Consider the following 57,671-nt stretch of genomic DNA (forward strand, 5'->3'; position numbering starts at 1 on the left):
TGACAACGTCGCTGCCGCGTCTGATTCCGCCGTCGAAGAGGATCTCGAGCTGGTCACCGACGGCGTCAGCGACCGCGGGCAGCAGTCGGATCGCCGCCGGCGTGGAGTCGAGGTTGTTGCCCCCGTGGTTCGACACCGAGATGGCGGTGGCTCCGACGTCGACCGCGCGACGGGCGTCGTCGGGCCGGGTGATCCCCTTGATGGCGAAGGGGCCGCCCCACTGCTCGCGCAGCCACGCCACGTCCTCCCACGTCGGAAGCGGCGTCTGCATCCATTCGCCGTACGCACCGAAGAACGTCGGCGCCGTCTCCCCGGGGAGGACTACGTTGGGCGTCGTCAAGTCAGGCAAGCCGTGGCGAAGGAAGTCCCACAGCCAGCGAGGGCGGAACATCCCCTGCGGCGCGAAGCGCAGTTTGGTCCGCAAGTCCATCTTCTCCGGGATCGGTGGGCTGCCCCAGTCCCTGGCGGTGGCGAAGGACCAGTCCAGGGTGACGATCAAGCCCGTTGCACCGGCGTCCCTGGCGCGCTGCATGCGCGCGAGGATCCGGTCGCGATCTCCAGCCCAGTAGATCTGGAAGAAGGTCTTCGGGTTGGCCTCCACGACGTCCTCGATCGACCTGCTGGCGAACGAGCTGAGCCCCATCGCGGTCCCGGCGGCTGCCGCCGCCCTCGCGACCGCTACCTCGCCTTCAGGGTGCACGGCCTGCACGCCCGTCGGCGAGATGATCACTGGAAGTGAGATCTCCTGCCCGAGCACCGTGGTCGAAAGATCGCGCTTGGCGGGCAGATCCGCGACGTGCGGCGCGAAGCCTAGCTCGCCGAACGCGCTGATGTTGTCGTTGAGGGTCAAGCCTCGTTCGCTACCCGCGACGAGTGCCTTGTAGACGGGCCTCGGCAGGCGCTTCTCGGCGCGTCGGTGCGCCTCGGCGACCGTTTCGAACCACTCCGACATTCCTGGTCCTCCCATTTCTGATCGTCATTGATCTCGTGAGCGCGAGCTCCGCGCGAGGCGGGGCAGCAACGGCGCGATCGTGCGGTTGCGAACCGCGCCCCACCACAGGCCGGCGCCGTAGCACAGGTCGTCCAAGCGACGTACGAGCACGTACGGCACGGGGTGCAGCGAGCTCCTGCTGTTGCGGTGGTCGAGAAGGCCGTCCACGACCGCTGCGGCGACGAGGACTTTGCGCGCCCGCCGACTTGTCAGCGCTGCTGCGGCGCTGATCGGCCAGTAGTGGCGTGTCGCGGCGCACACGAGTTGCCGGGCGGTGCCGTACAAGCCGCCAAGTGCCAGGAGCGTCGCCGCACGGACCGGTGCATCGGCGTCTGGCATGCGGCGGGCCAGTCGCGCGGCGGCCACCGCGACCAGCACCCCCGCCAGTGGAGCCAGTCGGCGATTCGTCAGCAGCACTGCGGCCGCCAGCGACCACGCTGCGGCGTGTAGGGGCGGGACCTGGCCGGGGTGCCGCAGCGCGAGCGGCGCCGCTCCCGTTCCGTAGAACGCGCGCTGCGCCATCCACCTCCGAAGGTCCGTCCGGTGTTCGTGCGCGACGCGGGCAGCGGGCACGTAGCGAACTCGCCAGCCGGCCTCGTGCAGGCGCATGCAGAGGTCTACGTCCTCACCTACCCGCATGTCCGCGGCGAACCCGAGGACGGCGTCGCGGCGCGCAACGACGGTCGTCGCGGGCACGTACGCCAACCGCGTCAGCGGTGCGACGGGGCCCTCCCGCGTCCCCATGTCCAACGGGGAACAGGTTCGTTCGAAGGTCTCCAGCCAGTTCCGCCCGGCCTGGTCTAGGGATACGACGCGCGGCGCTGCCAAACCGACGGCGGGGTCGAGGAACTGCGCCAGCACCGTCGGAAGCCACCCCGGCCAAGGCACGACGTCGGAGTCGATGAACGCCACGAACCGGGTGCCGCAACGTCGCAATCCCGTGTTCCGCGCCGCCGCGGGCCCGAGGCTGCGCTCATGCCGGAGCACCCACGCACCCCACTGGCAAGCGGTAGCGGCGAGCCGCTCCGGGTCGCGCGAGCCATCGTCGACCACCACGATCGGCAGATCTGCGGTCTGCGCATCGCACCTCAAGATGGTCAGGAGTCGTTCGAGCATGTCGGTGCGATCCCGGACCGGGATCACCACGGTCGTCTCAGCCACCTGCACCTCGGGCGGGCGCGGATCGACGATCCCGGCGTCGAGGAGCCTTCGGGCAACCGCCGCGCTCGTCGGTCCGGACACCGTGAATCCGCCGGATGCGAGCAGCTTCGCCGCTCGTCCGTTCAACCGAACCAGTCGCATCGGCGAACCTCCCAACAGCAGGCCACCGTTGCGGGAGCGGTGCACGTCCGAGGCGAGCCGGACCGCGAATCCGTCCGGCAGTCGGGTCTCTTCCGGTGCCCGCATCACGTGGGCTGGTGCTTCCGGGCGCGCCGCGTTCATCCGGCGAATCCTCCGTCCGCGTGCACGACCGAACCCGTCACTGCCGCCGACTCCGGGGAACACACCCAGGCCACGGCCTCGGCTACCTCTTCGGGGGCGAGCAACCGGCGCACGAGCTGGTGTTGGGCGAGCTCCTCCGGGTCGGCGAGCCCGTACAGCTTCGCCGTGGCGCAAAGCATGTCGGTGCAGCGGTCGACCGCCACGACCGACCAACCGGCCCTGCTGAGGCGGCGCACCACCGCCGCGCCGATACCGCGTGCCGCACCGGTCACTACCGCCACGCGACGCTCGCTCATGGCACACCCACCCGCGAGGCGTTCGCCAGCCGCCCGGTGCCGTCCACGTGCCAGGCTCGCACGGCCTCGGCGAGGCCCGCGGACATCTCCGCGAGCAGTTCGCCTCCCTCGGCGGCGTTCGCGCCGTCCGGCGAGCCGATGACGCCGTTCAGACTCACCGCGCGCACGCCAACCGACATGAGGCGTTCGAGCACCCGGTCATCGGACCCGAGCGGCCCGGACTCCATCCGTGCGCTGCGGACCGAATCGGGCCGCAGCGCGTGCATCAACGACGTCTCGGTACGTCCGGCGTGCCCGTGGGACTCGCCACCTGAACAGGCCCACCACGTGACGTCGCGCCCCTCGTAGCGCAGTCGACGCACCGCACCGACCAGGCTCCTCAGGTTGCCCCCGTGGCCGTTGACCACGACCAACCTTTCCGCCCACCGCAGCATCGAACGGCCGAGTTCGACGACCAGCAGGTGCAGCGCGGTGTGGCCGATGGAAACCGTCCCGGGAAAGCCCTCGTGCTCCCCGCTGGCGCCGTAGTTCTGCGTGGGCGCGAGCACCGCGTCGACCTCGCCGCGCAGCAGGGCGAGCGCTCTTTCCGCCACGGCGGTCGCGACAGCCGCATCCGTGTCCAGCGGCAGGTGCGGCCCGTGCTGCTCGCAGGACCCCAGCGGCAACAGCACTACCGGTCTGCGCGGTTCCAACTCGGTCCACGCCCGCTCGGCAAGGCGTGCGGTCATGACTCACCTCTTCGTGTCCCCAGTTGTGGCTGTTCCGTCCCGCCAAGCGATGTTCACGCCATTCCGGCGAGCGGGCTTTCGTCGCACGGCCGCTGCGAAGCCCGCACGGCAGGCAGACCGAGGAGGACCTTCCCCCGCTCTCCCCGTCGCGAGTGGTCCTGCGTCGCACGCGGCACCCCTGAGTTGTCCACAGTGGTCAGGAGTTGGGCTCCGTGTCCCTTGACGCACTCCGGGTCGGGACCGTCCAACGGCAGCCCGGTGAAGAACTTCGCTGCCATGCATCCGCCCTGGCAAGCGTCGAACGCCGGGCAGGATGCGCACGTGCCGCCGGTCTGCGCCGTGCGCAGCTCGGTGAACAGGGACGAGTTGCGCCAGACCTCGCCGAACCCGGCGGCACGGACGTTGCCGGCCTTGAACACGTCGTGGATCGCGAACGGGCAGGCGTAGACGTCGCCCACCGGGTCGATCAGGCACACCACGCGGCCGGCGCCGCACAGGTTCAACCCGGGCAGGGGGCTGCTGCCCAACGCGTTGAGGTGGAAGAACGAGTCCCCAGTCAGTACCTCTTCGCCGTGGTCCAGCAGCCAGTTGTAAATCTGCATCTGCTGCTCGGCCGTCGGGTGCAGTTCGTCCCAGACGTCCGCCCCGCGCCCGGAGGGACGGAGCCTGGTGATTCGCAGCTGGGCGTCGTAGGAGTCCGCGATCACTTTGAGCTCGTCGAGCTGGTCGACGTTCTGCCGGGTCATGACCACCGAGATCTTGAACCCGCGCATCCCGGCCTCCGCCAGGTTGTCCATGGCCCGGCGCGCCATGTCGTAGGAGCCGGGACCGCGCACCGCGTCGTTGATCTCACGGGTGGCGCCGTCCAGCGAAATCTGTACGTCGACGTAGTCGGTGGCCGCGAGCTGGCGCGCCCGTTGCGGGGTGAGCCGGACACCGTTGGTGGAGAACTTGACACCCACATAACGGGACACCGCGTAGTCGAGCAGTTCCCAGAAGTCCGGCCGGACCGTGGGTTCTCCGCCACCCACGTTGACGTAGAAGACCTGCATCCGCGCCAGCTCGTCGACGACGGACTTGATCTCGGCGGTGGCCAGCTCGTCCGGGTCGCGCCTGCCTGACGAGGACAGGCAGTGCTCGCAGGCGAGGTTGCAGGCATAGGTCCACTCCCAGGTCAGGCAGATCGGTGCATCGAGACCGTGCTTGAACTGCTCGACCAGGGGCGGCACCGGTTCGGTCATCTCCCGGCGCTGCTCGACGATCCTCATGGCGATTCCTCGTCCCTCTCCGAAAGTGGTTGTCGGCGAACGATCATCTCGGCCTGCGCGAGGGAGGCCAGGGCTCGCAGGTAGCTCGGCCGTTGCCGGTCGGCGACCTGGCAGGCGCCGAGCGCCTCGTCGACCGAGCCGTGGTCGGCAAGCTGCTCGACGACCTCGACCAGCCGTCGACTCTTCAGGAACGACAGCCGCCGCGTCCCGAAGTGGTAGGCGAGCGCGCCGAAGGGTTCCGGCCGCAGGGCCACCTGCGGGTTCTGGCGGTACGGGAGGTTGGGCTGGAAGGCCGGGCTACCCATCGCGAACCACCGTCCTCAGTAGACGCCGCACATGCCGTCGATGGAGACCTCTTCGACCAGCATCTCCTCGACCACGTCGCGAGATTCGTCGTACTCGGAGATTCCGGTGGTGTGCTCGTACTCGGTTCCGAGGCTCTGCTGCTCCATTGCTTCTCACCTCTGCTGCGGGGATCTTGTGGGAAAGTGCGCCGCCAACGCTTGCGGCAAGAACACGCTACGAACGCGGCGGCACACGGCTCGCCATGCGACTGGACCTTCCGCCCCCGTCCGTTCGAACAGGTCGAACCCCGGCCACCACCGGCGGCTGAGCCGTGGGGCTGGGGCACCTGTCCGAACGGACGGGTGCGGTCCCCACCGATCGTTCGGACCGCGCTTCCGGAGGACGGGTCTTGGTTCCAGAAGGGTTCTCGGGCGTGACGCACCGCACTACCTTCGCCACTCAGCCGGGCCCGATCCCGACACCGCCCGGACCAGCCGTAGCCAGTGGTCAACGTGCAACGCCGCGCGTGGAAAGGACTGCGAAATGCAGGTCGATGAGCTGCTCAAACCGTTTCCCATCAAGGAGTTCCACCCATTCCCACGCGCCTTGATGGGCCCGGGCGCGCACGAACTCATCGGTCCGGAGGCTCTGAAACTGGGCTTCAAGCGGACCCTGGTGATGACGTCGGGACTTCGCGGCACGGACATCGTGCACAAGATCGCCGAGTCCATGAAGTACCACGGCCTGGAGGTCGTGGTGTACGACCAGGTCGAGTCCAACCCCAAGGACTACAACGTCATGGACGCCGTCGCGCTGTACCAGGAGAACGCCTGCGACTCGTTCGTCTCCATCGGCGGCGGCTCCTCCCACGACGCCTGCAAGGGCGCGCGGATCTCGGTCGCACACGACGGACGCAATGTCAACGAGTTCGAAGGTTTCAACAAATCGGAGAACCCGAAGAACCCGCCGCACATCGCGGTGTCCACGACGGCGGGCACCGGCTCGGAGACGTCCTGGGCCTACGTCATCACCGACACCACCACCGACCCGGACAATCCGCACAAGTACGTCGCCTTCGACGACGCCTCGGTGGCCAGCCTGGCGATCGACGACCCGGTGCTGTACTACGACTGCCCGATCGACTACACCGCGCAGTGCGGTTTCGACGTGCTGGCCCACGCCTCCGAGCCATACGTGTCTCGGTTGAACTTCGAGCCGTCGCTGGGCAACGCGCTGCACGCGATCAGGCTGACAGCGCGGAACCTGCGGCACGCGGTGTGGAACGGCCAAGACCTCCCCGGTCGGGAAGGCATGATGTACGCCCAGTACATCGCCGCTCAGGCGTTCAACTCCGGAGGCCTGGGCATCATCCACTCGATCTCGCACGCGGTCAGCGCCTTCTACGACACCCACCACGGGTTGAACAACGCCATCGCGTTGCCCCGGGTGTGGGCGTTCAACATGCCGGTTGCCTACCAGCGGTTCGCCGACATCGCCGAGGCGATGGGCGTGGACACGCACGGCAAGACCACCGTGCAGGCGGCCGACGCGGCGCTGGACGCGGCCATCCGGTTGCTGCGCGACGTCGGCATCCCGGAGCGGTTCGCCGACGTGCATGCCGACACCTACTCGAAGAACCGGTTGGGGCAGGGGCCGACGAAATTCTACGAGCGAGCCAAGGAGATCAAGGGCGATGCCGAGGACGTCGACCGCATCACCAACCACGTGCTCGGTGATGCCTGCACCCCGGGCAACGCCAAGGAATGCACGTTCGACACGGTGCGTCCGGTGGTCGAGCACTGCATGACGGGCGAGTTGGACGACCTGCTCAGCTGACCCGCGCGACCGGCCGTGGTGCCGCCCTGACCCGGCGGCACCACGGCTTCCCCGCTCACGACTGGAGGTTCCCGTGCCCGACACCATCTCGGCCCCGCCCCACACCGGCCACGAGCAGTTCGATTCGGTCGAGGAGGTGATCGCGAAGTTCGCCGAGTGCGGCTACATCGCGGACCGCCGACTGGCCACCACCGTCTTCCTGCAGTCCAGGTTGGACAAGCCATTGCTGCTGGAAGGACCGGCCGGCGTCGGCAAGACGGAACTGGCGAAGAAGCTCGCCGAGGTCACTGGCCGACGCCTGCTGCGCCTGCAGTGCTACGAAGGGCAGGACGAAAGCAAGGCCCTCTACGAGTGGGATTACGGCAAGCAGATGCTCTACACGCAGATGCTGCGTGACAAGATCGGCGAGGTCATCGCCGATGCGCCGGACCTCGCCACTGCGGTGGAACGCATCGGTGCGCAGGACAGCGTGTTCTTCTCCGACCGGTTCCTCGCCGCCCGGCCCCTGTTGGATGCGATCCGCGGCGAACAACCGGCGGTGCTGCTCGTCGACGAGGTCGACCGGGCCGACGAAGCGTTGGAGGCGGTGCTGCTGGAGTGCCTGGCCGAGTTCCAGGTCTCCGTCCCCGAAATCGGTACCTACTCGGCTACGACACCGCCCTACGTCGTGCTGACGTCCAACAACACCCGGGACCTGTCTGCTGCGCTCAAACGCCGTTGCCTGCACCTGTTCCTGGACTACCCCGATCACGAACGCGAGCTGGAGATCGTCAGGTCCAAGCGCACCGGTCTGCCGGAGAACCTGGCTCGCCAGCTGGTGACCGTGGTGCGCGAACTGCGCAACCTCAAGTTGCGCAAGGCACCGAGCATCTCGGAGACCATCGACTGGTCGCGCACCCTGGCCGTCCTCGGTGCGGAGGAACTCGATGCCGAGCTGCTCTCGGAAACCGTGAACGTGGTGGTGAAGTACGAGCGCGACCTCCAGCAGGCCCTCAGCGCCATCCCGCGCCTGGTGGACCCGAATCGGCAGGTCCCCGAGGACCTGCACGGCCACGGTAACGGGCATGGCCACGGGCATGGCCACGGGCATGGCCACGGTAACGGGCACGGGCACGGGCATGGGCATGGCCACGGGCACGGGCACGGGCACGGGCATGGCCACGGGCATGGGCACGGCCACGGGCATGGGCACGGGCATGGGCATGGGCATGGCCACGGGCATGGGCACGGGCATGGCCATGACGACGAGGTCGACGGCCGCGAGGTTCGAGCCGCCAAGGACCTGCCCGGACGTTTCGACGAGAACTACTACGGAGCACCCGGCTCGGGCACCAAAACCCTTTCGCAGCAACGGGTCGGCGGTCAGGGCCACCGAGCGTTCGGCGCCGCCACGCGGCGTCGTCCCTAGCCTCCGGCTCCCGAATTCGCGGGCGCACGTGCGGGCCGCTGACAAGGAAGGCCATCATGCAATCCGCTCTGCACCGGTTCGTCCGCCTACTCCGGCTGTTCGGCCTGCGCGTGTCGGTGTCCGAAGCCACCGACGCGATGCGCTGCGCCTCACAGCCGGGCATGCTCCACACCAGGGACGCGTTGCGCGACGCGCTCAAGGTCGCCCTCGTCAAGGACCGGCGCGATGAGGAGATCTTCGACGAGGTGTTCGGCGCGTTCTTCTCACTCCAGCCGGTCGTCGGGGACGAGAACGGTCACGGGCACTCGCACGAACACGACGATCTCGCCGACACCGGCGATCTGCAGTCCTTCACCGTCTCCGAGGAACCGTCCGACGTCCCCCAGCAGGGGCACACCCACGGCAAACCTGCGGACATCCGCGACTACTTCGCCCCGGAAGACCTGGCGCAGCAGTTCAACCTGCACCAAGAGAGCAACAAGATCGACCTCGCGGCTATGACCGACGAGGTCGTCTTCTCCAACAGCGACACCGGCGCGGGAACCGGTTCGGTGCCAAACGTCCAGTTGGAGACCGAGCGACTGCACAACGCAGGAGTTCCCGGCCAGCTCGCGAACCACACGGGCCACCGGGTCGACACCCAACTATCCGTCGCCGAGGAGCAGACCCTGCTCGACTGGCTGGCCTGCGAGGAAGAACCCGACGACCCGCTTGCCTCTCCACGACGTCAGCTCGCCGGTGTCCTGGAGAACCTCCCCGAACTGCTCAAGCGACACCTCGCCAGGCTCGCCGAGCTGGAGTCCACGGCGCTGGAGTCCCGCGAGATCACCAGCGGCCGGCTCGACCGAGTCGACGAGCAGGAACGGCAGCAGCTGGAGGAATCGCTGCGCCGGATCGCCCACAGCCTCCGCGGGGCCCTGACCAGTCGACGCCGCAACACGCCGCGGGGGCGGGTGCACCCCGCTCGCACAATGCGGCGGAACATGCGCTACGACGGCGTTCCCTTCCGGCCGGTGACGATCACCCGCGCCGAGGACAAACCGCGCCTCGTCGTGCTGGCCGACGTCTCGCTGTCGGTGCGGTCGACGGCCCGCTTCACGCTGCACCTGGTGCACGGACTCCAGTCGATGTTCGGCCAGGTCCGCACGTTCGCGTTCGTCGACGAACCGGTCGAGATCACCGAACTGTTCGCCGACCACCCGCTGGAACGCGCTCTCGGACTCGTCTTCGACGGCCTGCCGCAGGGAGGTGTGCTCGACGTCGACGGCAATTCCGACTACGGCAGCACTTTCGTTGCTTTCCTGGAAGAGCACGGCGCCGCGCTCAACCGCCGCACCACCGTGCTGATCCTCGGCGACGGGCGGGGCAACGGAAACGACCCTGGCGTCGAAGCTTTCGCCGAGATCGCCAGGCGGGCCCGAGAAACCCTCTGGCTCACGCCCGAACCCCGCTACTCCTGGTCGCTCGGGAAGTGCGATCTGCCGCTGTACGCAGAGCACTGCAGCAAGGTGCGAGTCGTGCGCGACCTGTCGGGCCTGGAGCGTGCGGCGGAGACGATGGCCGTGGAGGTGACCGGCCGGTGAGCGCACCCGATCCGGCGCAGGCGGCATTGCACCGCATCGATCCCCTCGGGTCTGCCGAGCGGCCCGCTGACCGGCTGGTAACGGTGGTCCGGGACAGCGGACCACCCCGCGACCACTACGCGCAGGTGACCCGCACCCGGCACTTCAGGCTGCACCGGCGGGAGCAGCGCGTCGAGATCACCCACTGGATTCAGCCCGATCAGCTGGACAACAACCTCGCCGGGATCCTCGCAGAGGAGCTCTTCGCCCCGGGATGGCTCAGCGGTGCGGAGATCTTCGAGCGGGTCTTCACCGGGGTGGTCCGCTCCGTCATCGACGATCCGCTCCGCGCCTGGATGACCTTCTACGACAACACCCTTGCCCGCATAGAGGAGTGCTGGTCCCGCCCCGTCGACGAGCCCGCCCCATCGTCGATAGCCAGCTTCGCCCCGGTCTACCGCCGGGCCATGCAGCTGGTCCCGCCGGGCAGGGTGCTGGACATGGGCTCCTGCTTCGGTTTCCTGCCCCTCCTGCTGGCCCAGCGCGGCCAGAACACGGTCATCGCCTCGGACCTCGTGCCAGGAAGCATGCAGCTCCTCAGCGCCGTCGCCGAGGCGCGCGGTACCCGACTGCACACCCTGGTTTGCGACGCAGCCCGGGTGCCGCTGCCGGACCGGTCGGTGGACGTGGTCACCGCGGTGCACCTGTTGGAACACTTGGACGCGATGCAGGGCGAGGTGGTGCTGGTCGAGGCGCTTCGGTTGGCCCGCCACCGGGTCGTGATCGCCGTCCCCTTCGAGGACGAGCCCACCGCCGCCTACGGCCACGTCCGCACCTTCACCCGCCAGGACCTGGTCGAGCTCGGCCGCGCAGCGGGACACCGCTTCGAGGTCGACGAAGACCACGGTGGCTGGCTCGTCGTCCACGTCGGCCGATGAAGAGCCGCGAGCCGTTTGGTCGTTTCATTTAAATCTTAAGGCCGAGCCACGCCGTGAAATTCGCGATACTGTCTGACTTCCGCCGCTCGGCGAGCGCGATAGCTCGCGCAGTCTCGTGCACCTGCGGGTGTTCTGTTGACCGGATTACTGGGCGACACGCCGTCTAGATGGGGCTGCTTGTCACTGGGTAGTCGGTAGATCTGGTCCACCTTGATCGGAGAGGTGGACGAGGGTGTTTGACGAGGTTGAACGTAATGTCGGCTCGATCCGGCTTCCGCGGTGGGGACGAGTTGTGTCGGCTGCGGGGTCGGTGCCGTGGCTGGTGGTCGATCCCGATGGTGTGCCGGTGGAACCGGTGCGTCGGTTCCTGGTTGAGTTCGTGGCCCGGGACAACCGGCCGGGCTCGGTGCGCAGTTATGCCTATGATCTTCTGCGGTGGTGGCGGTGGCTGCGGGCCGTTGGGGTGGACTGGGACAAGGCCACCCCGGCTGAGGTTCGGGATCTGGTGCTGTGGCTCAAGCAGGCTGCCAAGCCCGGACAGAGGCCGCGGACGAAATCGGCAGGCACTGCGGGCTGTGTCAACCCGATCACTGGCAAGCGCCATCAGGGAGACCAGTACGAGCCGCGAACAATCCGGCACTCGAACGCGGTGCTGCGGAGCTTCTACCAGTTCTGGATCGAGGACATAGGTGCGGGCCCGCTGATCAACCCGGTGCCGCAGGAGCGGGTCAAGGGGCGTCGGCCCAACTCCCATCACAACCCTCTGGAGCCGTTCCGGGCTGAGGGCCGTCTGCGCTACAACCCCAGGGTTCCCAAACGGAAACCTCGGGCGATGCCCGACGAACGGTGGAACGAGCTGTTCTCGGCTATGCGCTCCAATCGGGACCGGGCGATCCTTGCGGTGGCGGTCAGCAACGGCGCCCGAGCGTCGGAACTGCTCGGCGTTCGAGGCGTCGATTTGGACTGGGGAGATCAACTGGTCCGCGTGATCCGTAAGGGCACCCGCACAGAGCAGTGGCTGCCCGCCAGTTCAGAGGCGTTTGTGTGGATTCGCCTGTATTTGGCCGATATCGGCGACCTGCTGGATCGAGACGAGCCGCTTTGGCTGACCCTCCGCCGCCGTGACCGGGGCACCGGACTGCGGCGTCAGCCGATGAACTACGAGGCTCTGCGTGCGGTTTTCCGTCGCGTTAACGCCGTCTTGGGAACGAACTGGTCCATGCACGATCTCAGGCACACTGCGGCGATCCGGATGAGCCGGGATGAGTCACTGTCCATGCGGGACGTGCAGACAATCCTAGGCCACGCGCACCTGAGTACCACGTCGGATGTGTATCTCGTGGAGGACGAGGCACAGGTGGTCCGTCGGGTCCAGCAGCATCTGACCGACCGGCAGCAGCCGCAGCAACCACCGCCGGTGGCGGTCGGATATGACGACGCAGACCTCTCGGTGTTGTTCGGGAGGAACCCACAATGACCACCGCGACAGTCCAGCTGAACCTCCGCAGCCGCCAAGGCCGACGCATCACCAACGACCACTTCCATCTGCTCGATCAGCGGCGAACCGGCTCCGCCGACCATCTGCCAATCGAGGATGTCCTGCGGTTGCTGCGCCAGCTACCGGACTGGCCAGGCCGCGCCGAGCACCAGAACCGGATCACCAAGGGTGCCCGTGTGATCTTGAACTGGCTGCTTGAACACCCCGGTTCAGGCTGGCAGGACAGATGGGTATCGGCCGGGGCCGACGGCGGCCCGGATTGGCTTGACGGGCTCGCGCCGGAGGACACACGTCAGCCTCACACCAAGCGGTATCAACACCTTGTCGGGCTGGCTGCCTTGGTGCTGTGTCGAGTGATCGTGCCTAACTACGACTTTCTTACCCGCTACCGGTCCAACAACCTGTTCGACCGGACACGGATGGTCATCTCGCCGAAGTCGTTCGCCCGCGTCGAGCGCGCCGCGATCGAACGGGGACTCAGCGCCCGCGAGCGCGGTGAGGCGTTGAGCGTGTGCAGCAAGATCGTGCTGCGCACCGGCAAGGACCTCGACCAGGTGACCGCGGAGGACGTGCTGGAGTTGCACGCCTGGAGCCATCGCCACTGCGGCAGAGCGGTCCGGGGGCTGCACCTGGCTTGGGATCTGCTCAGCGTGCTCGGAATCACCCCGGAAGGCGTCACTCTGCGGGCGGCCCTGAAACGAGGGCAACTTCGCACCGGGGAGTTGGTCGACGACTTCGATATCCAGTGCCGGCCTGTCCGCGATGTCCTCGTCCGCTATCTCGACGAGCGTCGGCCGGCGATGGACTACGGCTCGTTCCGCAGCCTGGCCAGCCACCTGGCCGGGCGTTTCTGGGCCAACATCGAGCAGCACCATCCGGGTATCGACACCCTGCACCTGCCAGACGAGGCGGCCCAGGCATGGAAAGAACGGGCGCGATTGTTCGTCACCAAGGACGGACAAACCAGGGAGAGCAAGGACTTCCACCGCCTCTTCATGCGAGTGAGGGCCTTCTATCTCGACATCCAGGAATGGGCGCTGGAGGACCCCAGCTGGGCGCCATGGGCGGTTCCCAGCCCAGTGCGCAAGATCGATACCCAGGGATATATCAAGTCCCGCAAGAGGATTATCTCCGAGATGCACCAGCGCGTCCGAGAGCGACTTCCTCATCTTCCGCTGTTGGCCGACGTCGCCGAACGCCTCCGGGCCGAGACAGCGGCGTTGCTGGAAGCCGCCGGCGAGCACGATCCGGGTGAAGTGTTCGACCACGCAGGCACTCGCTACCGCCGGACAGCCCCCAAAGCGCTGACCAGGACAGCCCGCCAACAGGCGAACCTTCCTATCGAAGCGCAGAACCTGGCCACCGATGAGACGACCAACCTGACCCGCCGCGAAGACGAGGCGTTCTGGGCCTGGGCGGTCGTCGAAACGCTCCGCCATACCGGCATCCGCCTCGAGGAACTACTGGAGATCACCCATCTAGCGTTGGTGTCCTACCAGCTGCCGGATACCGGTGAAATCGTTCCCCTGCTGCAAATCGTGCCGTCCAAAGGAAATGAGGAACGGCTGCTGCTAGTCAGTCCCGAGTTGGCCAGTGTCCTGGCCACCGTCATCACCCGGCTGCGCAAGGACAATGATGGAGCGGTCCCGCTCGTCGCCCGCTACGACCCGTATGAGCGAGTCACTGGCCCGCCCCTGCCGCACCTCTTCCAGCGAGCGTTGGGCTCCCGCCACATGACTATCAGCGTCACCACGGTCTACAAGCTCATCAACACAGTGCTGGCCGCTACCGGTCTGCGGGATGCAACAGGCCAGCCGCTGATCTACACGCCGCACGACTTCCGCAGGATGTTCACCACGGACGCGGTGACCGGCGGGCTTCCGGTTCACATCGCAGCAAGGTTGCTTGGTCACAAGACCGTGGCCACAACGGAAACCTACCTGGCTGTTTTCCAAGAGGACTTGGTGCGCTCTTACCGCGCCTTCCTCGACAAGCGGCGAGCCATGCGGCCGCAGGCCGAGTACCGCGAACCGACCGCAGAAGAGTGGCGCGAGTTCCAGCAGCACTTCCAGCTTCGCAAGGTGGCGTTGGGAGACTGCGGCCGTCCATATGGGACGCCGTGTCAGCACGAGCACGCGTGTTTGCGGTGCGCCATGCTTCGGATTTCTCCCAAAGAACGGCCCCGCCTGGTCGAAATCATCGGCAATCTCAAAGATCGCATCCAAGAAGCGAAGCTGAACGGGTGGCTCGGCGAGGTCCAAGGACTCGAAGTCAGCCTGAACGAGGCCACAAAGAAGCTCGTCCGCCTGGATCGCATGCGTGATCGACAGCCCACCGGCCCAGTCAACCTCGGCATCCCCATCATCCGCGACCCACAATGACCGACCTCGCCAACACGGCCCCAACATCACACTGGTGCCGCGATGTCGATACCCACAAGGTGCTGAACCCTGCCCGTCGATCATTAGTCCGGAAAAGATAGCGCGTCTGCTGCGGAGCTACCCGCCGGGCTGCGTTCAACGCCTTGAGTGCCTTAGAGTGCTCGCCGGAAAGAACCCAGGCGCGCGCCACGTCTTGCCAGTGGTGACCGGCTCGCGTCGAGTGCACATCCGCCGGAATCCGCAATGCCGAGCCATCGCGAGCCGCACGCCCAGGGTCTCCGACCTCTAGTGAGACCGCGACATCATGTATTTCTACGTTGCCGGGACCGAAACTCGTGTCATAGGCGGAGGGTGTACGACCGATCTTCGCGCCGATCGCCCGAGCTTCGACGATGTGCTCACGTGCCCTGCTTTCATTGTTGTTACGCGCACACAGAATCGCGCCACGCAGGTGTGCGGAGCCCCGGACCGCGAGAATCGACTCAGTATCCGGCCCTTGATCCAACAGGTTAAGTGACCGATCGACCAAAGATTCGCCTACGTCATACGCAGCGTAGGACAGCAAGAGCAGAGAACGATAATTCGCCGCACGAGCCAGCAGATCCAGGGCACCAGCGTTCTCAGCGGCGGTCTCCATCCGATCGACAGCCTGAGTCGCCAGTGTCATCCAGCCGAAGCTGTACACCATCAGCCCAATGTTCGCGAACGCTTGCGCCAGCAGCCGGAGCGCTTCTTCGCGGTCCCCGCCCGAGGTGGCGCTTTCTTCCATCCCGCGAATCTGCCGGAGCAAGATAGGTGTGCGCGCAATCGCTTGACGTGCTTTGTCGTCCTGCCGCATTTGGCGCACGAGTTCTAGTTCATTGCGGATCTCGTCAACGGGCCCCGGCTCTACCGCCTGGATGTAAGATCCCTCAGCGAACAATGTTCTTAGTTCTGCAAGTCCAGGAACGCCGCCATCGTCATCAAGGAGATCACGATACGGCTGCCCATAGAGTTCTTGGATCTCGATATTTAGCGCTTTGGCGACCGCTGCCACGAAGGCGGGCGACGCCGGTTCGCGGCCTTGCTCGACTGCCCGGACCATGCTGGTGCTGTAGCTGGCTCGTTGGGCCAGTGCGCGTTGATCGAGGCCCGCAACCTTGCGTGCCATCGCTACGCGTTCGCCGATCGTCAAGCCCGATGCAGCGGCGGGCATGTTGGCCTCCTGACCTGTGGAACTACGGCAGCAACAGCGTACGTCCCCGTGATCGTCGCACGACACCGCTAGCGCTCACTGTCACTTTACTGTCACTCCACGCACACGAACCCCTCTAGTTTCGTAACCACGCGAACACCAGAAGTAACCACTTTCGAGCGGAAGGATCACGATGCGGCTGGTACCTGGGGAGACGGTCTCTAGTGGTCAAGTGCTGTCCAGGCCTGAGATTCAGCCGGCGGTGACCCAGCCGTGACCGCCTCAGCCTGGACGTGGGTGGACTGGACGGGAGTTCGTCACTACCGCACCGACGCCAAGACCACCCGGTGCGGGCGTGTGATCGCACTTCCCGATGCCGGTACCGCGAGCGCCGGGGACTGCTGGCAGTGCTGGCCGCGCGATCACCTCGTGTTCCAACCAAGACCCTCCGACCCGCCCCTGTGAGGCTGCGATGCCGCGTCGAACGTTCACGCCCGACTACGCCACCACATGGCGGTGCTCCGCCAAACGATGCCTGTTCACCGACCCGGACCCCGCAGTGGTCGGCCAGCACGAGCACGACGCCCACGGCCCCGCATGGATGGCCGCCGATCAGGCCCCGCAACCCACCGCCGGGGTGGTGAGCCCGCAGTGAGCCCCCTCTCTTTCCGGACGCTGATCAGCCTGAACAACATCGCCCACACCATCCAGAGCGGAGCGACCCGCGCCCTGTGCGGTGTTCCCCTCACCAGCTTGTTCCCACAACACCCGCAGCGTCCCGCGCCAACGCCGTGCTCGTCCTGCCCAGCGAAACTCGCGCGACTGCGAAGAAAGGCGGACGCCCGATGACCGCCACCACCATGATCGGACTTCCGATCCGCACCCCACACATAGCCGTGCTCCACGAACTTGCGTCCTCCCCGGTTGATTGGTTCCCCAAGAACACCGGCAACGGCGACGACATCGAGCACGCCGAGGTGTGGACCGACCACCACCGGGTCACACATGAACGTCACCCAACCCACGACGGGATGACCCGCTGCGGCAAGCGGATTCTCGGCAGCGACGCCCCCAGCCATGCCCGCGTATACCCAGTGGGTTGCCGCCTCTGCGCGGCCGCACACGCCCACTCCCCGTAAGCCCCGGTGCGGGTGCCGTCAGTCCGCCCCCCGACCGGCACCCGCACCGGAACCACGCCCCGAAACAACCGCCCGAACACGGCCAACGCGGCGCAAAGCCGCCCACAAGTTCGGTCCGATGCTGTCGCCGCCGATTCCCTTCGCGGCACCGGGCCGCGCCTGGCCAAGGCACGACAACCCCGTACCGCTGCCTTGGCCAGGCATCCAAACCTCACCAACCGTCCACAGTGAACACCCAGAAGGAGAATTCCGTGTCCATCGCCGAACAGGCACAACAGCTGCACGCCCTGGCCGACGAAGTGCCCGTCGGCCAGGCCGAAGCGCTCAAGGGACAACTCGAATCCATGGCGCAGCAGGTCGCTGGCATCCTTGGAGACACCTCCAGCGCCCAAGACCTCCACGGCCAGATCAGCGCCGTCTCCAACGAAGTGGGCACGGTCTCGACCGGGCTCGAACACCTCCGGCAGATGGTCATCGAGAAGGCCGCATACCACCAGCAGTGATGAATGACCAGACAATCAGCGGTCAGGTGGAAAACCTCCGTCTGACCGCTGACGCCATACCACTGACCGAAACCAACGCACTCTGCGACACCATCGAAACCCTCCGGGACCAACTCGCCGAAATCCTCGGCACAGACAACGACGCTGTTGCCGCCGCACAGCAGATCGCAGTAGCAGCCGCCGAAACTGTCCGCGCTCTCGTGAATCTTCAAGCGAGGATTCAGGAAGTCGCAAGCCGCCAACGCGGACACGTATCCGGCAGCACCCCGACCCCAGTGCGTTCGAGTGGCTCCCCGCAAACGCCACGTCAGCGAACTTCCAGAGCAGTCATCGACAAAGGTAAATTCGATTACACTTTTGGGAAAGTCAACTCAAGTAAGCACGCCGCCGACAGGTCGAACCAAATCAAAACCGAACTAAGCCGCATTAGGATATTCGACAACCCTAAAGGTAGAGAGATTATTCGTGAGCATTTGGAGGATGTGGTAATATCCGACAATAATATTTCGCAGGTATCAGATCACAGCTGGGGGCGTCGACAAGTGCGTGAATCACTTCTAGCGGGCCCGGGTGGTTTCATGAAACTTCAAACCGTCTGGCAAGAGAGCAGCGACGGAGACCTTCAACTAATCACGCTCATCCCCTTTGGAGGAAAAAATTGATCACAGAGCTAGCGGTACCCGCGGACCAGGAATTTCTCGACCAGTTCGGCGAGTCGCCCCAACGAGGAGAAGAGCCCTGGATCCGCTACGTTACCATCCCAACTGGTGACGGAGAGCTGCACGTCAGTTTCGACACCGCAGAATCATCAGTCCGCTTCGATTGGTATCGAGGCGATGATTTGATCTGGCATTGCTACCGAGAGCAGGCCACGACCCTGCAAATCGAAACCAGTGAAGGCGAAACACGCCTCGCGGCCACCTTCGAGTCCGAAGACCTGAAAGGTCAACTCAACGTGCGTGTGTATCCACACGTGGGCATTCACGATTCAACACTGCGCGGTTAATCGGACCGCCATAGTGGACGCCCCTATATGCTTGGCTCATGTGGGGCGTTCCTCTGCAGAAAAAGGCTGGTACGTCCTACCTCTTCGGAGGGTTGGAGGATGGCTGTGGCGGCGGCGTGGGCGAGCGCGTGCTGCGTTGCGGCGTCGAGTCCGAGCCGGTTCCAGTGGAAGATCACGTGGTGGGCCACCCGCGACCCGTTGCGGCGCGGCCCGCGGCACCGCCATCGCGACGGAGCGGCGACGGAGCCGCCCATCGAGCATCCGCCCAGGACGACCTACGGCAGCTCCAACCGGTCCAGCAGGGCCAGGATGTCGGCGGCCGGACTTTCCGCTACCAACCCCACGCGCCGCCGCGGCGAAGGTCGCCACCTGGCCGTGAGTGATTTTGGGTGCCATAGCACCGAAAAACGCTCACGGCACCGCGCACACCAACCGTCAGATATTCCCGCTGGTACTGGGGCCTGAAGCTCTATCTCGTATGCACCGGGGACGGGATGCCGGTCATGTGGTGCCTGGCCAACCCCAAGATCGGCGAACGTGAGGTGCTGGCGGCCTTGCTCGACCATCCGTCACGAAAGCGGTATAGCAGAAACCGCCATCGAGAATGTCCACATAGGTCCCATCGGTGACCCACAGCTGGTTCGGTGCCGGCGCCCTGAAATCTCGTTCCGCCAGGTCACGCGGCCTGGGGTCCGCACTGCCGGGGATCGTCGTCCGCGGCCGGTGCCGTGTGGGCACGACCCCGGTCATGCCTTCGGCGCGCATCAGTCTCTCAACCGTGCACCGCGCTACCTTCACGCCCTCGCGTAAGAGCTGTTTCCACACTTTTCGGGCCCCGTACATCCCTTTGCCCTGCTGTCCCCAGACCGCCCGGATCTCCGGGATCAGTTCCTCATCCCGCGACCGGCGATCCGACGGCTGCTCCGTTTTTCTGCGCTCACCAGGACTGTTCGGTGCGGACGTTCGCCGAGCAGGTAGAGGGCCTGACCATGCGCCATGCCCGGCGGAGCCTGCCGCTGCGCGGGATGCTGGAGTCGATCGGGCTGGCGCTGGCCGGCCGTGCGGGAGCCCCGACTGGCCAGTCGTCTGGGGCTGCGGACGGGACGGGACACGCTGTTGCGGCTGGTGCGAGCCGTGCCCGACCCGCCGGTGGAAGCGGTAACCGTGCTCGGAGTGGATGACTTCGCGATCAGACGTGGGCAGAACTACGCCACTATCTTGCTGGACATGGCCACCCATCGACCCGAGAGAACGATGTGCTGGAGGGCCGGGAGGCCGACACCCTCGCCGAGTGGCTCAAGAAGCATCCCGAGATCCAGGTGATTACACGCGATAGGTCCGGAGCCTATGCCGAGGGCGCTTCCCGCGGTGCGCCTCAGGCGGTGCAATGCGCGGACCGGTGGCACCTGTGGAAGAACCTGGGCAGCGCATCCTGCTCACGACTGATCCCCAAGATCCGGCCGTCAGAAAGTTGATCACGCAAATTGCGACAGAACCCGTCAACCTGGCAGGCGACACCCCGGCGGCATTCCCTATCGCAGGAAACTATCGTCGCCCGAGCCCGCCGAAGCCCGCGAAGCGTCGTGGCGAAGCCACCTCGCACAGGCAAAAGTGCACGTCACAGCCGCTTGCCCAGAACAAGGCAGCCCTATTCAGGTCCACGAAGGAACCAGGCGCATCCCCTTACTTCATCATCGCCTCTTCAAACGTTCCTCTGGGTTTGCCGAAAATGAATACTGGCAACAGCCACACGGAGGAGACTGGTAACCTCCCTCACGTGGCAGATTCGTCTGTCAGCTGCCACGAACTAGGGACCACTGAAGCGGGTGTTTTGCCATGGTCATGGGACCACTTGGTTGCCACTAATGGGACCACCTGGCGTGTCGTGCCGGGACGGTTCTCGATTGTCCACATGGGATCGATCCAAGTTGATCGACTTGGAGGTCCTGTGGGATGGCGTACCGGGAGGTTGCTGTGATCGAAGTTCGGGAGATGTTGCGGGCCTGGATGGCGGGTAAGGGTCTGCGGAGGGTGGCTGAGCAGGCCGGGGTGGACCGTAAGACGGTCCGCCGCTACACCGATGCGGCGGTGGCGGCGGGGCTGGATCGTGACGGCGGCGAGGATCAGCTGACCGACGAGCTGATCGGGCAGGTGGTGGCCGGGGTGCGCCCGGATCGCCCGGCTGGTCGTGGCTCGGCGTGGGAGAGCCTGGAGACCGAGCGTGAGCAGATCGTGGAGTGGGTCGGCAAGGACCTGACGGTGGTCAAGATCGGGGAGTTGCTGGCCCGCCAGGGGGTGGTGGTGCCGCATCGGACGCTGCACCGTTTCTGCGTGGAGCGCACCGGCTACCGGGACCGTGGCGCTGGAGACACGGTGCGGGTGGCCGATGGCACGCCGGGCGTGGAGTGCCAGATCGACTTCGCCAAGATGGGGCTGCTGTATGACCCGTCGGCGGGGCGGCGCCGCGTGGTGCACGCGTTGATCTTCACGGCGGTGTTCTCGCGGCACATGTTCGTGTGGCTGACCTTTGCGCAGACGCTGGAGGCCGTCGTGGCCGGGTGCGAGGCGGCGTGGCGGCACTTCGATGGAGTGTTCCGGGTGCTGATCCCGGATAACGCGTCGGCGATGGTGGCCAAGGCGGACGCGGTCAATCCGCAGTTCACCGTGGGCTGGCTGGAGTACGCGCAGGCCAGGGGCTTCGTCACGGACGCGGCCAGGGTCCGCTCACCCCAGGACAAACCTCGGGTCGAGAGGACTGTGCAGTACGTACGCGGCAACTTCTTCGCTGGCGAGACCTTTGTGGACCTGGCCGACGCCCAGGCCCGCGCCGAGACCTGGTGCCGGGACAAGGCCGGGCTGCGGATCCATGGCACGATCCACGCCCGCCCGGCGGAGGTGTTCGCCGAGCACGAGGCCACCGCGCTGCTGCCCGCCCCCGAGACGCCGTATGAGGTGCCGATCTATGTCGAGGTCAAAGTGCACCGCGACTACCACGTTCAGGTTGGCAAGGCGCTGTACTCGGCCCCGAAGGCCTACATCGGCCAGCAGGTCCAAGCCCGCGCGGACGCGGAACTGGTCAAGCTGTTCCACCGCGGCCAGCTGATCAAGACCCATCCCCGGCAGCGCCCCGGTGGCCGCTGCACCGACCCCGAAGACCTGCCCGCCGAGAAGACCGCCTACGCGCTGCGTGACCTGCAGCGGCTGACCCGCGCCGCCGCCGCGCACGGCGAGAACGTCGGCATCTACGCGGAACGACTGCTCGACGACAAGCTGCCCTGGACCCGGATGCGGCAGGTCTACCGGCTGCTCGGGCTGGCCAAACGCTATGGCTCCGGACCAGCCGACACCGCGTGCGGGAAAGCCCTGGACATCGACGTCATCTCCGTCACCAAGATCGCCTCGATGCTGGAGCACGCGACCGAGAACACCCCCACCCCGGCGCCGGCGGCCGCACGAGCGGCCACCCCAGCCCGCTTCGCCCGCGATCCGCGCGAGTTCCGGCGGGTCAAGCCGTACTGGATGAAAGTGATCGACGGCGGAGGGGAGGCGACGACCCGATGAGCGCCACAACGATGATCGACCCAGTCTCACCCGAGCTCAAGCAGGTGCTGCGGGCGCTCAAGCTCGGCAAGATGCTCCACACGCTGCCCGAACGGCTCACGTTGGCCAAACAGCAGCACCTCTCGCACGCGGCGTTCCTCGAGCTCGTGCTGGCCGACGAGGCCACCCGCCGCGACACCCAGTCCGCGCAGCTACGGGCCCGCAAAGCCGGCCTCGACCCCGGCATGCGCATCGAAACCTGGGACGAGTCCGCCGCGGTGCGCTACGACCGCACCCTCTGGAACGAACTCACCAGCCTGCGATTCCTCGACGGCCCCACGGAGCCTGCCTGCTCGGAGCGGTCGGGGTCGGCAAGACCCACCTGGCCACCGCGCTCGGGCACATCGCCGTCCGCCGCCGCCACAGCGTGCTCATGCTCCGCGCCGACGCGCTGTTCAAACGACTCAAAGCCGCCCGCCTCGACAACAGCGTCGAGGCCGAGATGCGCCGGCTGACCCAGGTCCGGCTCCTGCTCATCGACGACTTCGCACTCCAGCCCCTGCACGCCACCGAGACCGCCGACTTCTACGAGCTCGTCGTGGCCCGTCACCACACCGCGTCCACCGTGCTGACCTCCAACCGCGAGCCTGCCGAGTGGCTGGCCATGATGAGCGACCCCCTCCTCGCCCAATCCGCCGTCGACCGGCTCACCTCCACCACTCACGAACTCGTCATCGAGGGCGAGTCCTACCGGCAACGACAGAAACCCGGACACGCGCCCTCCGACGCGTCCATTGACACCACCACGACGGGAGACCACGATGCTCACTGAGCCGACCACGTGGTCCCATCCCCGCGGCAATACCCCGGTCCCTTCCTCGTGGCAAATGACATTCGTCGAATTGTCAGCAATCCGAAAACCACGCATCGTCGCATGACAATGCGACGTCTGAGTGTTCCTCCAGTGAAATCACGACAGCCGGTACGCACAAGGCGGGTCCGCGGGAATGGGCTGCGGTCGCGGTGCTCACCTTGCCGGTCCTGCTGATCTCCGTCGACATGACGGTCCTGAATTTCGCCGTGCCGCATATCAGCCGGGACCTCGGCGCCGGTTCCGTCGAACTGCTGTGGATCGTCGACATCTACTCGTTCGTGCTGGCCGCGCTGCTGGTCTCGATGGGCGCGCTCGGCGACCGGATCGGCCGGCGCAAGCTGCTCATGTTCGGCGCCGCCGGGTTCGGCGTCGCTTCGCTGGTCACCGCGTTCGCCCCGAGTGCCGGCGTGATGATCGCCGCCCGGGCCCTGCTGGGAGTCGCCGGCGCGACACTCATGCCCTCCACCTTGTCGCTGATCCGGAGCATGTTCCCCGACGGCCGGCAGCGACAAACCGCCATCGCGGTGTGGGCTTCTGCCCTGTCGGCCGGTTCCGCGCTCGGACCTCTGCTCGGCGGCGCGCTGCTCGAATTCTTCTGGTGGGGTTCGCTTTTCCTCATCAACGTGCCGATCACGGTCCTCGTTATCGTTTTCGCACCGATCCTGGTGCGTGAATCCAAGGCCACGCAGCTCGGCAAGCTCGACCCGGTGAGCGTATTGCTGTTGGCCGCCGCGATGTTCCCCGTGGTCTACGGCATCAAATCGTTCGCCGAACACGGATTCGATCCGCTGGCCGCGGCCCTGTTCCTGGTCGGTGCCGCCAGCGGGGTCGCGTTCGTCCGCCGTCAGCTCAAGCTCGACGAACCGCTGCTGGATATCGGACTGTTCTCCATCCGTCCGTTCAGCATCGCCGTGATGCTCAACCTGATCACGCTGTTCGCGATGATCGCGGCACTGTTCTTCCTGACCCAGTACCTCCAGATCGTCCTGGGCCTCAACCCGTTCGTGGCCGGCCTGTCGCTGCTGCCCGGCCTGCTGCTCGCAGTCGTTGCCAGCTTCCTCGCGGTCCCGGTCTCCCGGTGGCTGCGCACCACCGGAACACTCGTCGTCGGTGTCGGTCTGATGGTGGTCGGGTTCGTGATGTTCACCCTCCTGCCCGACGGCAGGCAGGTGACCTTCGCCGCCATCGCATTCTCCTTCGTGTGCTTCGGCATGGGATTGGCCCAGACTCTCACCAACGACGCAGTGGTCAGCTCTGCACCAGAAGAACGCGCAGGCGCGGCATCTGCAGTATCGGAAACCGGCTACGAACTCGGCGCCGCACTCGGCGTGGCCGTGCTGGGAAGCGTCCTGCTGGCTTCCTACCAATCCGGAATGCCCAACGCACCGGGCGAAGCCGCGCGCAGCGTCGCAGGTGCCGCGGAACTCGCGGGAAATTTGCCCGGCGGAGCAGGCGAAGCTCTGCTGCAGCAGGCGTTCTCCGCGTTCATCAGCGGCATCCACGTCACCAGCGCGGTCGCGGCAGCAATCCTCATCGCCGCCGCGGTGACCACGGCCGTGGTGCTGCGGAAATCCCGTGTGCCCGAAACGGAAACCCGGGCATGCTGACCCTTCCGGCATTCCCCGGCGAGACGGCCCAATTCGTAACACCACCGTAGGCCATGCCTGTTGAATGTCGGAAATCAATCGCGCCACATACGCCCGGCAACGGCCACAGACGGCCATTCCTGGCAACGGGGCCACGTCGGAAGCGTGCCGATCGGTCAGCACGCACGAAAAAGTAGTCGCTCACGCTCGGTTCTCCACGAATCGGACAGGGTGAGCGACGGAAGGATCACGAGCCGTCCCGGTCCACGGCCCGCTGGCGGGAGTCACCGCCAGCATATTTCAGCCGCACGGCCGGCGGCCCGCCACGAACACCACATGGCCGCCAATGGCCGCTACCTGCCGCGTCACTTGCTCACTGCTCACGGAAAAACGCTGGTCTCCACACCCATGAGCAAGAGCAACGGGTTGAACGCCGGCCACACCGCCGGCCCGAGTGCACCCGTCGGGAGGTCACCGAAAGCGGCTATCCTCACCGAATCACGATCACCGTCAGCAATCAGAAGGGAACGCCGCGTGTCGGCGCTAGGAGAAGTCGTCTCAACTCGTCAGAGACGGCACAGTGATTCCCGGCACCCTCACGGAAGCGGAAGGCCCGAACCATGCGCGCCGACGCGCTACGGGCCTTGGCGCACGGGTGGCGGACCGGGCGCGGTGCCCGCGACGCGGCCGGGGGCATCGGATGGTTCGCCACCATCCCGGTTCCTCCGTGGGCCACAACCGACGCCCGAGAGCGCGCGGCCCGGCTTGCGGCGTACGCGGCCGAACGTCCGGACAATCTCCAGGCCCAAAACCCCAGCTCACACCACCCACGGATCAGTCACAAGAGCCCTAATTGGTACCGAGTACCGAAGTTCAACAGACCAGTTCTCCGAGCCACGACCGAAAGCGGAATCCTGGAAGCTTGGCAACGTCGCCGGATTCTAGCTCTACACCGGCGAATCCTAGATTTGTCGTGCGGTCGTCGAACGGACTCTCGGCCACCCGTGGACAGTCAGATCAGTTTCCTCTTGCTGGCTTCGTAGACGGCCTCGGCGCGGGTGGCGGCTCCGAGCTTGCGCATGATGTTGCGCACGTGGAACTTGACCGTGGTTTCCGATATGAACAGCTTGCTCCCGATGTCGCGGTTGCTCAGGCCGCGCGCCAGTTCTCGGAGCACGTTGAGTTCCCGTTCGGTGAGCGGGGGCTCGCTCGTCGGTGCGTTCATCGACTGCACCATGGCCGCAGCGGATCGCGAGTCGAACGAGCTCTCCCGACGCGCCACCGCTCGGATCGAACGGACCAGCTCCGTGGTGTCCACGTCCTTGACGACGTAACCGCGGGCGCCGCGGTGGATCGCGTCGACCACCAGGCCGCCGTCCAGGAACGTCGTGAGGATCAGTACCCCGAGATCCGGGTGCTGCCGGGTGAGCTCCCCGCAAAGGGCCAGGCCCTCCATGTTGTCCCCAGTAGACAACTTGAGGTCCAGCAACACGATGTTCGGCCGCGTCCGCTCGACGACCGCAAGCGCCTCCCTCGCCGTAGCCGCCTCCCCCACGACCTGCAGGTCGTTCTCGCGTTCCAGGACCGACCGCAGGCCGTGCCGGACGATCGCGTGGTCGTCGACCAGCACGATCCGAACGTGCTCCGACGCACCAGTCGATTTGTCGGGCTGCATCGGGACTTCCTTCCAGGTCCTGGTCACATCGTCACCTCCGAAGACGTCGGCGACGGCAGCGGAACACGCAATTGCAACGAGATCCCGCCCATCCGGGACCGCCGGATCGACAGGGTCCCGCCGAGTTCCCGTGCCCGGGCAGCCATGTTGACCAGTCCTCGATGGCGCCCGGCGAGGTCCGCTGCTGAGGACAGGTGCAGCGACCGCCGCAACTGCGCGGGATCGCCGGTCCCGTCGTCGGACACGGTGAGCCGCAGGTGATCGGCCTTGTAGACCAAGTGCACCAGAGATCGGGACGCGTGCGCGTGCGCGACCGTGTTGAACAACGCTTCGCCGGTCAGCCGGAGAATCGAGTTCTCCGCCTCGGGCGGCAGCGGCGCTGGGGTGCCCTCCACGCGCACTCCCACCTTCAGGTCGCTGGGCAGGTGCACTGTGGACAGTTGTTGCAGCAGGACGGGCAACGAGCCCGGCGGTTCCTCAGCGCTGTGGTGGAGGGCATAGATCGCCGCGCGGAGCCGCTCGACGGCCTGCTGAGTGGCTCCCCTGGCCGGCGCCAACCGTTCCGCGACGCGGGCCGCTTCCGGCCCCATGGCCTCCAGCTCGGACCGGCACACCTCAATCGTCATACCGGCGCTGAGCACGTACTGGGTGACCGTGTCGTGCAGTTCCCGCGCGATGCGGTGCCGCTCGTCGTCGAGCGCCTGGCGCTGCATCGCCTCGACTAGGCGTCGCTGGGTTTCCTGGAGTTCGGCGTTGCGGGCGGCCAGGTCGCGTGCTTGCTTCGCGGCGGCCTCGGAAAGCTGCTCGGTGCGACCGCGCAGCTGTACGGCGGCGTGGAAGAGGAACGAGTTGTGCAACGCGACCGCGGCCTGGTTGGCCAGGACCCGCAGGATGGCCAGGTCGGTGTCGGCGACGGACACCTCGCTGCCCGGCCAGCCCACAATCCCGCCGACCGGCTCACCGTCCAGGGTCATCGGAGCCCGGACCCATCCGGGTCCGCTGGGCTCCCACTCGACCTCCCACGGACGCGACCGCACCCCGTCGAGGTGCTCGCCGACCTCGGCCGGCAATCCGGCCTCGTCGTCGATCAGCTCTCCGTTGCACAGCAACAGGAACCTCGGCCGCGCAGCGCGCAGCGCGCCGTCGGCGATCGCGAGGAGCAGCCAGTCCGCCTGCAGGTGCTCCGCGGCCGCCCGGACCACCGCCTCGACGAGGGTGCGCGGGCCCTCGACGGTCCGCACCAGTGCGCGGGAGATCCGGTCGAGCGCCTGCACCGCGTACTCCAGCCGTTCGGCCGAGCGGACGTACTCCGGGTAGAACGACCGCTTGCCCGAGCGCAGCCCGGTGAGCGCACCGAGGTCGGTGTGACTATTGGTGCCGTTCCCGGATTCCTTGCGCGCTGCCACCGTTACCTCGCTGTGCTGGCCAGGACTCACAATGCTGCCCGGAACAGCCGGTCGATGTCGACTTCGCGGGCATCTCGCGGATTGGTCGTCAGGCAGGCGTCCTTCAGGGTGTTGCGGGCGAGCAGCGGAACGTCCGCACCGGTCACGCCGAGCGAACTCAGGCCCCGGGGAACACCGACTATGTCGGCCAGTTCGCGGACCCGGTCGGCCAGTTCGCACGCCACTTCGCGGGCCGGAACGCCCGCGGTCTCGATGCCGACCGCCGCCGCCAGCGGAACGTAGCGCTCGGCGTCGGTCTCCGCATTGAACCGGATCACGTGCGGCAGCAGCACCCCGTTGATCACGCCGTGCGGCGCGTCCAGCAGACCGCCCACCTGGTGGCTCATCGCGTGGGTGGCGCCGAGGATGGCGTTGGTGAAGGCCATTCCGGCCTCCAGCGCTCCCTGCGCCATCGCCACCCGCGGCGCAGCCTCGGTCGGCCGGAACAACGTGCGCGCGAGGTTCTCGACGATCAGGTGCGCCGCGTGCAGGGAATGCTGATCGGTGAGCGTGTTGTGCGCCAGCGAGACGAACGACTCGATCGCGTGCGTGAGGGCGTCCAGCCCGGTCGCCGCGTTCAGCCAGTCCGGCATCGTGATCAGCAGTCGCGGGTCCACCAGCGAGATGTCTGGCACCAGCGTCCGGCTGAGGATGGTGATCTTCGTGGCCGCGGCGGTGTCGGTGATGATGGCGAACTGCGAGACGTCCGCACCGGTACCGGAGGTGGACGGGGCCATCACCAGCGGCGGGATCGGATGCACGACCTTGTCCACGCCCTCGTAGTCGAGGATGCGGCCGCCGTTGCCGGACAGGATCGCGACTCCCTTGGCCGCGTCGATCACCGAGCCCCCGCCGACCCCGATGATCACGTCGCTGCCGCTTTCGACGTAGCGCTCGTACGCGGCCTCGACCTCGTGGTCCTTCGGGTTCGGTGTCACGGCGTCCCACACGACCGCGGACAGCCCCACCCGCCTGAGGTGACCGACCGCCTCGGCCGCCCAGCAGGCCTCGGTGAGTCCTGGGTCGGTCACGAGAAAGGGTCGCCGAGCGCCAAGTCTCCGGGCGCAGTGCCCGAGTTCGGCCAGGGCGCCGGGCCCGAACACGATCTCCGGGACGTGGAACTTGGCCAACCGGTTCGTGGTGTCCGCTCGCACTCGCTCGCCCGCGGCTTGCGGGCCCTGGAGCAACTCGGCCCCGGGCGCTTCGCCTGCTTCTTGGTGCGGGAGACGGGGCATGCGGCTTCGCATGGTCATGGGGGCATCCTCCAAGCACCATGGCAGGGCTGTTCCGCAATGCTCGGCTGCACGCGGACCTCGATAATCTCCGGTTCCCCACCGACGGCTGCGCTCCGATCTCAGCACCATCGTAGTCCCATGAGTGACGCTTACCACACAGTCAGGCTAGGGTGCCGGTCGCCCAGCGCTACCGTCCGACCGGGCGGACGGAACCTGTCCGATCGGTCAGTTCCGCCCATGGCGGGCGGGTGAGCTCACTCGTCCTCGCTCGGGTCGACGAGCTGGGAACGCAGTCCATCCAGCACCCCGGGATCTCCGAGCGTGGTGACATCCCCCAACTCGCGCCCCTCAGTCACGTCACGCAACAGCCGTCGCATGATCTTCCCGCTGCGCGTCTTGGGCAGGTCGTCGGCCCAGACGATCTTCGCCGGGCGGGCGAGCTTGCCGATCCGGGCCGCCACGTGTTCGCGGAGGTCGGCTTCGATCTTGTCGCTCGGCTCGACACCGCTGCGCAACGTCACGAAAGCGACGATCGCCTGCCCGGTCAGCTCGTCCGGCCGGGCCACCACAGCCGCCTCGGCGACGTCGTCGTGGGCGACGAGAGCCGATTCGACCTCAGCGGTGGACAGCCGGTGCCCGGAGACGTTGATGACGTCGTCCACCCGGCCCAGCACCCAGTAGTAGCCGTCCTCGTCCCGGCGTGCTGCGTCGCCGGCGAGGTAGGTGCGCGGACCGTTTGGGAAGTACGTCTTGACGTACCGCTCGTCGTCGCCGTACAGCGTACGCAGCATGCTCGGCCACGGCTCGGTCAGGACCAGCAGGCCGCTCCCCTCGTCCCCGGCCGCGTAGCCGGGCACGAGGTCGGCGCACACGCCGGGTAGCGGCCTGGTCGCCGACCCCGGCTTGGCGCTGGTGGTGCCCGGCAGCGGCGCGATCATGATCGAGCCGGTCTCGGTCTGCCACCAGGTGTCCACGATCGGGCAGCGCTCGCTCCCAATCACCACGTGGTACCAGATCCAGGCCTTCGGGTTGATCGGCTCGCCCACGCTGCCCAGCAGCCGCAGCGAGCTCAGGTCGTGGCGGGCCGGATGGTCGGCGCCCCACCGCATGCACGCGCGGATCGCGGTGGGAGCGGTGTAGAAGGTGGTCACCCGGTACCGCTCGACGACCTCCCACCAGATGCCCTTGTGCGGGTAGTCGGGCGCGCCCTCGAACAGCACGCTCGTGACCCCGTTGGCGAGGGGTCCGTAGATCACGTAGCTGTGGCCGGTGATCCACCCGACGTCGGCGGTGCACCAGTACACGTCGGTGTCGGGACGCAGGTCGAACACCAGGCGGTGCGTGTAGGAAACGCCGGTGAGGTAGCCGCCCGTGGTGTGCAGGATCCCCTTCGGCTTCCCCGTCGAGCCGGAGGAGTAGAGGATGAACAGCGGGTGTTCGGCCTCCACGGGTTCGGCGGGGCACACCGGATCCGCGGCGGCGCATACCTCGTGGAACCAGACGTCGCGGCCCGGACGCATCGTCGCAGCCGTGCGCGTCGCGCGAACCACGACGACCTTCTCCAACGACTGGATCTCGGCGAGCACACCGTCAAGGTTGTCCTTGACCGCATTGACCCGTCCCTTGCGGCGCGCCCCGTCGGAGGTGACCAGCACCTTGGCCCCGGAGACCTGCATCCGGTCCCGCACTGCCTCCGGCGCGTACCCGCCGAACACGACGTTGTGCACCGCGCCGATGCGGGCACAGGCGAGCATCGCGACCACGACCTCCGGAACCATCGGGAGGTAGATGCCCACGACATCGCCCTTGCGCACGCCGAGGTCCTTGAGCGCGTTGGCGAAACGCTGCACGTCACGCAGGAGCTGGGCGTAGGTCAGGGCACGCTCGTCGCCTTCCTCGCCGTGCCAGAAGAAGGCGACCCGGCTGCCGAGTCCGGCTTCCACATGCCGGTCCAGGCAGTTGTACGAGGCGTTGAGTCGCCCGTCGTCGAACCAGCGGTAGAAGGGCGGATCCGAGTCGTCGAGCACCGCGGTGAAGGGCTGGTCCCAGTGCAGGGTGCGCGCCTGCTCCGCCCAGAAACCGAGCCGGTCAACGGCCGCCCACCGGTACAGCGAGTCGTCGGCGACGAGCGCTTGCTCGCGGAACTCCGCGGGCGGGTCGAACGACGGGACGGCCAGCAGGTCCTCCACCCGCTCGGTCCGATCGGTGGTCATCGTGCTCCTTCGAGATTCGCGGGGTACGCGCGTCCTCGGTGGCGGGCTACCCCGTCCACCGAGGACAGTTCGTTCAGACGAGGCCGAAAGCGGTTAGTTCGTCGTTGGTCAACAGTCGAGAGCGGATCAGGAAGCGCACTCCTTCCGGGGCTTCCAAGGAGAATCCGCTGCCGCGTCCCGGCACCACGTCGATGGTCAGGTGGGTGTGCTTCCAGTACTCGAACTGCGCTGCGGACATCCAGACCGGGATCGCCTCGGCGACCCCGTCCACGTCGAGGTCGCCGAGGTGGACATCGGAGTTCCCGGTGCGGAATTCGCCCGCCGGATAGCACATCGGCGCGCTGCCGTCGCAGCAGCCACCGGACTGGTGGAACATCAGCGGTCCGTGCTCGTCCCGGAGGCGGCGGAGCAGTTCCGCCGCCCCCGAGGTGAGCGCCACGCAGGAGTAGCTCATGGCCGTCGTCTCAGAAGAACCCGAGCTTGTTCGGCGAGTAGCTGACCAGCAGGTTCTTCGTCTGCTGGTAGTGGTCGAGCATCATCTTGTGGTTCTCCCGCCCGATGCCGGACTGCTTGTACCCACCGAACGCCGCGTGTGCGGGATAGGCGTGGTAGTTGTTCACCCACACCCGACCGGCCTGGATGTCACGTCCGGCGCGGTAGGCGGTGTTGCCGTCGCGCGACCACACCCCGGCGCCCAGCCCGTAGAGCGTGTCGTTGGCGATCTTCAGCGCGTCGTCGTAGTCGTCGAACCGAGCCACCGACACCACCGGTCCGAAGATCTCCTCTTGGAAGATGCGCATCTTGTTGTCGCCCTCGAAGACCGTCGGCTGGACGTAGTAGCCGCCGGAGAGCTCCCCGCCGAGGTCGGCCTTCTCCCCGCCGGTGAGGACCTTCGCGCCCTCCGCCTTGCCGATGTCGATGTAGGAAAGGATCTTCTCGAACTGGTCGTTGCTCGCCTGCGCACCGATCATCGTCTCGATGTCCAGCGGATGCCCCTGCTTGATCGCCTTGGTGCGCTCCACTGCGTCACCCAGGAAACCCTCGTAGATGCTGCTCTGGATCAACGCACGGGATGGGCAGGTGCACACCTCGCCCTGGTTGAGCGCGAACATCGCGAATCCCTCCAGCGCCTTGTCGTAGAAGGCATCGCGGGTATCGGCGACGTCGCCGAAGAAGATGTTCGGGCTCTTGCCGCCCAGTTCCAGCGTGACCGGGATGATGTTCTCGCTGGCGTACTGCATGATCAGCCGGCCGGTCGTGGTCTCCCCGGTAAAGGCGATCTTGGCGATCCGATTGCTGGACGCCAGCGGCTTGCCCGCCTCGACGCCGAAACCGTTGACCACGTTGACCACACCGGGCGGCAGGAGGTCGGCGATCAGACCGAGCAGCACGTGGATGGAGGCCGGCGTCTGCTCGGCCGGCTTGAGCACCACCGCGTTGCCGGCGGCCAGTGCCGGGGCCAGCTTCCAGGTGGCCATCAGCAGGGGGAAGTTCCACGGGATGATCTGCCCGACCACTCCCAGCGGTTCGTGGAAGTGGTACGCGATGTTGTCGCCGTCGATCTCGCCGATGCCGCCCTCCTGCGCCCGGATCGCCCCCGCGAAGTAGCGGAAGTGGTCGATCGCGAGCGGGATGTCGGCGGCCAGCGACTCCCGGACCGGCTTGCCATTCTCCCACGTCTCGGCCACCGCCAACTGCTCGAGATTCGCCTCCATCCGGTCGGCGATCCGGTTCAGCAGGCTCGCGCGTTCGGCGACCGAGGTCTTGGCCCAGCCCGGCGCGGCTCCGTGCGCGGCGTCCAGCGCCCGTTCCACGTCCTCGGCGGTGCCGCGGGCGATCTCGGTGAAGGTCTCGCCGGTCACCGGTGTCTGATTCGCGAAGTAGCCGCCCTTGGCCGGCGGCACGTACTCACCGCCGATGAAGTGGTCGTAGCGCGCCTCGTACGCGACGACGCTGCCAGGTGTTCCCGGCGCTGCGTACTTCGTCATGTGCTGCCTCCTGCACAGAAACGGGGAAGATGGCGCAGAAGCGTGCTGGATCACACGTTGCAACGACGTTGCAACGCCGTTAACTCCGGTTCAGACCTGTCCCAACGGTCAGTATTCGACGGCTGGACGCACCGTGGTCTTGTCGGCTCCGGTCGTTAGTAGTCATCATGGCCATCACCCGTGTCGCCGGATGTGGGACGGATCGCGTCGTGGCCAGGAGGCAGGGTGACCCTCAATGACGAGTACGTGACCGCGGAATTGCTAGCGGATCCGATCGAGTACGCATCGCTGCTGGAGCGGGTGTGGGACGCCATGCTGCGCGGAGATCGCTCGCCGAGGTCTCCCCGACCGCTGGTCTCGGACTCCTGGCAGCGCTCGCTCGCCGCGGACGTCGACCCCGATGCGCGCGAAGCACCCGTGGTCTGGGAACGCGACGAGGTGCGCGACATCCGCTCGGTTCACCCACTGGCCGCCGCGATCCCGGTGCTTCGGGAAACCGTGCTCCGCGTTGCCGACGAGGCGATGCACGTCATGATCGTGACCGACCGGGATGGCTTGATCCTGTGGCGCGAGGGCAACGCCGGCGTCGCGCGGCGCGCCGACCGGGTGCGGCTGGCGGAAGGAACCCGGTGGTCGGAGGACGCCATCGGCACCAACGCGATGGGCACCACGCTCGCCGTCGGCAAACCGGTGCAGATCTACTCCGCCGAGCACCTGGTTCGCACCTATCACAACTGGACGTGCGCGGCCAGTCCCATTCGCGACCCGGATACCGGCGAGATCCTCGGCTCGGTGGACATCAGCGGACCGCTGCGCACCGTTCACCCGGCGATGGTCGCCCTGGTCACTGCCGCCGCCCAACTGGCCGAAAGCCACCTTCGCGCGCAGATGGCCGCCCGTGACGAACGCCTGCGGGCCAAGAACATGCCGCACCTGCGGGGTTTGCGCGGCGAGTGCGGCGCGTTGCTCACGCCGGCCGGACGAGTGCTGGCGATCGAGCCGGGGCAGGGTCTGTGCCTGCCTGAGCGGATCGACGTCAGCGACGGCCATGGCCGCGTCCTGCTCGACGACGGGCGGGAAGCCGTCCTGGAACGCCTCGCCGAGGGCTTCCTGCTGCGACTACCCGGCACAGCTGGCTCGCGGGCGCAGCCGCGAGCAGTGCTGTCGCTGTCCTTTTTAGACACTTCCGGCCCCGGCGCCGTGCTCAACGGCCGGGACCTACCGCTCACCCTGCGGCACGCCGAGATCCTCGCCCTCCTCGCGATGCACCCCAGCGGGCTCACGGCAGACCGGCTTTCCTGCGAGCTCTACGGAGACCGCGGCAACCCGGTGACGGCTCGCGCGGAGATCCATCGGCTCCGCGCGCACCTCGGAGAGCACGTGATCAGCACCAAGCCCTACCGCCTCAACGCTGAGATCGACGCCGACTTCCTGTCGGTTCGCCAAGCGCTGCGTGCCGGAGACATCAAGGCGGCCGCGGAGTCCTATCGCGGGCCTCTTCTGGAAGCCAGCGAGGCACCGGCGATTCGCGACGAACGGGACGAACTGTTCGCCTCCCTCCGCGGCGCGGTCCTCGACCGCGGTGACGTCGAAGCGCTGTGGGGGCTGTTCTGCCATCAGCCCGCGGATGACCTCGAAGTGCTGGGTCAACTGGCGCACCGGCTCCCGCGCCACGACCCACGCCGACACGTGGTGACCGCGCGAATGCAACGCGTTCTAGCCGAAGAGTTTTGATACCCGGCCTCCTGCGGCAACGCGACTGCAACGGCAACAGCACCAAAATGCGGCCACTGTTGCCGGGCGTTGTGGAGGGCGAGACGAAGATGACGTGGACCGAAACCAGCCGCACGACCGCGGAGGCGAAGCAGGACATACCCCGACGCGTGATCCTCGTCGGACCTCCCGGGGCGGGCAAGGGAACCCAAGCACACACCCTGGCAACCCACCTCGGCGTTGCCCACATCTCCACCGGAGACCTCTTCCGCCGCCACGTCGGTGGCCGAACCGTTCTCGGCGAGCGGGCTCAAACCTTCATGGTCCGGGGCGAGCTGGTTCCCGACGAGATCACCCTGGAGATGGTGCGCGACCGTCTCGCGGAAGACGACGCCGCCGGTGGCTTCCTACTCGACGGATTCCCCCGCACCGTCGAGCAGGCCGTGTTCCTGCAACAGCTCCTCCGGCGATCGGGAACCGACATCGACGGGGTCCTGGAAATGCACGTCGGCGAGGACGAAATCGTACGTCGCCTCGCGGGTCGGCGAACGTGCCGGGAATGCGGTCGCAGTTGGCACGTCGAGTTCGATCCGCCCCGCGTGGAAGGCTCGTGCGATGCGTGCGGCAGCGCGTTGGCCCAGCGCGACGACGACCGCCAGGAGGCGATCCGCCGCCGCTTGGACCTCTACGCGCAGCAAACCCGTCCGCTCCTCGGCTTCTTCCGAGAACGAGGTCTGCTGGTGCGAATCGACGCGAGCGGGCCCGTCGCGGAAGTCGGCGAGCGAGCGATCAGTGCTGTGGGCACAACAGACCACAGTGGGCACACTGGGCACACTGGGCACAGTGGACGATCCTGATCGCACACCTGCAACGCGACTGCAACGCCGGCGCCCCTAGCATCGTCGCACCCGGCTGGACTTACCGGCTACTGGACTCGGGAGGATTTCGTTGCCAGCGTGGCGAGTTCGCGACTTCCACGACGACGACCTGGACCAGGCCATCCACATCTGGGACCAGAGCCGTGAAGGAGTGGAGCCGGTCTTCTCGGCAGCCGAGGTGGTCGCGATGGCCAGAGCCGGCCACCCGGCGCTGGTCGCCGCGGTCGACCGAAACGTCGTCGGCATGGCCGTGGCCCACGTGCAGGGCGAACGCGCGTGGCTGGCGCTGTTCGCCCTGGACTCGCGGTGGCGCAACCGCGGCATCGGGAGCGCTCTGCTCACCGAGCTTGAGAAGAAGCTGCGTTCGACGGGAGTGCATCGCATCTGCAGCCTCGTCCCCGAAGGTGACGCCGGGTTCAAGTCGATGCAGAACTCCGGCTACCGACCGCGAACCGGTCTGACGTACTTCGAGAAGGTACAGCACCTCGCCCCGGCCGAGTTCAGCGTGCTCGATGATCTCGGTGGCCGGCTGCTGCCCGCCGGACTGTGGGAGGCGCTGGCGGGCATGGAACGCGAGAAAGACATCATCGAACGCCGCATCGTCCTGCCGCTCTCGCACCCTGAGCGCGCCGAACGGCACGGCGTGCTCCCGCCCAAGGCGGTGGTGCTGTTTGGTCCGCCGGGCACCGGCAAAACCAGCTTCGCCAAGGCCATCGCATCCCGGCTCACATGGCCGTTCGTGGAACTGTTCCCGTCCCGGCTGGCGGCGTCGTCCCCCGGCGGCCTCGCCGTATCCCTGCGCGGGACCTTCGCCGAGTTGGAGGAACTCGACGACCTTGTACTGTTCATCGACGAGGTCGAGGAGATCGCGGGCACGCGCTCCACACCCGCGGCGGGCCCAGCCCACGGCGTCACCAACGAGTTGCTCAAGCTGATCCCCAGTTTCCGCGAGCACGACCACCGACTGCTGATCTGCGCCACGAACTCGGTCCGCTCCCTCGATCCGGCGTTCCTGCGTCCCGGGCGCTTCGACTACCTCATCCCGGTCGGCCCACCGGACCCACCGGCCCGCCGCGCCATCTGGTCCCGCTACCTCGGTCCCGCACGCGACTCGGTCGACCTCGACCTCCTGGTCCAGCGCAGCGAACTGTTCACGCCCGCCGACATCGAGTTCGCCGCCCGCAAGGGCGCCCAGTTCGCTTTCGAGCGGGACGTTCTCGACTCGGACGGGGAAACCGCGACCACCGAGGACTACCTCCAGGCAATCTCGGACACCAGGCCGACCCTGACGCCCGGTGCGATCTCGGAGTTCCAGCAGGACATCGAGTCCTACACCCGCCTTTGAACTCGAAAGCTCTCCCCACCACAACGACAGGACAAACACACCTGATCGCGCTGAGCTGCGGTGATCGGTGAGACCGAGACGCTGACCTCTTGCGACTTGGACTGGGGCTATGCCGGTGCAGTTCGCGAACGCTGCTGCGGTAACGAGTCGGCGTGGGTCTCGTGTTCCTGCGAGGATCCGGCGGTGGCAAGCTCGCGGCGTCGCAGGCCGTGGACAAGCGCGGTGGTCAAGCCGGCCACTTCGGACGGCCCGTGCGAGGCGGCTTCCACGAGGACGCTGCCGACGATCACGGCCTCGGCGTGGCGGGCCATAGCCGCAGCGTGGGCGCCGGTACGTATCCCGAATCCGAGTCCGATGGGCAACTCGGTAAAGGCGCGGAGTTGTTTCACGAGGGCGTGGGCATGCTGCGCGCCAGGAGCGGCACCGCCGGTGCGGTGTCCGGTGGCGGCGTAGACCCAGCTGGTGGAGGCATCTGCCGCAGCGACTACGGCGGCATCGCTGTCGCCAGGGCAGGCCAGATAGGTGCGTTCCAGCCCGTAGTCGTCGGTGTGTTGCCGCCAGATTTGCTCGGGGTGGGTGCCGGGCAGCAGATCCGGGGTGATTGCGCCCAGCCCGCCCGCGCTGGCGAGGTCGCGGGCGAACTCCGCCGGGCCGTATTGCTGGATCGGGCCCCAGCAGCCCATCACCATTGCCTTGCCACCAGCGGCGCTGACCGCCTCAACCAGCTCCCACACCTGCTGCACGGTGGCGCCGCCCGCGCTGGCCGCCTGGGTGGCCGCCCGCACAGTGGGACCGTCCAACCTTGTGGGGTATGGCAATCCGATCTCGACCAGATCGACTCCGCTGCTGACCATCGCGTGCAGTGCCGCGCGACAGCGGGCCATGGTGGGATAGCCCGCCGGAAGATACCCAATGAGCGCCGCGCGTTGCTGGCGACGACAGGATGTGAACAGGTCACTGAGTGCTCTGCTCGGTGCCGGGTCCGGGGAAGTCGCAGGCCATCGGTTCACGACTCCGCCCAGACGGACACGGTGAGCGAGCGCTCGTGCTGCCTCGACATCCGTGTACTGCGAGGTGTCGAGGGCGAAAGTGTCGGCGCGGGCGTAGCTGATGGTGCCCTCGGTCGGCTGCCGGTATGCCTCGGGCGGCTCCTGGTGACGTAGCGTGGAGCCGACCGTATGCGCGTGCGAGTACATTCGGTGTCCTTATCATCCGAGTTGGGTTTGTTCTGTTCAGTCGTAAGATCAAGAGTGCCCAGACGCCGAGTTCATCGGATTGACCGGCGGGAACAGAGGCAATCTGCGTCGACTACGCCGCTACAACCGGCGACTGTTGCGCATGCTCTACCTGTCCGCGCAGGTAGCCATCCGTTGCTGCCCAACGTCGCGAGCCCGCTACGACAGGAAGCGGCGCGAAGGCAAGGCATACAAGCAGGCCGGCTGGCATTGCCCCGTCGTCGCTGGAGTGTGCTGTGGACACTCATCCGCGACAACCGCGTTTTCCAGGTAGGCGCGCCCGACCACGGCACGGTAGCGGCCTGACGAACTCACAGCGGGCCATTCTCACTGCTTGACTACGTCATTGGGAATCCTTTCGGCCCGAGCAGTTGCTGCGCACCTGCCTCAGCGGCAGCACCGCCGCTCAGACCACCGAGGACAACGGCGGCAACAAGATCAAGGCTCAGAGTCATCCGGTACTCCTTCAGGCCAAGGTCGCCCAATGGGGAGGAGGACGCACTGACGGGCGCAACGTATTCGAGCCGCTGGGCGTGGCTAAGGTTCGGTGGTCAGATACGCGCCCACGCTGCGGACTTCCTGGCATCGCGCGCCGCTGACTGGGCTTTCAGCGTGACGGCCCCGGTGCTCCAGCAGAAGGCCATTGCTTGTACGTACGGGAATCCGTGCCTGAATGGGCAGCTCTGGCAAAGAGGGGCTCACGCCCGCCGCGCTTGACCGTGTTCAATGACCAGCCCAGGCATCGAGAGCACTCCAATAACTCCACGCCCTGGGCGAGTAGGCTGTGGACGGCGGCGTGCCGCTCGCTGGTGCGCGCGGCCAGCGCCGAGCGCGCGGGGCGGGGCGTGGTTTTCCAGCAGGCCGCGTGGGCGACAAAGCACTTCTCTGCCGCCGCAGCCAGGCCGTGCCACAAATGCCACCGGTCGCTGGCCTGGACCGCCGTCGGAGCCCCGGGATAGGTGCCAGATTTCGTTGAGGAATAAGGGAATTAGCCCGGCGGATGTGAGTTTGGCGCGCGTGCGGCGATGGTGGTGATGGCGAGGAAGAGGTGAGCCAGGAGCATCAGAGTGGTCCAGCGGTTCCATCTTTCTGCGGTCGACTTACGCGCTTCCTGGCCGCAGGATGGAGTGTGTGGTGTCTACGCAGCCCCGGCCGTGGCCGCGGATTCCGGAGGCGACCGTGCGTGCCGCGCGGGCGGCGGCGGGCAAGGGCGAGAACCCGTTGGCGATGCGGGTCCGTGACGAGCTGGGTGAGCTGTTCAGCGATGCGGAGTTCACCGAGGCGTTCGGGGCGCGGGGCAGGCCGGGGTGGTCACCAGGACGGTTGGCGCTGGTCACGGTGTTACAGATGTGAAGACCAAGACTCCCCTGGCGGTCGAACAGGGACAAAATCCTTTGTCCATCGTGATCACCGCTGGCCAGCGGCGTGACTCGCCCCAGTTCCAGGTGGTACTCGACCGTATCTGGGTGCCCCGGCCTGGTCGCGGCCGACCCCGCCGCCGGCCGAACCGGGCGCTCGACGACAAGGCCCACGGGTCCCGCGCCAACCGCGCCGCATTCGACAAAGACGTCTACAAGCAGCGACACGGATTATCAGAATTATTCTCAGTTCTTGCTCGTCGCCTGGGAGGTGGGCTGCCCCAGCGGAGGAGGGACGAAACTCCAACAGATTCAAAGGAATCCGCTTGAGTTTTGTCCGACAGGCGAAGGCGGTCGGGCCGACTCCAGCAAGGCCCGGTCGGGCGGCGACCCTCCCCGTCAGGCCAGAAGGGGGCGCGGCTCGGGGAGATCCTGCGGCCGGGTTCCTCGCCGGACGCCAGGCCCGTTCGCGTAACCTCATTTGCATGGTGACGAGTGTCGATCTGGCTCGGCATCTGGGGCTGTCACAGGCCACGGTGTCGCGGGCGCTGCGCGGACATCCCAGGGTCACCGAGAAGACCCGCAAGCGGGTTGTCGAGGCGGCGCAGGCCTTGGGATATCGACCCGATCCAGCGGCGCGGATGCTGGTCACTCGCCGGGCGAAGGCACTCGGCGTCGTCGTGGCCGACCTGACCAGCCCCCTGTATGCGCCGGCGATCGCCGCGATTCAGGAGCGGTCGGCGGCACGCGGGTACCGCATGGCGCTCATCCGCGACCCCGAGGACGCTCTCGACACCGACGCCACCGAAGTCCTGAGCGAAGCGATCGTCGACGGAGTGATCTTCATGTCCGCGACGGAGGGTTCGGAGACGGCCGCCAGAGTTGCTGCTCACATGCCGGTGGTGCTGCTGAGCCGTGACGTAAGCGGTCTAGCGGTGGACGCCATCGTGAGCGAGGACCACGCGGGCGGCGTGCTGGTCGCGAATCACCTGGCCGAGCTGGGGCACCGCAGGATCGCCGTAGTCACGGTCCGACGCAACGTGAGCAACGGCCGCGACCGTGAGGACGGCGTACGGGATGGGCTCGCGGCACGCGGCCTGGACCTGCCCGAGACGTACGTGCGGCGAGGACCGATCGATCACGACCACGGTGTGGAGATGGCCAGCTCGCTACTGACCATGGATCCGAGGCCGACCGCCATCTTCTGCTCGACGGATGCGTTCGCCTTCGCGACGCTGGACGCGGCGTCCCGGCTCGGGATCCGAGTCCCCGAGGAGCTGTCCGTGGTCGGGTTTGACGACTCTGAACCGGCGCGGTGGTCGATGATCGACCTCACCACCGTGCATCAGCCGCACACCGAGATGGCGGCGAAAGCGGTCGACGTGCTGATCGACCGGCTCGACGGCGCGCACCATGGCCCGACCTCGCGGACGGCATATCCCGTGCGGCTGGTCGTGCGCGGGACGACCGCCGCACCGGCCTAGCCGCCCGCGGGAGCGTGCCCGCGCAGGGGCGTGAGCCGGTGCGCTCACGCATGAGACGCTCGGTACCCCTCGCCTGAGCTCGACACCTATCTGGGTCGATGTATTGACGCCGGCCAGATTCGGTCCCTACGGTTGTGCAACCGAAATGAATACGTAGTCATCGGTCAATGTCGACCACCACGCAGGACGTCCCGACGGCTCGCCCAACTTTCTCGATGGCAGACCAGGTTTGGAACAACGATGTCCCACAAAAATTCTCGTACGATCCGCGCGGAGACGGGGGCCGCCTCGACGGCAAGCCCGCAGAATTCGCGGCACGCCTCCCCCAGCCGTCAAGCCGGGGCCGGCATGGCAGGTGCCGTGATCGATTGGTATGACTTCTTCCTCTACGGCATCGCTGCGGCGACAATCTTTGGCCCGCAGTACTTCCCCACGGAGGACAAGTTCGTCGGCGTTCTCGCGTCGATGGGCTCGTTCGCCGTCGGGTTCGTGTTCCGGCCGATGGGCGGCGCGATCTTCGGTCACTTCGGTGACCGCATCGGGCGCCGGCGGATGCTGTTCATCACGGTGGTGCTCATGGGTCTGGCCAGCGCGGCGATCGGCGCGCTGCCCACCTACGACACGATCGGCGTCGCCGCCCCCATCCTTCTGGTGCTCCTGCGCGTGGTGCAGGGCATCGCGGTCGGCGGCGAGTGGGGTGGCGCCGCACTGATGGCCGTAGAGAGCGCGCCGGAGGGCAAGAAGAACTTCTTGTCCAGCGGTGTCCAGTTCGGTTCCTTCATTGGGCTGATACTCGGCACAGCCATGTTCGCGCTGATGCAGAGCCTGACGACACAGGCCCAGTTCGAGGCGTGGGGCTGGCGAATCCCCTTCCTGATCAGCCTCGTGTTCGCCGTCCTTGGCCTGCTCATCCGCCTCGGAGTCGCGGAATCCACGGAGTTCGTCGAGGCCAAGGAAAACCATCAGCGCGTCAAGTCGCCGCTGCAGGATGCCCTGCGGACCGCACCACTGCAGATCCTGGCCGTGATCGGCATGCGGCTCGTCGACCAGGCCAGCTTCTACATCGCCTTCACCTTTTCTCTGGTCTACGTGAAGAATTACACCGATCACTCGACGAGCACCGTGCTGACCGCCCAGATGATCGCGCTGGTCCTCGGCTGCATTCTCACCCCGACGTACGCCAAGTTCGCCGACCGCGTCGGCGTCCGGTGGTTCTACATCGTCGGTCCCCTGTGCTCGGCTGCGGCCGCGATCCCCTTCTTCCTGGCCCTGCGCTCTGACTCGCTGCTGCTGCTGTCGCTGGCCCTCTTCGGCCTGATCAACCTGGGCCACAACATCTCGACCGCGGTGCAGCCAACCTGGTTCACCGGCATGTTCGACGTCTCCGTCCGCTACAGCGGCGCAGGGTTCGGCTTCGCCCTCGCCGGAGCGGTCGGCGGGTTCATCCCCCTGGCCGCCACCGCTCTCGCCGGACACGACGGCAACTGGCTCGGCAGTGGGCTGCTGCTGGCCGGCCTCTGCCTCGCGGCCCTGGTCACCAGCCTGTTCGCCTACCGATGGACCACGGCAGGGTCCGCGGCACGGCCGGAGTCTGCATGAGCCGACCGGCACGGTGACGCCCTCGGCGACAGCGGTCGCCAGTCACCTCGCCCCGCAGCACGTCACCTGAGACCCCTCACGAAGAAAGGGAAAGCAACGACATGACATCTCGGATCCAGCTCCGCGGAGCAGCGGAGACTCCCCATCTCGACACAGACGCGCGGCGGGCCTGCGACGGGGAGGCACGATGACCACCTTGCTGGGGCTGATGGCGCTGACGGTGCTGGAGCTGGACCCGGCTGAGCAAGTCAGCTGTGCGGCCGCGACAGGGTACGGATGGGTGAGCGTCAGGCTCATCCCGGCCACCCCGCACGAACCGCAGCGCGACACCGCCGGAGACACCCAGCTGATCCGGGAGACCCGCCAACGCGCCGACGACCTGGGCATCCCAGTCCTTGACGTCGAGACCCTCCGCATCAAGCCCGACACCGACGTGCGCGACTACGAGGTCTACCTGGCCACCGGCGCCCAGCTCGGCGCCCGCAGCGTCGCGGTCGCCGGCATGGACGACGACCGGTCACGACTAGCCGACAACTACCACCAGCTCGCCGAGCTCGCCCACACCTACGGCCTGGCCGCCAACGTGGAGTTCATGCCCTGGACCGAGGTCAAGGGAGTCCGCGACGCCGCCCAGCTGCTCGCCGAGGTCGACCACCCCGCCACCGGACTGGCCGTCGACTCCATCCACTTCGACCGCTCCGGCAGCACCCCCGAAGAGCTCGCCGCCCTCCCAAAGTCCTGGCGCAAGTCCATGCATCTATGTGACGCCCCCACCGAGCGACCCACCACCACCGACGAACTGATCCACCAGGCACGCCACGCCCGACAGATCCCCGGCCAGGGAGGCCTCGACCTCCACGGCCAGCTCCAGGCCATGGCCACCGACGCCATGATCGCCCTCGAGGTACCCCTGCAAACCCCGAGCCCCGTCCCCGCCGAGAAGCGCGCCGCAGACGTCCTCACCGGCGCCAGAACACTCCTCGCCCAGAACAACCGATAGCCACGAGCCACTCAGCCCCGTTTGTGATCGACCACCAAGTGAAAGTGAGTACTAACCCAATGCCTGACCAGACCACGACGCCCGACACCATCGGCACGCACCCCGTGCTGCACACCGAAGCATTCTGGCCGGATCGCTTCGCCGGCCAGGTGTTCCTGGTGACCGGAGCAGCCGGCGGTCTCGGATCCGCCACCGCCAGGCGCCTCGCCCAGGAGGGCGCCCGCGTCATGTGCACCGACGTCCGCTCCGGCGGCGCCGGCGACGGCTCCAGCCCCGAGAACTGCCTGGCGCTGAATGTGACCAAGCGCGAGGACTGGGACCAGGCCATCAGCATCCACGGCCGTTCGCCGCACTGGCCACCTGGCTTCTCTCCCCCGAGGCCGCCTACATGACCGGCCAGCACCTCGACTTCAGCGGCGGACGCAACACCGCCTGACCCGCCGGTTCGCCGCGAACGGTTCCTCGGAGAACTGCTCAGCGAGCGCGGACAGCGCACCACCAGCGGCGGCACCTGATCCACGGACCAGGTGCCGCCGTACGCGGTGCCGCTGGGCCCCGTAACCACCACCAGCCCACCAGCCCACCCCCACGAAGCCGCATCCAACCGATCTGGCCGTCGGACCTGCGGTACCGCTTTTCCGCCACGACGTGTCCACGGGCGAGGGTTCCCCGACGACGGCGTGGTGTCGGGGCTGCCTGGACGGGCTGTGTCGTGCGGGCTTGGCTGCCGCGGGTGTGCGGCATTGTGGCCGTAGAGACCACAGAATGCCCGGTTGACGTAGCGGTAGAGGCCCTGCACATCCGCGCACCGCGGTCGGCGCTAAGGCGTGGGAACAGCGCATTTCATCGTCGGCTTGGTTACGAGATGGAATGATCGTGGGGTGTCGAGGTCCTCAGCGTTGCTGGTCCTTTGCAGCCCACGCGGCGGCAATCTGGCATCGGGAGGTGAATCCGAGTTTGGTGAGGATGTGTTCGACGTGGGATTCGGCGGTCCGCTGGGAGATCACCAGGCTGGCCGCGATCTGGCTGTTGGACTTGCCGGCGGTGACCAGCGCGGCGACCTCGCGTTCCCGTTTGGTCAGCGGCGAGGTGACCGGTGACCGTGCTGGTGCGCAGGCAGCCGGTGCGGCGCGCTGGCCCAATGCGAGGGCGATCACGTCGTGCTGGTTCATCTGGCTGCCCTGCCGGCGGCAGCTCTCGAACTCATCCTCTCCGAGTGCTTCCCGGGCACGCACACGCGCCTGGTCGCGCCAGGCGAGCAGGGTAGGCGTGTCGAATAGTGGTCTGCCGATGCGTTCCCACATCCACTCCGTGGCACCTAGCAACACGGCCGCTCGGTCGGGATTACCGGTGGCCACGGCGACCCAGGACAGCAGTTCGACGCAGCACACGATGCCAAGTCGATCGTCGACATCCTGCTTCTTCCGCAGAGCAGGAGAAAGGTGAAGGGCTGCCTGGCTGGGCTTGCCCACCCGCCACCAGCCCAGGCCGACGCCCCACTCCGTCCACGACAGCGCCCAGCGTTCGCCGCGCCGCATGCACAGCGTCCGTGCCTCGCGCAGCAGTGCCGTGGCCGTCTCGGTGTCGCCGAGCAGGGCCGCGGCCTGCGCCCGCTCCGCGAAGTTCAGCAAGCCGGGAGCGGTCCATCGCCCCGACGCGCGGTGGCGTGCCAACGCCTCGTCCAGCAGCGCCGTGGCCTGGGTGGGCTTGTCGTTCCACTCCAGGGCACACCCGATTGCCTGCAGGGCATCGGTGAGCGCCGTGTCGTCCCCGAGCTGTGCGGCAAGACGACGGCTCTGCTCGAGCAGACTCAGGGCCCCGGTGGCGTCCCCCTGACAGATGGCGATCCATCCGGTGAGCCATAGCGCACGGGCGCGTTCGGGGCTGGGCTCGGTATCCAGCGCGAGTGCCCGGTCCAGCCAGTGGCGGCCCTCGCGGACGGAGCCGCCGGCGATCCAGTAGAACCACAGCGCCGTGCTCAGACGGAGACCCGTGCGGATCTCGGCCGGTATGGCCAGGCAGTAGTCCAGCGCGGCCCAGAGGTTCGGACGTTCCGCCCGCAGCCGCGCGATCCACTCACCCTGGCGCGGACCGGCGGATTCGGCATTGGACAGCTCGGCCAACCCGAGGTAGTAGTCGCGGTGCTGGCGACGCAGCGTGGCATCCTCCCCCGCCGCGGCGAGGCGTTGCCGACCGTAGTGCCGGATGGTGTCCAGCATCCAGTACCGGGCAAGCGGCGCGTCAGCGTCCCCCACCCGGTTCAGCACCGACTTGTCGATCAACCCGGTCACGCTCTGGAGCAAGTCCACACTGGTGAGGCCTTCTCCGACGCAGACCGCCTCGACGGCGTTGAGGCCGAACTCACCGGCGAAGACCGAGCAACGTGCCCACAGCAGCCGTTGCGCTTCGGTGCACAGCTCGTAACTCCAGTCCACGGTCGCGCGCAGCGTCTGGTGCCGGGGCAGCGTCGTCCGCTGGTCGGCGGTCAGTAGCTGGAACCGGTTTTCCAACCGGTTGAGGATCTCCTCCACCGACAGCGCGCGCACTCGGACCGCTGCCAGCTCGATGGCCAGCGGGATGCCGTCCAACCGTTGACACAACCGGGCCACCGCTGCCCTGTTGCCGTCGTCCAGGGTGAACCCAGGCGACACCGCCGCGGCGCGCTGCTCGAACAACGTCAACGCCTCGCACCGCTTGGGCGAGTCCAGCGGTTCGTCCGCCGCAGGTACAGACAGCGGCGGCACCGGCCAGACCTGCTCCCCGAGGATGCCCAACGGTTCCCGGCTGGTGGCCAGCACCCGCAGCCCCGGAGCGCTGGCCAGCAGCGTGGAGGCCAGCGCGGCGCAGGCGTGGACCAGGTGCTCGCAATTGTCCAGCACCAACAACAGCTTCCTGTCGGCCAGATACTCGACGACGACCGTCGTGGCGTCGCGGACCGTCTGATCGTGGAGGCCCAGTGCGGCCGCAACGGCCTGCGGCACCAGCGCGGCATCCTGCACCTTCGCCAACTCCACCAGGTGCACACCGTCAGGGAACGCCCGCCGCAGCTCCGAGGCGACATGCACCGCCAGGCGACTCTTACCGACCCCTCCGAAGCCAATCAAAGTCACCAGCCGCGCGTCAGCCAGCGCATGCTTCACCCCGGCCGTCGCCTCGCGACGCCCCACGAAGCTGGTCAGTTCGTGCGGCAGACCGCCAGCCTCCCGCACCGGAGCCTGTGTCAATACGTACTCCCGTCGTCCCCAAAGGGCCAGAGAGCAGTAAATCTCGCCGGCGCCCAAGGCGCCACCTGGATGGCGCGCCCTCTCTCCCAGGCGTCTCTGCACGAAGGAGCGGGCATGTACCGCCGGTCGCGTAGAGCGGACCGGAATGCCGGCAGCCGAGGTGGTCATGGACTTCACGGCGGCCTTGGACGCGCCGTAACCAATGTGGACGCCGTACTGACCAATCGAGGCCGAGATGGAGCTGATGTTCACGATTGCCCCTCCACCGGACAGCTTCATCGCGGCGCAGCCGTGCTTGATTCCGAGGAAGACGCTGCGGGCGTTGACCCGCATCAGGGTGTCGTAGAAGTCGGTGCTCGTCAGGTCTGGGTCGAATGTGCCGCTGATCCCGGCGTTGTTGACCAGCACGTCCAGCCGACCGAATCGTGCCTGAGCCGTCTTCACCGCCGCGGCCCAGGAAATCTCGTCGGTGACGTCGAGGTGGACGAAGGCGGCGTTACCGCCGGATTTTGTGATCTCATCAGCGACGGCGGCCCCGTCGGCGTCGTCGATGTCCGTCACGACGACCCGCGCACCCTCGCTGGCGAGGGCGAGAGCCTCTGCCCTGCCCATCCCGCTCGCGGCGCCGGTGATGAGCGCGACCTTGTCGTGGAGGCTCATGATTTGTCTGTCCCTTCCTACTGGTCGCCTGGAGTCAGCGCCCGGCGTGTGCAGTTCGACGCCCGTGCCCGGTTCTCCGGCCTCTCGAGTCGGTTCAGTACGTGGCGCGGCCGCCGGACGCATCGAAGGTGAAGCCGGTGGTGAAGGAGCACTCGTCGCTGGCGATCCAGGCAGCAAGATCGGCGATCTCGGCGACGGATACGTACCTCTGCATCGGGATCTTCGCCTTACCAGCAGCGATGTGCTCGGGAGTCATCTGGGCGAACAGCTCGGTTTGGGCCATGGCCGGCGCGATGGCGTTGACGGTAACGCCACCGGTGGCCAACTCCTTGCCCAACGACTTTGTGAAGGCGATGACGCCGGCCTTGGAGACCGAGTAGGCGGACTGCTGCGCGTTGCCGTCCTTCCCCGCCATCGAGGCGATGTTGACGATGCGTCCCTGGCCGCGCTCCAGCAGGTGCGGGACCACAGCGCGACTCGCGTGGTACACGCCGTTTAGATTGACGTCGAGGATCCGTTGCCAGATCTTCGGGTCGAGCTCCCATGCGGAAACGATCGGGCCGTTGATGCCCGCGTTGTTGACCAGTATGTCGAGGTGGCCGACGACGTCGAGCGTGCGTGCGAATGCATCCTCCACGGAGCTGGGCTCGGCGACGTCAGTGGCGACGATGTCGGCGGGCCGGTAGTCGTTCACGGTGCTGTCGAAGTGTTTCGGGTCGAGGTCCCAGACGACGACCCGGGCGCCGTCGCGGGCGAGGCGCTCGCCGATGGCGCGGCCGATGCCGCGAGCTCCACCGGTGACTACTGCTGTGCGGCCGGTGAAGTCGTAGCGGACGGGGGTCATCATCAGTTGTCCTCACTGTTCCGGTCTGCTCGGGACGAGGTCGTGAGTCCGAGCTCGGCGAGGATCTCCTCAGTGGCCCGGAAGGCGGAGTCGGCCGCGGAGACACCGCAGTAGATCGCGGTCTGCATGAGCACTTCGCGGATTTCCTCCGGAGTGACACCGCCCCGCAGGACGGCTCGCACATGTCCGCGGAAGTCCTCCGGGCGGTTCAGCGCCACCGTCATGCCGATGGTGACCAGGCTTCGAGTGCTGCGCGGCAGCGTGTCTCGGGACCACACCTCCCCCCACGAGTAGCGAGTGACCATCTCCTGGAAGTCGGCGCTGAAGTCGGTCGTCGCGGTGGCGGCGGAGTCCACCCAATCGTCACCCAAGGTCTTCCGCCGGAGGTTCATCCCCTGCTCGAAGCGGTCACGCTCGTCCACTGTGTCTCCTCTCGTTCCATTGCGTTTCCTCTCGTCGCGCGCGTGGTCATCGCTCGAGTTGCCGGTACTTGTCGACCAGCCGTGTCCGCACGTCACCGAACGCGGCCACCACGACGGTGCCGGCGCCGAGCTGTGCGCCGGTGCCAAGATCGCCTCAAAGCCGCGCACGACGTTTGTCTCTGCCTTGAGTCTCAGGGGCTCGACGTCGAGCACGGGGAATCCCAGATCCTCGCTGCGCTTTCGGGTCTCGCGACCAGTCTGGTGTCTCCGACGGTGTCGCGTTGCGGCTCGTCGGGGGTGGCCGGGACGACCCGGACGCTCACCCATCCGTATCCAGTCGAGGCCGCTCAGCTCACCTGCTCGGCCGTAGCGCTGCCAGCCCGAACGAGACGGTCATCGCGCCCTCCCATCGGGTGCCTGTTGGGAGGTGGACGATGTCATGGTCGCGGCGCCGGCGTCGTCGGAGCGAGCCCGCTTGTACTCGGCGGGCGACAGCGGGCGCGCGTCTTTCTTTCCGAGCTCGGACATGGGGATGCGGGAGGTCTCCTTGGCCGAGAACGCGGCAGCGGCGGCGAGGACTCCGATCCCGACGATCATGGCACCCACGATCACCGGAACGTTTGTGCCGGGCGGCGCGAGCACCGCGAAAATCGTTGGCATGAATGCCCCCAGCGCGGTTCCCACGTTGAACGGCAGAGCGAATCCGCTGACCCTGGTACGGGCCGTGAACAGCTCCTGATAGAAGGCCGCGTAGGCACTGTTGTGGCTGGAATAGAGCACGCCGGCCATCAGGACGGCGAACACCATCGCCATGATCTCGTTTCCCACTGAGATGAAGTACAGGAAGGGAATGCTGAGAACAGCAGATCCGAAGATTCCCGTGCCGCAGGTGATGCGTCGGCCGATCCGGTCGGACATAGCGCCGAATACGGGAACGAAGATGAGAGAGACGATATTGGTTATCACTGTGATCCACAGGAAGTTCGTCGCCGAGAACCCGTTGCCGTACGCCGCGCTGGTCGCATAGGTCGCCCCGAAAACCGTGACGGTGACCGGTACGACGTTGATGTTGGACATCAGGAATACCCGCAGGATGTTGACGCCGTTCTCTTTGAACGCTGCCTTGAGAGGCGAACGTACGACCTCGCCTTCGGCCACTTCCTCCCGGAACACCGGGGTCTCCTCCACCCCGCGCCGGATCAGATAGCCGACGAGCAGCACGACCAGGCTCAACAGGAACGGGATCCGCCAGCCCCACGAGTGGAACGCGTCCTGCGGCATCGCGGCAGCCAACGGCAGAAAGATCGCCGCTGCGATCAACTGGCCTGCCTGGACCCCTTGAAGAGCGAAGCTGCCGAAGAACCCGCGACGGCCGAACGGTGCGTGCTCCACGACCATCGTGCTGGCGCCCGCAATTTCGCCACCGACGGCGAAGCCCTGGATCAGGCGCAACAACGTCAAGAGCGCCGGAGCAAGCCACCCGATCGCCGCATATGCGGGAAGGAAGGCGATAGCCGTCGTCGACAGACCGATCACCAGCATACAGATGAGCAGAATTCGCTTCCGCCCCATGGTGTCACTCAGGTGCCCCAATACAACGGCACCGATCGGGCGCGCGACATATCCGACACCGAACGTCGCAAGCGAGGCAATGATCGCCACGGTCGCGTCGCCCTTCGGGAAGAACAACGTCGGGAATACCAGTGCGGCGGCCTGCGCATAGATGAAGAAGTCGTAATACTCGAGTGCGCCACCGAGCCAGCCACTCATTGCAGCCCGTTTCGGCGTTTTAGAGAACGTCGGTTCCGCGGCCCTAGCGTCAGGCTTCGGTTCCTGCATTGTCTCGTCCTGCATCGCTGCCTCCTTGCAGCTAGCTGTCCTGTAAACGCCCGCCGCGGTGTCGGGCGGCAGAAAGGCGTCGTTGTGCTATATCGCCGCGGCGCGCTGCGGCGGCGTGTTTGCACGCATTCGCCGGCAGGTTCCGCCCGGGATCTGCGGTGCAGTGTGCTCGCTCGACTGGTCGGTCAGTCGAGCCGGCCTACAAGGGCGCGGGTCGACTCGAGGATCTCCGCAGCTCGCTTCTCTGGGGAAAGGGGCGACGGAGTGGTCAACGGGACCTCGAGCGCGAGCAAGATGTCGCCAGGAAGGTGACGCAGGGGAGCGAGCACGTCGAGCGCACCTCGTCCGGGGATCTCCCGTTGCCGCCGGGCCTGGTGGATAAGGCCCTCGGTGGTCGTCGGTCGCTCTGCAACGGCGTCGCAGAGCTGGATGGAAGTGAACCAGCTCGGCGGCAGTTGGTCCAGGTCCGCGGGGTCGCTACCCGACCTGTCGAAATGGATGGAGTCGATCAGGAGCCCGACGTTCGGATGGTCCACAGCTTTGAGCACTTCCGCGGCAACGGAGAGGCTGGGCACGCCCGTCCACGGCATGAACTCGAGATTCGGGGTCAGGCCGAAGGTCTGGGCGAGCTCGGCGAGCTCTCGGAAGTTGTCGGTCAGCCGCTGCCTGTCGGGATCCATGCCCGCGACAACGATCGTGCTCGCTCCGAGTTCGGCACCGGTGGCGAGGAACTCTTCGTAGTCGCGGCGAAGATTGGTGTCCGGATTGAGCCGTAACGTCTCGATGTCCTGCACGGGGACTCCGAGATCGCCGCTGCGCTTCTTCGACCAGGCTCAGCCTCGGCCTGGTCATCGCCGGCCCACGGGCAGCGTCGCGCCCGGGATCTCGTACTCGCCGCGCAGACCGCGCATGCCGTAGCCGCCCGGCTTCGACGGTGTAGACGCGGACCTGGGCATCGGCCAGGTGGTCGGGATTTTCCCGCGACAGCGCGTTGATATGCGCACCGCCGCGCCGCGGCGCGGCCAGCGCGCCATCCCGCCAACGCATCCACTGCTCGCCCTCGGGCGCGACCAACGCGGCGGCCGGGCGGTGGAAGTCCCACAAGGACCGGGATCGCCGTACAACAACGACTTCCGCAGGACGGGATACCCGGAAACCGCGAGATCCCGGCGCAGGCGGGCCGCCTCCTCGGCCTCCGGCCCGGACGGCAGGACCGCCGCCCGGGCATAGGCGTCCGGGTCGAATCGGATGCGTCATGTTGTGTTTTCTCCTCACCACTCAAGGCTTTTCAGGTTCAGCGCTACTGGAAACGAACGACGCGTACGGATCGCCTTCAGACTCACGCGCGGCGAGCCGGTTTACTCGGCAGCACAGCGCGGTGCCGACCGGGTCGACGACGTGCATGGCCGCAGGTGTGCAGATCGAGACGACGTCGGGTTGCTGCTCGTCGAGCATGGCGTGCAGATCACGGTAGGGCCGCGTGCTCGGCATTGATGTCGATCGCGACGACCAGACCGAACTGGCCGGAAAGGGCTTCGTGGGCGGACAGGAGGCTGGCGGCGATTCCTCCGGTGCCGACGACGGCGGCCCGGAGGCTGAACCGTTCGGGAGACGTGGCTCGCTTCTCACAACTGGCTCCGGGCGACGCGGGAAACGCTGTAACGGATCTGCGGGAGCTATGCCGTGTTGCGTCCACCGCTCAGGTCGAGGGTCTGGCCGGTCATGTAGCTGGCCTCGGGCGAGAGCAGCCAGGCCGCGAGTGCTGTGAACTCCTCGGGTTCCCCGACCCGTCCCATGGGGACGCGGGAGAGGAGCTGGGCGTTGCGTTCCGGGCTGAGGTCGTCGAGGAGCCTGGTCCGCATCATCGACGGTGCGATGCAGTTGACGGTGACCCCGGACGTCGCGACCTCCTTGGCGGCTGTCTTGACGAGGGCGACAAGTGCAGCCTTCGATGCCGAATAGGCAGCTTGGTGCGGATTTCCCTCGCGTGCCGCGATCGACGAGAGGACGGCAACGCGCCCATAGCCTTGGTCGACGAGCACTGGCAAGAGGCTCGCGAGCCCGTGGAAGCATCCGTCGAGATTGACGCGCAGCGTGGCGACCCAACCCTCGTACGGCATCTCGGTTACGGGTGCCTCCGGGCCCTGGATCCCGTGCGCGAAGAGCGCGCCGTCCACGCGGCCGTGGATGCTGAGTGTCGTCTGGAGCGCCTGGTCCCAAGCCGCGCGCTTGGTCACGTCGAGTGAGAGGCAGTCGTCTGGGCTGGATCCGTCTGCGGCGCCGCTCGAGCGGGCATCGGTGCACACCACGCGCGCGCCCTCGCGGACGAGCCGCCGCGCCGTATCGGATCCGAGACCGCCTGCTGCCCCGGTCACCAGGATGACGTGGTCTGTGAAGCGGTCCGACCAAAACGGCTCCGCGTGCACCGGTGAGGGTGCATGGACTTGCTGGGTTTCGGTGGTCAGATGGTCACGCACGTGCATTCCTCGCTTTCGTTTTCGGTCAGGGTGTCCAAGAGACGGCGACCGCGTGGACCCGGGTGAGATGGGCTTCGACGCCGGTCTCGGCGACGGCCCAGAGGTCGGGGACTTCGACGCTTAGGTCTCAGGTGGAGCGCCGAAAGATGGGCAAGCCCGAGCTCGCAGTTCATGCCAGTCCCTCCGCACCAACTGTCTTGTCGCGCAGGCCACGGCGGTCCGCTCCGTGATGCGGCAGATCCGCCGCGTCCTCGTACGCCACGGCACCCGCAAGCTCACGGCCCGCGATGTAACCGGAGGTGAGCGCCGGTCCCAAGTTGATGCCTCCGGCCGGGTAGAAGCCGCCCATGACGCTGGCCTGGTCGTTGCCCGCCACGAACAGCCCAGCAACGGGCTGGCCAGAGGCATCAAGCACCCGTGAGCGCCCATCCGCGGCCAGGCCCGCGAATGTCCCGAACGACCCGGGCACGACCCTGACCGCATAGAACGGCCCCTTCTCGATCGGAGCGAGCGAGGGGTTCGGGCCGATCTTGGGGTCGCCGCCGTAGCGGTTGAACTCGGTCTCGCCCCGCTCGAAGTCGGGATCCACACCGCACCGCGCGTTGTCGTTGAATCGCTCGACGGTGTCGCGTAGCCCGGCGGGGTCGATTCCGCACTTGTGCGCGAGCTCTTCGAGCGTGCGCCCCTTCTTCAGATATCCCGAGCGTAGGTAGGGGAATAGCGGTGCAGGTCGCGGTTTGGCCATGCCAAGGGGGTACTTCCGCACGAAGCGCGAGTCTGCGATCTGCCACGACTCGACGGGCTCGCCCTCCGGCGTAGCCGCGACGAGCGCCGAGACGTAGTCGTAGTAGCCGTCGGCCTCGTTGACGAACCGCTTCCCGTCGCGCCGCACGCCGATCGAGCCGGGCTTCGCGCGGTCCATGATGTGCGGAAACGTCCCGACCCTGCCGTTGCGGTACGGCACGAGAGAGACCGGGCACCACGCGGCGGGCGCTTCTACGTCAGTGTCGAAATGGCCGCCGGCGGACTCGCCGAGCGTGATCCCGTCCCCATCCGCGGACAGGGGTGTGAGCGTCCAGTGCTCAGCCCCCGTCGGCGTTTTGGGGAACAGGCGACGGCGACGCTCGATGTCATGGGGGAATCCACCGGCGGCGAGGACGACGCCGCGCGAGGCCTGGATCCGGTACTCCCCCTTCGGCCCGCGGACGACGGCGCCGGTGACGCGGCCGCTGTCGTCGGTCAGCAGCCGCACGGCCGGGGTGCTGACCCGGATCTCGACTCCGAGGTCCTCTGCACTCTGTAGGAGGCGGCCCACGAGGGCCGTCCCGTTGACGAGCTGCATTCCCCGCTGGTGCAGGGCCAGATCGAGCAGGTGCATCCCGACCCGCCGGGCCGCGTGCATGAGTCCGGCCGGGCTGCCCTGCGAAGCCGAAAGAAATTTGACGAGGTCGGGGCCAGCCATGATGCCCATGCCGAGGAACGAAGTCTCGTACAGCTGCCCGCGGAGCTGTTTCCGGACGCGTGCCGAAAGTCGCCGGGCGTTGATCGGCGTCGGCCCCACCGAGCGGTGGCCTGTGCCGGCGCCCGGAGTCTTGCCGTAGATGTCCTTGATCTTCGTGCCAGGCGTGAACTGCAGGCGCGTCTTACCGTGGAAGAAGCCGACCATGTGCGGTACAGCCTCCAGGAACGCGTCAACCCGCTCGGGCTGGTAGCGGTGCCCGAGCCGGTGCCGAAGGTAGGTGCGGAAGAGCTCCGGGTCCTCGTCGACGCCGTCGGCCTTGGCGAGTGGATTGCCGGGCGCCCAGGCCCAGCCGCCAGACCACGCCGCCGCTCCGCCACACACCTCAGCTTTCTCGACGACCACCACACCGAGCCCGTGGTACGCCGCGGTCACGGCGGCGGACAGCCCGCCGGCGCCGGAGCCGACGACGAGGACGTCAGTGTCGATGTCCGCGAGAACTGCCGCAGGCGGGATGGTCATCGGGCGGCTCCGTTCGGGCTCGTGAAGTTCCGGTTCAGGGCGGCAGCGTCGGTGAGGACACGGTCGGCGGCGGCCTTGAGGCGGCGCGCCCACCCAAGCTCGCCGAGGCGTTCGACTGCGCCCGGGGACGGTGCTTCGACGCTCACGGGCAGGGCGGGCGGCAGGGCGGCGACGATCTCGGCGAGGCGGAAGTCACCCTCGCCGGGCGGGAGGCGGTTGGCGCGCGCCTCGCGGACGAGGCCCTCGCGGTCTGCCGGCCGTTGCACGGGGCCGTCACAGAGCTGAAGCATCGCCACCAGCTCTGTCATGGTGGATAGCTCGTCGAGAGTGCTGCCGAAGCGACGGAAGTGCAGCACGTCGACGACGACGCCGACGCTGGCCACACGGGCCGCGGCCGCCGCCGACGGCAGCGAGTTGATGCGCTGGTACGAGATCGGTTCGAGCGTGGGCGTGATGCCGAAGCCGCGGGCGTCCTCGGCCAGGCGTGCGAGGGTGTCCCCGAAGCGCTCGGGGTCAGGGTCCGCGCCGGCGACCGTCATCGTGGCTGCGCCGAGGGCCTCGCCTGCCTCGAGCATCCGCCGCCACGCGTCGCGTTGGCCGTGGCCGTCTTCGCCGCTGCCGTCCATGAGCAGGAACTCGATGTCGAGGACGCGCAGGCCCGTGTCGCGAAGGCGACGCAGCGTCTCGGTGAGCATCGGGGATCCTGGCTGAAGGTCAAAGCGGCGCTCCTTCTCGGTTACGGGTCGAACGCGCACGCCGATGAAGTTGAACCCGGCCTCGGCGGCGACGACCACGAGGTCAGGAGGCGCAGTGGAGATGAGGGAGAGCGGGGCGAGGCCGACGGGCCGGGGTTGGGTGGGCACAGTGGTCATCCGAGGCTCTCCTGGAGTGTGCTGGTCGTTGCGGCGGCCTCGGCGAGGGCTGCCGCGAGGCGCTGGGCGGCGTCGTAGCCGCTCTTGATGGCGTTCGATGCCGTGGCCGGCAGTTGCTCGACCACGGTTCCCGCGAGCACGACCGGCACTCCGGCCCCGATGGACAGCGCGGCCTCCCTGCCCTCGCGGTCCACGGAGGCGCCAAGTGGCACGACGCCGCGGGAGACGAGGATCGGCCCCGGCGCGTCATGCCATCGCTCACCGTCCGGCGCGACGACGCGCACTCGGCCCGGTGCAGCTTCGACGATCCGCGAGTCGAGGAGCATCCGCACGTTCGGACTGGCGGCCAGGCGTGGGGCCGCGAGGATCTTGGCACGGCGGCCGGATTCCGGCGCGAGGACGGGCTCTGGGCCGATGAGAAGGACCCGCGTACCGCGGGCCGCGAGCGTGTCGGCGACGGCCATCGCCACCGAGTCGGCACCCCATATGGTCACCGCTTCCGGCGCGGCGTTTCCGCTGAGGAGATCTGGGCGCTCGGCGAGCCACGCGCGGATGTCCGCGACACCGTCGCCGGCTCCTCTCCCCGTGACCCGCAGGCCAAGCTCGGGCAGCGCTCCTCCGATCGCGACGACGATCCCGTCCGCTCTCTCCGAGCACGCGAGCGCGCCAAGGTCGCCGACGTCCGCAGCGACGCCGGGCCGGACGTCGACGCCGAGGCGCTCGAGCTCGGCGCGGGACCAGTCGAGGAAACGGTGAAAATCGGGCGTGGACGTCATCCGGGTGGCCAGCGCGAACTGGCCACCGAGTTCGGGCGTGGCCTCGAGCACGGTGACCTCGGCACCACTGAGCGCGAGCTCGCGGGCGGCGGTGAGCCCCGCAGGGCCGGCCCCAACGACGACGGCACGTGGCACACCGCCCGCAACCGGGCGCACCCGCGGCGTCGGCACGGGAACCCGCGAGCGCCCGACAGCGGGGTTGACGGTACACGTGACCTGCCCGAATCCGAGGTTGTCGATGCAGACGTTGCATGCGATGCACGGTCGGTACGCGGCGCCATCGAGCACACCGTCCACGAAGCCCGGGTCGGCATGGAGGGCTCGGCCGAGCGAAACGAAGTCGCACACGCCGTCGGCGAGGACGCGCTCGATCGCCTCGGGCGAGTTGAGCCGCCCCGCAAGGCCGAGCGGGAGGCCGAAGTGCCGGTAGGCGGGGGCGTAGTCGGCAAGCACCGCCGGGCTCCACTCGCCGGGCTGCACGATCCACTCGCCCGCCTCGTAGCTTCCGGCGGAGAGGTCGAGGAAGTCGAGCGCGTCGAGGTGCAGACGGCTCACAACATCGAGCGTTTGCCCGGCGTCGAGTCCGCCGTCGCAGCCTTCGACGACCGAGATCCGCATCCCGACGATCGCCTCCGGCACCGCGGCGCGGACCGCGTCGATCACGAGGTTGCCGAACGCCTCGGGCGCGGCGAAGCCGTCGTGCCGCCGGTTGGTCCGCGGGGACATGAACTGGTGCACGAGGTACCCGTGGCCGCCGTGGATGCTGATGACATCGAATCCCGCAGCGACCGCACGGCGCGCGGCGATCGCGAAGGCCACGGCCAGCTCCACGCACTCGGTGGCGGTGAGTTCATGCGGTATCTCGCCGCCCGCGACTTCGCACGGCACGGGCGACGGCGCGACGTTCGGCAAACCGCTTATGACCGACTGCGCCGTGCGGCCGCCATGGTTG

49 protein-coding genes and 3 pseudogenes (2 of these 52 cut by a window edge) are annotated in these 57,671 nt (G+C 67.3%); 25 read left to right on the forward strand and 27 right to left on the reverse strand.

What is annotated here, in order from left to right; all coding sequences use genetic code 11:
* The 7 genes in view from mftD to mftA are tightly spaced (at most 53 nt apart) and all read right to left on the reverse strand, a layout consistent with a single transcriptional unit that may run on beyond the window.
* Window positions 1-952 carry the 5' portion of a pre-mycofactocin synthase MftD gene (mftD, locus tag ACRXBZ_RS02250; RefSeq protein WP_433877542.1) on the reverse strand. Its footprint begins 215 nt before the window's first position, so the window shows 952 of its 1,167 coding nt (coding positions 1-952); the start codon lies at window positions 950-952; its stop codon lies beyond the left edge, outside the window.
* Between the two features lie 24 nt (window positions 953-976).
* Window positions 977-2,434: a mycofactocin biosynthesis glycosyltransferase MftF gene (mftF, locus tag ACRXBZ_RS02255; protein ID WP_433877543.1), complete on the reverse strand. Its 1,458-nt coding sequence runs from the start codon at window positions 2,432-2,434 to the stop codon at window positions 977-979.
* A complete protein-coding gene (locus ACRXBZ_RS02260) occupies window positions 2,431-2,730 on the reverse strand; it encodes an SDR family oxidoreductase (protein WP_168589258.1) in 300 nt (99 codons plus the stop codon). The genes mftF and ACRXBZ_RS02260 overlap by 4 nt, the downstream gene beginning before the upstream one ends.
* The gene (gene mftE, locus ACRXBZ_RS02265; protein WP_433877544.1) at window positions 2,727-3,458 is read right to left on the reverse strand and encodes a mycofactocin biosynthesis peptidyl-dipeptidase MftE; all 732 of its coding nucleotides are present in this window, start codon (window positions 3,456-3,458) and stop codon (window positions 2,727-2,729) included. Before mftE ends, ACRXBZ_RS02260 begins: the two co-directional genes overlap by 4 nt.
* 53 nt (window positions 3,459-3,511) lie before the next feature.
* Window positions 3,512-4,726, reverse strand: coding sequence for a mycofactocin radical SAM maturase (gene mftC / locus ACRXBZ_RS02270; RefSeq protein ID WP_433877545.1), 1,215 nt, complete (start codon window positions 4,724-4,726; stop codon window positions 3,512-3,514).
* Window positions 4,723-5,031 carry a mycofactocin biosynthesis chaperone MftB gene (mftB, locus tag ACRXBZ_RS02275; protein WP_433877546.1) on the reverse strand — a complete coding sequence of 103 codons (309 nt, stop codon included), beginning with the start codon at window positions 5,029-5,031 and terminating at the stop codon, window positions 4,723-4,725. Before mftB ends, mftC begins: the two co-directional genes overlap by 4 nt.
* Window positions 5,032-5,046: 15 nt before the next feature.
* A complete protein-coding gene (gene mftA / locus ACRXBZ_RS02280; RefSeq protein WP_246868644.1) occupies window positions 5,047-5,178 on the reverse strand; it encodes a mycofactocin precursor MftA in 132 nt (43 codons plus the stop codon).
* A gap of 376 nt (window positions 5,179-5,554) precedes the next feature.
* Between mftA and mdo the strand changes: the two genes are divergently transcribed.
* The 6 genes from mdo to ACRXBZ_RS02310 all read left to right on the forward strand — a co-directional run bounded on the left by mdo (window position 5,555) and on the right by ACRXBZ_RS02310 (window position 14,634).
* The gene (mdo, locus tag ACRXBZ_RS02285; protein WP_168589261.1) at window positions 5,555-6,847 is read left to right on the forward strand and encodes an NDMA-dependent methanol dehydrogenase; all 1,293 of its coding nucleotides are present in this window, start codon (window positions 5,555-5,557) and stop codon (window positions 6,845-6,847) included.
* Window positions 6,848-6,920: 73 nt separating this feature from the next.
* Window positions 6,921-8,255 carry an AAA family ATPase gene (locus ACRXBZ_RS02290; protein ID WP_433877547.1) on the forward strand — a complete coding sequence of 445 codons (1,335 nt, stop codon included), beginning with the start codon at window positions 6,921-6,923 and terminating at the stop codon, window positions 8,253-8,255.
* Between the two features lie 56 nt (window positions 8,256-8,311).
* Window positions 8,312-9,838, forward strand: a complete 1,527-nt coding sequence (locus ACRXBZ_RS02295; protein WP_433877548.1) for a VWA domain-containing protein — start codon at window positions 8,312-8,314, stop codon at window positions 9,836-9,838.
* A complete protein-coding gene (gene mftM / locus ACRXBZ_RS02300) occupies window positions 9,835-10,755 on the forward strand; it encodes a mycofactocin oligosaccharide methyltransferase MftM (protein WP_433877549.1) in 921 nt (306 codons plus the stop codon). The genes ACRXBZ_RS02295 and mftM overlap by 4 nt, the downstream gene beginning before the upstream one ends.
* Before the next feature lie 232 nt (window positions 10,756-10,987).
* Window positions 10,988-12,232: a tyrosine-type recombinase/integrase gene (locus tag ACRXBZ_RS02305; protein WP_433877550.1), complete on the forward strand. Its 1,245-nt coding sequence runs from the start codon at window positions 10,988-10,990 to the stop codon at window positions 12,230-12,232.
* Window positions 12,229-14,634, forward strand: a complete 2,406-nt coding sequence (locus ACRXBZ_RS02310) for a tyrosine-type recombinase/integrase (RefSeq protein ID WP_433877551.1) — start codon at window positions 12,229-12,231, stop codon at window positions 14,632-14,634. Before ACRXBZ_RS02305 ends, ACRXBZ_RS02310 begins: the two co-directional genes overlap by 4 nt.
* Here the strand turns inward: ACRXBZ_RS02310 and ACRXBZ_RS02315 are convergent.
* On the reverse strand, window positions 14,615-15,829 hold the full coding sequence (locus ACRXBZ_RS02315) for a helix-turn-helix domain-containing protein (RefSeq protein WP_433877552.1): 1,215 nt from the start codon (window positions 15,827-15,829) through the stop codon (window positions 14,615-14,617). The genes ACRXBZ_RS02310 and ACRXBZ_RS02315 overlap by 20 nt on opposite strands.
* A gap of 451 nt (window positions 15,830-16,280) precedes the next feature.
* Between ACRXBZ_RS02315 and ACRXBZ_RS02320 the strand changes: the two genes are divergently transcribed.
* From ACRXBZ_RS02320 to ACRXBZ_RS02345, 6 genes and pseudogenes are all read left to right on the forward strand, one after another.
* A complete protein-coding gene (locus ACRXBZ_RS02320) occupies window positions 16,281-16,463 on the forward strand; it encodes a hypothetical protein (protein WP_433877553.1) in 183 nt (60 codons plus the stop codon).
* A 190-nt stretch (window positions 16,464-16,653) separates the two neighbouring features.
* Window positions 16,654-16,947, forward strand: coding sequence for a hypothetical protein (locus ACRXBZ_RS02325; protein ID WP_433877554.1), 294 nt, complete (start codon window positions 16,654-16,656; stop codon window positions 16,945-16,947).
* A gap of 251 nt (window positions 16,948-17,198) precedes the next feature.
* Window positions 17,199-17,450 (forward strand): hypothetical protein, encoded by a 252-nt coding sequence (locus tag ACRXBZ_RS02330; RefSeq protein WP_433877555.1) that lies wholly within the window; start codon window positions 17,199-17,201, stop codon window positions 17,448-17,450.
* Complete coding sequence (locus ACRXBZ_RS02335; RefSeq protein ID WP_433877556.1) at window positions 17,450-18,112, forward strand: hypothetical protein; 663 nt, start codon at window positions 17,450-17,452, stop codon at window positions 18,110-18,112. Before ACRXBZ_RS02330 ends, ACRXBZ_RS02335 begins: the two co-directional genes overlap by 1 nt.
* Window positions 18,109-18,456, forward strand: a complete 348-nt coding sequence (locus ACRXBZ_RS02340) for a hypothetical protein (protein ID WP_433877557.1) — start codon at window positions 18,109-18,111, stop codon at window positions 18,454-18,456. The genes ACRXBZ_RS02335 and ACRXBZ_RS02340 overlap by 4 nt, the downstream gene beginning before the upstream one ends.
* A 440-nt stretch (window positions 18,457-18,896) precedes the next feature.
* A pseudogene (locus ACRXBZ_RS02345) lies at window positions 18,897-19,022 on the forward strand (IS982 family transposase); the annotation flags it as partial.
* 172 nt (window positions 19,023-19,194) lie between these two features.
* Here ACRXBZ_RS02345 and ACRXBZ_RS02350 read toward each other — a convergent pair.
* A pseudogene (locus ACRXBZ_RS02350) lies at window positions 19,195-19,695 on the reverse strand (IS3 family transposase); the annotation flags it as partial.
* A gap of 17 nt (window positions 19,696-19,712) precedes the next feature.
* Here ACRXBZ_RS02350 and ACRXBZ_RS02355 point away from each other — a divergent pair.
* From ACRXBZ_RS02355 to ACRXBZ_RS02375, 5 genes are all read left to right on the forward strand, one after another.
* Complete coding sequence (locus ACRXBZ_RS02355; protein WP_433877558.1) at window positions 19,713-19,931, forward strand: transposase; 219 nt, start codon at window positions 19,713-19,715, stop codon at window positions 19,929-19,931.
* 478 nt (window positions 19,932-20,409) lie between these two features.
* Window positions 20,410-22,017 carry an IS21 family transposase gene (gene istA / locus ACRXBZ_RS02360; RefSeq protein ID WP_433877559.1) on the forward strand — a complete coding sequence of 536 codons (1,608 nt, stop codon included), beginning with the start codon at window positions 20,410-20,412 and terminating at the stop codon, window positions 22,015-22,017.
* Window positions 22,014-22,511, forward strand: a complete 498-nt coding sequence (locus ACRXBZ_RS02365) for an ATP-binding protein (RefSeq protein WP_433877560.1) — start codon at window positions 22,014-22,016, stop codon at window positions 22,509-22,511. Before istA ends, ACRXBZ_RS02365 begins: the two co-directional genes overlap by 4 nt.
* Window positions 22,400-22,828, forward strand: coding sequence for an ATP-binding protein (locus tag ACRXBZ_RS02370; RefSeq protein WP_433883780.1), 429 nt, complete (start codon window positions 22,400-22,402; stop codon window positions 22,826-22,828). Before ACRXBZ_RS02365 ends, ACRXBZ_RS02370 begins: the two co-directional genes overlap by 112 nt.
* Window positions 22,829-23,019: 191 nt before the next feature.
* Window positions 23,020-24,477: an MFS transporter gene (locus ACRXBZ_RS02375; protein ID WP_433877561.1), complete on the forward strand. Its 1,458-nt coding sequence runs from the start codon at window positions 23,020-23,022 to the stop codon at window positions 24,475-24,477.
* A 991-nt stretch (window positions 24,478-25,468) separates the two neighbouring features.
* Here ACRXBZ_RS02375 and ACRXBZ_RS02380 read toward each other — a convergent pair.
* The 6 genes from ACRXBZ_RS02380 to adh form a co-directional block, all read right to left on the reverse strand.
* Window positions 25,469-26,131 carry a MadR family response regulator transcription factor gene (locus ACRXBZ_RS02380; protein WP_433877562.1) on the reverse strand — a complete coding sequence of 221 codons (663 nt, stop codon included), beginning with the start codon at window positions 26,129-26,131 and terminating at the stop codon, window positions 25,469-25,471.
* Between the two features lie 23 nt (window positions 26,132-26,154).
* Window positions 26,155-27,537, reverse strand: a complete 1,383-nt coding sequence (locus ACRXBZ_RS02385; RefSeq protein ID WP_433877563.1) for a MadS family sensor histidine kinase — start codon at window positions 27,535-27,537, stop codon at window positions 26,155-26,157.
* A gap of 26 nt (window positions 27,538-27,563) precedes the next feature.
* Complete coding sequence (locus ACRXBZ_RS02390; RefSeq protein ID WP_433877564.1) at window positions 27,564-28,829, reverse strand: iron-containing alcohol dehydrogenase; 1,266 nt, start codon at window positions 28,827-28,829, stop codon at window positions 27,564-27,566.
* A 236-nt stretch (window positions 28,830-29,065) separates the two neighbouring features.
* Window positions 29,066-31,024, reverse strand: coding sequence for an acetate--CoA ligase (gene acs / locus ACRXBZ_RS02395; RefSeq protein ID WP_433877565.1), 1,959 nt, complete (start codon window positions 31,022-31,024; stop codon window positions 29,066-29,068).
* Window positions 31,025-31,097: 73 nt separating this feature from the next.
* Window positions 31,098-31,478, reverse strand: coding sequence for a DUF779 domain-containing protein (locus ACRXBZ_RS02400; RefSeq protein ID WP_433877566.1), 381 nt, complete (start codon window positions 31,476-31,478; stop codon window positions 31,098-31,100).
* A 10-nt stretch (window positions 31,479-31,488) separates the two neighbouring features.
* On the reverse strand, window positions 31,489-33,012 hold the full coding sequence (adh, locus tag ACRXBZ_RS02405) for an aldehyde dehydrogenase (protein WP_433877567.1): 1,524 nt from the start codon (window positions 33,010-33,012) through the stop codon (window positions 31,489-31,491).
* A 312-nt stretch (window positions 33,013-33,324) separates the two neighbouring features.
* Here adh and ACRXBZ_RS02410 point away from each other — a divergent pair, with 312 nt between their 5' ends.
* From ACRXBZ_RS02410 to ACRXBZ_RS02420, 3 genes are all read left to right on the forward strand, one after another.
* Window positions 33,325-34,746, forward strand: a complete 1,422-nt coding sequence (locus ACRXBZ_RS02410; RefSeq protein ID WP_433883781.1) for a helix-turn-helix domain-containing protein — start codon at window positions 33,325-33,327, stop codon at window positions 34,744-34,746.
* A gap of 89 nt (window positions 34,747-34,835) precedes the next feature.
* Window positions 34,836-35,582: an adenylate kinase gene (locus ACRXBZ_RS02415; protein ID WP_433877568.1), complete on the forward strand. Its 747-nt coding sequence runs from the start codon at window positions 34,836-34,838 to the stop codon at window positions 35,580-35,582.
* A gap of 91 nt (window positions 35,583-35,673) precedes the next feature.
* Complete coding sequence (locus ACRXBZ_RS02420; RefSeq protein ID WP_433877569.1) at window positions 35,674-36,948, forward strand: ATP-binding protein; 1,275 nt, start codon at window positions 35,674-35,676, stop codon at window positions 36,946-36,948.
* A gap of 107 nt (window positions 36,949-37,055) precedes the next feature.
* Here ACRXBZ_RS02420 and ACRXBZ_RS02425 read toward each other — a convergent pair whose 3' ends face one another.
* Together ACRXBZ_RS02425 and ACRXBZ_RS02430 are read right to left on the reverse strand one after the other, a co-directional pair.
* Complete coding sequence (locus tag ACRXBZ_RS02425; RefSeq protein WP_433877570.1) at window positions 37,056-38,144, reverse strand: tryptophan synthase subunit alpha; 1,089 nt, start codon at window positions 38,142-38,144, stop codon at window positions 37,056-37,058.
* A gap of 995 nt (window positions 38,145-39,139) precedes the next feature.
* Window positions 39,140-39,270: pseudogene (locus ACRXBZ_RS02430) on the reverse strand (IS701 family transposase); the annotation flags it as partial.
* Window positions 39,271-39,317: 47 nt separating this feature from the next.
* Between ACRXBZ_RS02430 and ACRXBZ_RS02435 the strand changes: the two are divergent.
* The 5 genes from ACRXBZ_RS02435 (at window position 39,318) to ACRXBZ_RS02455 (ending at window position 44,016) form a co-directional block, all read left to right on the forward strand.
* A complete protein-coding gene (locus ACRXBZ_RS02435; protein ID WP_433877571.1) occupies window positions 39,318-39,536 on the forward strand; it encodes a hypothetical protein in 219 nt (72 codons plus the stop codon).
* 493 nt (window positions 39,537-40,029) lie between these two features.
* On the forward strand, window positions 40,030-41,025 hold the full coding sequence (locus ACRXBZ_RS02440) for a LacI family DNA-binding transcriptional regulator (RefSeq protein WP_433877572.1): 996 nt from the start codon (window positions 40,030-40,032) through the stop codon (window positions 41,023-41,025).
* Between the two features lie 360 nt (window positions 41,026-41,385).
* Complete coding sequence (locus ACRXBZ_RS02445; protein WP_433877573.1) at window positions 41,386-42,624, forward strand: MFS transporter; 1,239 nt, start codon at window positions 41,386-41,388, stop codon at window positions 42,622-42,624.
* Window positions 42,625-42,811: 187 nt separating this feature from the next.
* Window positions 42,812-43,624: a sugar phosphate isomerase/epimerase family protein gene (locus tag ACRXBZ_RS02450; RefSeq protein WP_433877574.1), complete on the forward strand. Its 813-nt coding sequence runs from the start codon at window positions 42,812-42,814 to the stop codon at window positions 43,622-43,624.
* Window positions 43,625-43,683: 59 nt separating this feature from the next.
* A complete protein-coding gene (locus ACRXBZ_RS02455) occupies window positions 43,684-44,016 on the forward strand; it encodes an SDR family NAD(P)-dependent oxidoreductase (RefSeq protein WP_433877575.1) in 333 nt (110 codons plus the stop codon).
* A 501-nt stretch (window positions 44,017-44,517) separates the two neighbouring features.
* Here ACRXBZ_RS02455 and ACRXBZ_RS02460 read toward each other — a convergent pair.
* The 10 genes from ACRXBZ_RS02460 to ACRXBZ_RS02505 form a co-directional block, all read right to left on the reverse strand.
* Complete coding sequence (locus ACRXBZ_RS02460) at window positions 44,518-47,508, reverse strand: SDR family NAD(P)-dependent oxidoreductase (RefSeq protein WP_433877576.1); 2,991 nt, start codon at window positions 47,506-47,508, stop codon at window positions 44,518-44,520.
* A gap of 94 nt (window positions 47,509-47,602) precedes the next feature.
* A complete protein-coding gene (locus ACRXBZ_RS02465; RefSeq protein ID WP_433877577.1) occupies window positions 47,603-48,355 on the reverse strand; it encodes an SDR family NAD(P)-dependent oxidoreductase in 753 nt (250 codons plus the stop codon).
* Window positions 48,355-48,774: a 4-carboxymuconolactone decarboxylase gene (pcaC, locus tag ACRXBZ_RS02470; RefSeq protein ID WP_433877578.1), complete on the reverse strand. Its 420-nt coding sequence runs from the start codon at window positions 48,772-48,774 to the stop codon at window positions 48,355-48,357. The genes ACRXBZ_RS02465 and pcaC overlap by 1 nt, the downstream gene beginning before the upstream one ends.
* A 393-nt stretch (window positions 48,775-49,167) precedes the next feature.
* A complete protein-coding gene (locus ACRXBZ_RS02475; protein WP_433877579.1) occupies window positions 49,168-50,628 on the reverse strand; it encodes an MFS transporter in 1,461 nt (486 codons plus the stop codon).
* 170 nt (window positions 50,629-50,798) lie between these two features.
* Entirely contained in the window at window positions 50,799-51,407 is a 609-nt protein-coding gene (locus ACRXBZ_RS02480; protein ID WP_433877580.1) for a sugar phosphate isomerase/epimerase family protein, read from the reverse strand.
* Between the two features lie 484 nt (window positions 51,408-51,891).
* The gene (locus ACRXBZ_RS02485; protein ID WP_433877581.1) at window positions 51,892-52,068 is read right to left on the reverse strand and encodes a hypothetical protein; all 177 of its coding nucleotides are present in this window, start codon (window positions 52,066-52,068) and stop codon (window positions 51,892-51,894) included.
* A 221-nt stretch (window positions 52,069-52,289) separates the two neighbouring features.
* Window positions 52,290-53,090 (reverse strand): SDR family NAD(P)-dependent oxidoreductase, encoded by an 801-nt coding sequence (locus ACRXBZ_RS02490; RefSeq protein ID WP_433877582.1) that lies wholly within the window; start codon window positions 53,088-53,090, stop codon window positions 52,290-52,292.
* Between the two features lie 169 nt (window positions 53,091-53,259).
* Window positions 53,260-55,071, reverse strand: coding sequence for an FAD-dependent oxidoreductase (locus tag ACRXBZ_RS02495; RefSeq protein WP_433877583.1), 1,812 nt, complete (start codon window positions 55,069-55,071; stop codon window positions 53,260-53,262).
* The gene (locus tag ACRXBZ_RS02500) at window positions 55,068-55,943 is read right to left on the reverse strand and encodes a sugar phosphate isomerase/epimerase family protein (protein ID WP_433877584.1); all 876 of its coding nucleotides are present in this window, start codon (window positions 55,941-55,943) and stop codon (window positions 55,068-55,070) included. The genes ACRXBZ_RS02495 and ACRXBZ_RS02500 overlap by 4 nt, the downstream gene beginning before the upstream one ends.
* A protein-coding gene (locus ACRXBZ_RS02505; protein WP_433877585.1) for an FAD-dependent oxidoreductase crosses the window boundary here: on the reverse strand, window positions 55,940-57,671 show its 3' portion. Its footprint extends 350 nt past the window's final position; 1,732 of the gene's 2,082 nt are visible here — the last part of the coding sequence; its start codon lies off the right edge, out of view — the gene reads right to left on this strand; its stop codon occupies window positions 55,940-55,942. Before ACRXBZ_RS02505 ends, ACRXBZ_RS02500 begins: the two co-directional genes overlap by 4 nt.

This window comes from Saccharopolyspora hattusasensis, from assembly GCF_050972075.1.
GTDB lineage: Bacteria > Actinomycetota > Actinomycetes > Mycobacteriales > Pseudonocardiaceae > Saccharopolyspora > Saccharopolyspora hattusasensis.

Excerpts from the sequence above, each read along its gene's own strand:
- istA (WP_433877559.1), top strand. The coding sequence starts at position 20,410 with ATGGCGTACCGGGAGGTTGCTGTGATCGAAGTTCGGGAGATGTTGCGG.
- ACRXBZ_RS02425 (WP_433877570.1), bottom strand. The coding sequence starts at position 38,144 with ATGTACTCGCACGCGCATACGGTCGGCTCCACGCTACGTCACCAGGAG.
- ACRXBZ_RS02310 (WP_433877551.1), top strand. The coding sequence starts at position 12,229 with ATGACCACCGCGACAGTCCAGCTGAACCTCCGCAGCCGCCAAGGCCGA.
- mdo (WP_168589261.1), top strand. The coding sequence starts at position 5,555 with ATGCAGGTCGATGAGCTGCTCAAACCGTTTCCCATCAAGGAGTTCCAC.
- ACRXBZ_RS02455 (WP_433877575.1), top strand. The coding sequence starts at position 43,684 with ATGCCTGACCAGACCACGACGCCCGACACCATCGGCACGCACCCCGTG.
- mftB (WP_433877546.1), bottom strand. The coding sequence starts at position 5,031 with ATGGGTAGCCCGGCCTTCCAGCCCAACCTCCCGTACCGCCAGAACCCG.
- acs (WP_433877565.1), bottom strand. The coding sequence starts at position 31,024 with ATGACCACCGATCGGACCGAGCGGGTGGAGGACCTGCTGGCCGTCCCG.
- ACRXBZ_RS02465 (WP_433877577.1), bottom strand. The coding sequence starts at position 48,355 with ATGATGACCCCCGTCCGCTACGACTTCACCGGCCGCACAGCAGTAGTC.
- ACRXBZ_RS02335 (WP_433877556.1), top strand. The coding sequence starts at position 17,450 with ATGAATGACCAGACAATCAGCGGTCAGGTGGAAAACCTCCGTCTGACC.
- ACRXBZ_RS02450 (WP_433877574.1), top strand. The coding sequence starts at position 42,812 with ATGACCACCTTGCTGGGGCTGATGGCGCTGACGGTGCTGGAGCTGGAC.
- ACRXBZ_RS02460 (WP_433877576.1), bottom strand. The coding sequence starts at position 47,508 with ATGAGCCTCCACGACAAGGTCGCGCTCATCACCGGCGCCGCGAGCGGG.
- adh (WP_433877567.1), bottom strand. The coding sequence starts at position 33,012 with ATGACGAAGTACGCAGCGCCGGGAACACCTGGCAGCGTCGTCGCGTAC.
- ACRXBZ_RS02380 (WP_433877562.1), bottom strand. The coding sequence starts at position 26,131 with ATGCAGCCCGACAAATCGACTGGTGCGTCGGAGCACGTTCGGATCGTG.
- ACRXBZ_RS02485 (WP_433877581.1), bottom strand. The coding sequence starts at position 52,068 with ATGCTCGACGAGCAGCAACCCGACGTCGTCTCGATCTGCACACCTGCG.
- ACRXBZ_RS02390 (WP_433877564.1), bottom strand. The coding sequence starts at position 28,829 with ATGACCATGCGAAGCCGCATGCCCCGTCTCCCGCACCAAGAAGCAGGC.
- ACRXBZ_RS02495 (WP_433877583.1), bottom strand. The coding sequence starts at position 55,071 with ATGACCATCCCGCCTGCGGCAGTTCTCGCGGACATCGACACTGACGTC.
- ACRXBZ_RS02295 (WP_433877548.1), top strand. The coding sequence starts at position 8,312 with ATGCAATCCGCTCTGCACCGGTTCGTCCGCCTACTCCGGCTGTTCGGC.
- ACRXBZ_RS02315 (WP_433877552.1), bottom strand. The coding sequence starts at position 15,829 with ATGCCCGCCGCTGCATCGGGCTTGACGATCGGCGAACGCGTAGCGATG.
- ACRXBZ_RS02320 (WP_433877553.1), top strand. The coding sequence starts at position 16,281 with ATGCCGCGTCGAACGTTCACGCCCGACTACGCCACCACATGGCGGTGC.
- ACRXBZ_RS02400 (WP_433877566.1), bottom strand. The coding sequence starts at position 31,478 with ATGAGCTACTCCTGCGTGGCGCTCACCTCGGGGGCGGCGGAACTGCTC.
- ACRXBZ_RS02260 (WP_168589258.1), bottom strand. The coding sequence starts at position 2,730 with ATGAGCGAGCGTCGCGTGGCGGTAGTGACCGGTGCGGCACGCGGTATC.
- ACRXBZ_RS02415 (WP_433877568.1), top strand. The coding sequence starts at position 34,836 with ATGACGTGGACCGAAACCAGCCGCACGACCGCGGAGGCGAAGCAGGAC.
- ACRXBZ_RS02500 (WP_433877584.1), bottom strand. The coding sequence starts at position 55,943 with ATGACCACTGTGCCCACCCAACCCCGGCCCGTCGGCCTCGCCCCGCTC.
- mftC (WP_433877545.1), bottom strand. The coding sequence starts at position 4,726 with ATGAGGATCGTCGAGCAGCGCCGGGAGATGACCGAACCGGTGCCGCCC.
- mftA (WP_246868644.1), bottom strand. The coding sequence starts at position 5,178 with ATGGAGCAGCAGAGCCTCGGAACCGAGTACGAGCACACCACCGGAATC.
- mftE (WP_433877544.1), bottom strand. The coding sequence starts at position 3,458 with ATGACCGCACGCCTTGCCGAGCGGGCGTGGACCGAGTTGGAACCGCGC.
- mftF (WP_433877543.1), bottom strand. The coding sequence starts at position 2,434 with ATGAACGCGGCGCGCCCGGAAGCACCAGCCCACGTGATGCGGGCACCG.
- ACRXBZ_RS02365 (WP_433877560.1), top strand. The coding sequence starts at position 22,014 with ATGAGCGCCACAACGATGATCGACCCAGTCTCACCCGAGCTCAAGCAG.
- ACRXBZ_RS02410 (WP_433883781.1), top strand. The coding sequence starts at position 33,325 with ATGCTGCGCGGAGATCGCTCGCCGAGGTCTCCCCGACCGCTGGTCTCG.
- ACRXBZ_RS02475 (WP_433877579.1), bottom strand. The coding sequence starts at position 50,628 with ATGCAGGACGAGACAATGCAGGAACCGAAGCCTGACGCTAGGGCCGCG.
- ACRXBZ_RS02325 (WP_433877554.1), top strand. The coding sequence starts at position 16,654 with ATGACCGCCACCACCATGATCGGACTTCCGATCCGCACCCCACACATA.